The following is a 56,903-nucleotide window of genomic DNA, read 5'->3' on the forward strand; positions in this document are numbered from 1 at the left end:
AGCAGTCCTTAAAATACCACAGAAGAATTATCATATAAAAAAGATTGTAGAGAAACTGGGGTTTCTCTACAATCTGACGAGGGTATCATCCTCGTCTTTTTCAATGCGCATGAACATGTGCATGCGCATCCGTATCATGCTGGCACATGAGTGATTCTTCATGTGTATGGGAAGCTGTCTCCATCTGGATGGTCACATGACCGATTCCCAGATGCTCCAGATCATGCTCGATTTTGCGCAGCATGACCTGGCTTTGTTCGACCAGCAAGTCACCTTGCACTACTGCATGGCAGGAAAGGGCATTCTGTCCGCTGGTGATGCTCCACACATGCAAATCATGAATGGAGATGATACCTGGTGCCTTTTCGATACAATCGATGATTTTTTGCATTTCAACATTTCTTGGTGTTCCTTCCATCAGTACATGGATGGCATCATTCGTAACCCGCCAGCCGCTTGTGATCACCAAGGCAGCAACGATGATACTTGCAACTGGATCGGCCCAATTCCACCCGAACAGTAGTACGAGCAATGCTGCAGCAATCGCTCCGACAGATCCGAGCAAATCGCCAATTACATGCAAGAAGGCTGCGCGTACATTCAAATTCTCACTCGTATCACCGCGCATCAGAATCCAGGCAACTACGATGTTGACGAGGAAACCGATAATGGCAATGATCAGCATGCCTCCTGATGCTATTTCGGCAGGCTCACGGAAACGCTGGATGGCCTCATAAAAAATATAAAGGGAGACGAGGATCAAGGTGACGCCATTGAATAGCGCAGCCAGTATCTCAAATCGTTTATAACCGTATGTCTTGCTGTAATTGGCTACTCGCTCACCGAGTATGAAGGCAAACAGACCGACGCCAAGTGATACAGCATCACTTAACATATGCCCAGCATCCGATAGCAAGGCGAGGCTGTTCGTCATAAAGCCTCCGATTGCTTCCAGCAGCATGAATCCGGCTGTCAGGATGAAACTGATCAGTAAAGCTTTTTTATTCGCATTGTGTCCGTGGTGATGATGACCATGTCCATGATCGTGTGCATGTCCGTGTCCCATACATATTCCTCCGATAGATTAATTATGGCAGGCGTGGTTGATGGCTTCAGTCAGTAAATCGATGACGTGTTTGTCATCATGTGAATAATAGATCGTCGTGCCTTCCCGTCTCGATTTGACGAGCCGGATTTTTTTCATCGAGCTCAGCTGATGAGAGACGGTGGATTGATGCAGCTTTAGCTTCTCTGCAATCTCATTGACGCTGCATTCCCGATCAAGCAGCAAGTGCAGGATTCGTATGCGTGTCGGATCACCGAGAGCCTTGAAGATCTGCGAAACATGCGTCAATCGCTCTTCCGTCAGTTCCGAATGTGTATCATAACTCATATGCAGACGCTCCTCGTATTTGCTTATATGCATATATTAGCATATATAAATATTCTAAGCAAATTCTAATGTTTCTTTCATTTATAAGAATTCTATTACTCAAAAGAGGAGAATAGCATGAAGGCTCTGTGTTGACCATGCGATAAGTAACAGGCAGAAAGAGTCAGGAAGAAAGTATCTTCCAAACAATATGCTAACAAACATTTTACAAAGCGGTCTTTATCTACCGTTGTTTACTAGGATTTTACGTATCCAGCTCTATAGAGGCAGGAAGATAGTTAGTTTTAACAAACTAAACAAAGCAAGCGTTCTTTTATGAGAATGGCAAGATTTATAGCCAATGGGTACGATAGACATATTTCGGCTTTTGTCGAATACTTATAGCCAACGAATCTATGGGGGAGGTTGGAGCGGGAAGCTTCTTGCAGTGTATGCAATATAAAAATGCAAGGTGACAACAAAAGGGGGCATTGATGAAATGAAAAGACTTGGAAGATATAGCGGCTATGATATGCAGGCGCTGCGCAGGGATATCATTGCGGGGATCATTGTCGGTGTCGTTGCCATACCGCTTGGGATGTCCTTTGCTATCGCGTCGGGTGTCAATCCCGAATATGGACTGTATACAGTCATCATCGGCGGTTTGCTTATTTCATTGCTGGGCGGATCGAGATTTCAAATCGGCGGACCTACCGGTGCGTTTGTTCCGATTCTTTTAGGGGTTGTCATTCAGTTTGGCTATCAAGACCTCTTGCTGGCAGGTATGATGGCTGGGATATTGCTTGTCATATTCGGTCTGCTCAAGCTCGGCAGCTTGATAAAATTCATCCCGCGGCCAGTAGTAGTCGGGTTTACGGCCGGAATCGCTGTTATTATTTTTACTGGACAAATCGGGAATTTCACAGGCATACAAGCAGAGCAAGAAGAAGGCTTCCTTCAGAAGATGCAAGCACTGTTTGCGGCCGTGGATACAATCAATGTCTACAGTCTTATCATTGCGGCTGTATCTCTTGCTGCCATCCTCCTCACGCCAAAACTCCTGCCGAAAGTACCGGGGGCGCTTATAGGATTGATTTTATCGACAATTGTGGCAGTGCTCTTTTTCCAGGGGCAGGTAGCTACCATCGGCAGTGTGTATGGCGATATACCGAGTCAGCTGCCGCAGCTCCAGTTACCCGCTTTCACATTGGACAAGATCATTTACTTGCTGCCATCGGCAATTGCTATTGCCTTGTTGGGCGGGGTGGAGTCACTTTTGTCTGCAACAGTTGCTGATAATATGGCAAAAACAAAGCATCACAGCAACCGGGAGCTAATTGGGCAAGGGGTAGCGAATATTGCTGTTCCGCTTTTTGGGGGCATTCCAGCCACGGGCGCCATTGCCCGGACCGCAACGAATATACGGAGCAACGCTTACTCTCCTGTCTCCGGTGTGGTGCATTGTGCTTTTGTCTTGATCATCCTGCTTCTGTTTGCGCCATTTGCTTCTGCAATCCCACTCGCCAGCATGGCGCCGATTCTTATGGTTGTCGCCTGGAATATGAGCGAGCGGAAGGAAGTAGCTCATATAATCCGGATGCGAACGTTTGATTCATTCATCTTGATAGTCACCTTTGCGTTGACAGTACTTGCCGATTTGACAGTCGGTGTTGGCTGTGGTTTGCTGCTTGCCTTTGTCGTTTTTGTCAAACGTATGAGCACCGTACTCTTCGTTAAAGACGAACAAATCCAGGTCAAAGAAACCGACGGGGTGCGGATGTGGCAGTTCGAAGGTCCACTATTCTTCGGATCGACCGACATCTTGGAGGAAGTGGTGGAAAAGACGATGGAGGAGGAGCCAGACTCCCTCATCCTGGATATGCAGAAAGTTTCATATATGGATACATCCGCCGAAGCAGCTCTGCATAAGCTCGTTGACCATTATGAAGCCGCCGATAAACAATTGCTCTTTCTTGGTGTGCATGGTCAGCCGGAACGATTGCTTCATAAAACCGGCCTGCTTGCCAAGGTTGGGGAAGAGTACACTGTGAGCAAACGGGAGGAAGCTGTCCGAATTTGTACGTCATAAGGGTGATGGGGTTAGAAAGACTATAAAAAGCAAGCAGCCGCATGTAAAGGAATGATGCGGGCTGCTTGCATATTTCTTATATTTTCTGCAAAAGAGGCTATTCTTTTGGTATTTTTAATGCTGCTTCTTCCAGTGGGTGTCCATCTTCTTTATATACGCTCAAATCTAAGTCGAACTGCTCTATTGTCTGGTAATCTTTGTTCTCCATTAGAACGGTCAAATAATACTTACCTGAATCACCAGGAGAGATTTCAAGGTCGCCATTGCTTAGTAAAATCTCATCGAAATACATATTATCATCGGTATGCAGAGTGGCACCTATATAAGCAGGATCGAATGGATCGGCTGTATTATTTTTTATGTCGATATCCAGCGTTAAGGCAGTAAGGCTGGAAGCATTGTAAAAATCAATAAGATTGGCATCTGGTGCGGGCTGTATCCGAGTGAATTGAGCTCCTCTTACATTCAGTTGTATTTCGTCTCCTATTTTCTTTTCAATTGAAGATTGTGAAAGTAATTCCTTGTCTATTACGAATCCGTCCTGAATACTGCGATCAGGATACATTTCATTTTGGGCTTTCACGGCTTCTTCCGACTGTTCATTTAAACCAAGAGGAACATCCCGGATAAAAGATGTCTCTTCTTTATCGCCTATCGTTACAACTGGGGCGGAATAGCGAACATTAGCATCTTCCATGGATTTTAATTCTTCTTGAGTCAATACATATTCTAAAACTCCATCCTGCTTTTCACCGCCCTGGAGCGATAGATCCAATGTATCCGGGAAGAGAATGCTTTCATCGGCAAGATAAGAATTGTCAATATAATGAAAATCGTCATTTTCTCCATGTATTATATAAGGAGGCCTGATTACAGCGGTCTCCTCTGATTGATTTTCAACACTTGTCTGCAGGCTCACTATATAAATTTTCGCGCCCTCTTTGTCAGCAGGGAAGATAATGTCAGGAGCATACGACACTTGATATTTATCCACAGTAAAAGTGACGTCTCCTTGCTGGAAGGTTATATTCGGATCTTCATTATGATACATGATTTCCACATCACTTCCTGTTCTTCGCTCCAATTCTCCATTTATAAGTACTGGTTTTTTCTCCTCTTCAGCGGACTCTCTCGCGGTTCCGCCATGGCTGCAAGCCCCTGATACAAGCAAGATTGATAGCAGTAGAACGATTAGCCGTATCTTTTTCACTTTTTTACTCCTCTCTGCAGTAGCGTGAATGCTCATAAAGAAAGCTATTAAGCATTCGTATATTTTGTAAAATTATGTAATTGTTTGTTGAGCCTTACTCTATTTTACTGAAATAAACCACTCGGTTTGCCTAATTATTGAAAAATGAGTAAAAGTTACTAAAACCTCCCCGGTAATTCTGCTAGATTCGGTTGAATCCATTTTATGTTGCCTGATTTATTCCGATATAAATAGCAGGATCCTATTATGGAGAGGAATATCGTAAATGAATAAGCGTTTAGTAAAGCAAAGTATCCTTACTCTGGCGCTAGCTGGGTTGATTTCTCAGTTTTCGGCTGAGAATGTATATGCGGAAGAAGAAAAACAGATGGTCGTCGTTTATGAAAACGAACAAGGTGAAAGGGCAATTCAGGATAGCGGTGCGGCTGTAGAAGAGCAATATGACCACTTGTCAGCTGCTGCCATAAGTGCTGATGCGGAGACGATTGATGAATTGAAGGAAGACCCTGATATTAAATATGTCGAACCTGACAGCAAAATCCGCATTGCGGATAATGGCGAAAGCAAACAGTCTCAGACGGCAGCGATTGAGCAGTGGAATCTTGCATCAATCCATGCTCCTATGGCATGGGAGGATGGATTGACAGGCAATGGCGTCAAGATAGCCATCATGGACAGCGGTATATATCCGCATGAGGATTTGGAAATAGCCGGAGGTTTTTCAGCCGTCGATTATACCACCTCTTATGATGATGATGATGGGCACGGCACCCATGTAGCTGGTATCATCGGGGCGAAGCACGATGGAAAAGGTATAGATGGTATAGCGCCTGATGCTGAACTTTATGCCGTCAAGGTGCTGGATGAGACCGGTGAAGGATATCTTTCCGATTTGTTGGAAGGAATAGACTGGGCCATTACGCAAAACATGGACATTATTAATCTAAGCATGGGAACGGCTGATAAAAGCGATGCATTGGAGGATGCAGTAGGAAAGGCTTATCAAGCTGGTATTTTGTTAGTGGCAGCAAGTGGTAATGAAGGAGCAGGCTATCCAGTGGATTATCCTGCTGCCTATGAGCCTGTCATCGCTGTCTCCGCCACCGACTCGAACAATAATATCACCTCGTTTTCTTCGGTTGGGGATAAAGTGGAGATTGCAGCTCCGGGAGCAGATATCCAAAGTACATTACCTGGCGCTGATTATGGAGTGATGAGCGGGACATCCCAGGCAACATCCCATGTTTCTGCCATGCTTGCTATCTTGAAGCAGCAGTTTCCGGCTGATACAAATGGACAATTGAGGCAGCGTCTCCAGCAGTATAGTACAGATCTCGGCCAGGAGGGTCGTGATGGGCTGTATGGCTTTGGATTGATTCAATATCCTGCTCCGGGAAGTACTGATGAGCTTGTATCAGATCCGGCGGAAGGGAATAGCTCACAGGATGAGGTGGAAGAAAGTGTGCCGGCGGAGGAATTACAGGCACTAGCGGATGAACTTGATATGACATTGGAAGAGTTAGCTGATTTGTTTGCAGCAAGCGGCTTTGACTTATACAGCTATGCAAACATGGGCAAAATCGATGACATAATGTATCAAGACGTTAATGAAGTTTCTGTATATGTCCTGTTGGAGAACATGGGCTTAAGCCGTGATGAACTTGACCAGCTGCTGGCAGCTGATGATATGGCACTGGCCGACTTTGAAAACGTGGAAGAACTGACGGACTATGTCTACAGAAAGGGCAGCAATGATTTTGACACATATTGGCATCAAACATCCTCTGCTTTACAAGAAATAGGTATCAGCAAAGAGGAAGGCAGGAAGCTATACGATCATCTGGAGTCCGTGCTTGGCAGTATTTCAGATGACACTATTGATGAGATTGCGTCACTGAGTGAACGTGCAAAGGCTATAGGTGATTTTGAGAGTCTTAATGATCTGGATGAAGGACAGAGAGAAGAATTGGTGTCTTTGTGGTATGACTTCATTGAATTATTCCAGCTCAAAGCAAAGTTCTATCTAATGGATGGTGATGAAGAAAGGGAAGTGACAATCGAGGAGCTTTCCCAGATCACCGATATTGGCAAACAGACACTTCTAGTTGAATTGTATGACACAAAAGATGAATTTCTGTTAGACCTTTCTGTTAATGGCGAGCAATTTGATCAAAACCTACTCCATGCGCCGGAAGTCTCTCCTGAGGAAAAGAAGACTGATGGAGTACAGAATCCAAAGCTTGAAGAACCCGAAAAGGAGGCAGAAGAAATCACACTTACTTATAAGACTGCAGAAAGTGTAGGGCAAGAGTCAGATAAAGATAAAAATCAAGATCATCCAGATAAAGAAGGTCAGCGTCTGCCGGATACTGCTTCTCCAATAGGGAATATAGTGGCGGCGGGGCTAGCTTTGACCGCTGCTGGTGTCATTCTGTATGCAAGGAACCGACGCATGAAATATAGAACCAGGTAAGACAAGGCTGACAATTTTCCGGCTGCCGTCATCACAGCTGATCCCGAAAAATCTTTTTTGGGACTAAAGATAACGCGGATAAGCAGATTACCAGCCTCTACAGTAATGAATCAAATCTAAAGAAGAAAAAATGATGAAAGGCCTTCCTCTATGGAATGCCTTTTCTTTATAGTTCTACTGTCGCTTCGCCGATTCGCTTCACGCCGCGAATGCGGGAAATATCCTCTGCCAGCCGTAACGCGGCCTTATCCTTTTGTTTTGCTTCGATCATGAAATCCACGGATTGACCGATATCCTTCAAATGTTTGATTAACGGCATCAGAAATTCCACATCTACATAATCGGCGTGACTGCGAAACGCCTTTTCTGATTTTGGTGAAGAGGTGTGGATTTTCGGCACATGTTTGCGGTTCTGCCAAGTGGCCATGAAGCGTGGAAGAATTTTCTCCAGTGGCTCCTCTCCGGTGTGGTTCGTCATGTAATGGTGGATATCGAACATCATTGGTAGCTGATGTTTTTCACATACGTTCAGCGTTTCGGTTGTCGTATAGGTTTTATCGTCATTTTCCAATGTCATTTGTGCCTTGATCGGATCAGGAAGCTGCTTGATGTTTTCGTGGAAACGTTCCAGGGCCAGCTCTTTGTTTCCATATGCACCGCCGACATGGATGTTGATATATGCTTCCTCTTCTAATCCCATAGCAGTCAGCATATTGTAATGGTATTGCATATCTTTCACAGCATTTGAAGTGATATGCGGTTTATCGCTTGTGAAAAGGGTAAACTGATTCGGATGAAAGCTAACACGGATAGCAAATTCCCGAACCAGCCTTCCGATTTCTCCATACAAGTCGGTGAAGGGTGAAATATAATCCCAGCCGACTTCTTCGTGGGTAGCCAGCGGAGCTAGCGAGGAAGAGAAACGGTAAAGCTTGATTTGGTGAGCGATATTATAATGCAGGATTCGGATAGTGCGCTCCAGATTCTCTCTTGTCAGCGCATGCAGCTTTGCTTGTCTTTCAGCTTTCCCTAGCTTGGACCACCTGGTAAATGTCATAGTCTTCGCTGGTGAAGCTTCATATAAATTCAACGCGGTTGATACGTAGCCGAAACGGATGATCATACATTATCTCCTTTGTGACAATCTGTAGCTATTTTCCCCTTCTTTTGGCCTTGGTAATCTTATTTTATCGCAGCAAAGTTCATGCATGTCAGGTTGTACACCTGTATAATTAAAACCGAGCAGGAAAAAAGTTTTGAAACCTTTTGTATTCCTGCGCGTATAGAAGGTACAAGATAAGAGGATGGTGAAAGGTTTTGGGTATTCTTTCCCGTATATTCAAGAAAAAAGCCCCGGAGCGTCCTGCTGTGAAGGAACGTCATGCACTCTCCATCCAAGTGGGGGACATTGTCGAATATGACTTGGTCACCTATGAAGTAGTCGGCAAAATCACATCCCGTCAAGGGAATTACGAATGGTTCGATTACCAGCTGGTGGAAGGGGATACGACATTATGGCTCTCTGCGGAAATGGATGACGAATTGGAACTGGGTATATATAAAAAAATCCCGCTTTCGGTATCGAAACCATATCCGAAGCAGTTATCCCATGAAGGCCGGATTTACTACCTTGATGAGCAAGGTGAAGCCCGGGTCGTAGGTGAAGGAAGAAGCCGCAATGTGAATGGTTCGATCGTCCATTTTGCGGATTATTATGATGAAGATGAAGAGCATTTCCTTGGCCTTGAAGGATGGGGAAGCGAGATTGAAGTCAGCTATGGCTACGAAATCAAACCGCGTGAAATCAAAATTATTGCGGGTTCAAACTAAATCAACTAAGGGAGCGAATAGTTATGTTTAAATTTTTTAACCGAGTAAAAACAGTCGTAAGCTCAGAATTGAATGCAATGCTGGATAAAGCAGAAGATCCGGTGAAAATGCTGGATCAGTTCATGCGCGACATGGAAGCGGATATCCGTGAAGCGGAGACTGCTGTTGCCAAGCAGATTGCCAATGAAAAGATGCTTAAACGCAAGTATGATGATGCCAAAGCTATGGTGGATAAGCGCCAGCAGCAAGCGGAGACGGCTATTGAGGCGGGCAATGACGATTTGGCTCGTCGTGCCTTGGAGGATAAGCAGACACATCAGCAGACAGCTGATACACTTTACGCCTCTTGGGAGCGTGCATCAAGTGACGCAGCATCCATCCGTCAGAAACTGGATGAAATGAAAAAAGAATATGCAGAAATGAAACTGAAGAAGGATTCCTTGAAAGCGCGTGCCGAATCTGCCAAAACACGTACGAAGATGAATCGCACAATGTCAAATATCGGCAGTGACGAGTCACGCAGCGGCTTCGAGCGCATGGAAGAAAAGGTACTCCAGTACGAGGCGGAGGCAGAAACTAGCGAGGACCTTTCCAAATCGAATCGTTCCCTCGACGATGAATTTGCTGCTTTGGAGAAAAATGGTGTCGACGATGAGTTAGCTGCCCTTAAAAAGAAAATGGGTAAAGAGTAAGCAGCCAAAGCCATCGGCAGGCTGACCCTTGCGTGAAGCAAGGGTCTTCGTCTGTCTGCTGTACATAAGAAAAATGGAGAAGGGAGGAGCTTTCATGAAATACTGGCTGGCGGGTATCTGCCTGTGTTTTGTCCTCATTCTGGCTGGCTGCGGTAATTCCGATGACCAGTCTGCCTCTGTCAGCGATATACCTGATGAACCGGATAAGGAAACGGTCACCTCTGAATTCGAAAATAGTGTTGGGGAATCGATTGAAACGCTGATAGACAACAACTTTTATTTGCTCGATGTTGTTTCAGGAGATAGAAACAGCAATGCGAATGTCTATGCAACACGTCTTTATACAGTGGACGAATTAGAAGAGCTGTTCAAGCAAGCCGAAGGTCCTGATGAAATCAGCGACAAGAAAAACGGACAGCAGATCATGATTTATGACGATGTCTTTATCACGTTGAAACCAAGTGAAGAAGATGAGGATGTCACCTTGATTGAAGTGGCAGATCGCACCTTTGTAAGGGAAAACTACTCACCGAACTATTTAAATACATTCTTTACATTTGCACTTTTGAACTCCCTTTTCGGCAGCAACTGGAGCCAGTCCAGAATGGATACTTGTCAGAACGGCGGCTGTTATGGAGGCTATACGTCGACATATCGGTCGAATGATGACGGCGGCGGGTCAGGCGGCAGCACGACACGACGCGGAACGTCCAGCTACCGTGGCGGCGGACCAGATGCTGGTAAATAAATATAAACCAATAAATAAGGAGGTATAGAATCATGAATCCATTTCTATCGACGTTTTTGTATTTTGCCATCGCGGTTGTGGTCGTCATCATCGGTCTTATCATCTTTGAGCTGATCACACATAAGTACCGGGACTGGGAGGAAATCGAGAAAGGCAATACAGCAGTGGCGTTGTCGATTGGCGGTAAGGTCATCGGGATCTGTCTTGTATTGTCATTCTCCATTTATCACAGCAGCGAACTTTGGGAAACGCTTATCTGGGGTGCTTATGGTGTCGTTCTTCAGATGGTTGCCTACTTCGTATTCGAAGGGGTGACGAGACGTTTCTCGGTTCAATCCAAGCTGAAAGAAAACAATATTGCTGTCGGAATCATTTCCTTGGCGGTTTCAGTCGGACTTGGGTTTGTCATCGGTGCGTCCATTACGTAAGTCAATAGCAGTTCGGAGATGAAATAGATGCAACAGAAAGTATCGAATAAAACGTCATTCATATATTGGGCTTCAGGTATCGTTTCGATTTGCGGTATCATTTTCGAAGTCTTATTCGGGGCTCTTGGCTCCTATATTCTCGGAGATGGTGTGAAGCAATATACACTCACCATCTCTTTGTTTTTGACTGGAATGGGGATCGGTGCCAGTGTCAGTGAACGTGTTACGAAGCGCTTGATTCTGGCATTCATTTATATCGAATTCTTCGTGGCCTTGATCGGTGGGTTTTCAAGTTTCACCATGTTCGGAATCACGGCATACACGCCTGATGGTACAGATGCATTCTATCTTTATTTCGTGACACTTATTGTCGGGGCGCTGACTGGCGTGGAGCTGCCGATCCTGATCCGTAAAGCGAATGAGATCGGGGAGACGCTCGGCCGCAGTACAGCCCGTGTCCTATTCAGTGATTATGCTGGGGGATTGATCGGTGGCCTGCTATTTGCCTTCTTGCTTCGTCCGCAGTTCGGCATCGTCAAATCGGCATTTTTAGTCGGTCTTGTCAATTTAGCAGTGGCACTCATCGTTCTCTGGCTTTTCCGTGAGGAAGTGAAGCGGGTTGCCTTGCATGCCGCCGTCGGCATTGTCATTGGAATCCTGCTCATTCTTGGTGTCTTCTTTGGAGAAGAGACGGCGTTTTCCTTCGAGCAGAAACTGTACCAAGATCCGATCATCCATATGGAGCAAAGTCAGTATCAGAATATCATCCTTACCCAGGATGGAGATGATCTGCGGCTGTACTTGAATGGCGGTTTGCAGTTCAGCTCATTCGATCAGCATCGATACCACGATGCGCTTGTCCATCCGGTCATGTCTCAAGCCAGGCAGCATGATCACGTGCTGATTCTTGGAGGGGGAGATGGTTTGGCAGCAAATGAAATCCTGAAATATGAAGATGTGCAGGAAATCACGTTAGTCGATCTCGACCCTGCTGTGACTGAATTGGCGAAGACGGAGCCCAAACTGCTTGATTTGAACAACCGGTCTTTGTTAAACGATAAAGTCACCATCCATAATCAGGATGCTTTTAACTATTTGAAGGAAACGGATCAGGTATATGATGTCATCATCGTTGATTTGCCCGATCCGAATGATGAGAGCCTGAACAAGCTTTACACCGAGGAATTCTACTCATTGGTACGCAATCACATGAATCCCGAGGGAGCGATGATCGTTCAAGCGACCAGCCCGGTGTTTGCGACCGAGTCTTATTGGACGATAGACGAAACCATTCGTGCAACAGGATTGGAAACGGAAAATCTGCATTTGGATGTACCGAGTTTCGGCAACTGGGGCTTTGTCATGGCCAGCAGAAACCCAATCGATCCAGCTAAACTCGAGGTCACGGTGCCGACAGAGTACTTAAAATCATCCATGATTCCCGGAATGACTGAATTCGGGAAGGATGAAGACAGGGAGATTATCAATTCGGATGGAGAAACTGTGACTCTCCGGCCGAATACATTGGTGGATCCACACTTGATCGAGATTTATCAGCAGGAATGGAAGCACTATTGATTTTCTCTTGGAAGCAGTGCCCGATAGGCTACCGGGGAAGTCAGCACAGTAGATGTATTGAATGCCCCATATGGGATCAGCCGGTCGATCAATTCGCGCATGCCGTTCATATCAGGAACCGCTGCCTTCAGCAGGTAATTGATCGGTCCTGTCACCCGGTGGCATTCGAGTACTGCCTCTTCTTGTGCAATCAGATTCTCAAACTCCAAATGAGAAATCTTCAATTCACTGACTTGGATGAACAGCAGGATATCCAAGCCTACCTTCGCATGCGCAACCCGGGCAGTATAATGCTCGATGACACCGCGTTCCTCTAATCTTGCCATCCGCTCCGAAACACTTGGTCTGCTCAGGGCCAGCTTTTTGGATAACTCGCTGATCGTGATGCGCCCATCATGCTGCAGTAATTCCAGTAAAGTACGGTCGATGTGGTCCATGATTCGCCTTCCTTTCACATTGCAGGTAATCCCTGCATATAATTTTCATTATGAATCTCAATGTGAAGTATTGCCTGCAAAAATCTATTCATTTCCCATGTTATTTATTCTAACATAGAAAGTGAATTAACAGGTTGTCGTGATTTATATCGCCCATATAACCGATTGTGGGCTCGTTTCAACATGGATTCCAACTTGGAGAGGAGCAAATCATTTGCTGCAAAAGTATTTGAAAATCGTTCTTGGCTGTTTCCTGGCCAGCCTTGGCTTGTATATGCTCAAAAGTGCAGAGCTGGTGACAGGCGGAACAGCAGGACTTTCTTTAGGATTATCCTATCTAATGGCCTTGCCCTTTGGTGTCGTCTTCTTTATCGTCAACATTCCTTTTTACATCTTTTCATTCATCAATATGGGATGGCGTTTTACAGTGACTACAATCGCATCCGTAACAATCCTGACCTTGTTCTCGTTTCTTCATCCGTTATATCCTGCTATTGAACTTCCGGGCATTGTCGCAGCTGTTGCTGGCGGTCTGATAGTCGGTTTTGGTTTGATTCTTCTATTCATGAATCAGGCGTCGCTGGGGGGTGCGAATATTCTCGCCCTGTTCCTGCAAAAGCGCTTCGGAACAAATCCAGGAACAATCAACTTCATTTTTGATTTTTGTGTTGTGATGGTAAGCCTTTATTCGGTAGGTCTTATCAAAGGTATTTATTCCATCGTTTCCATTGCGGTGACATCGTTTGTTATCAGCTATTTCAAAGAAAAGTTTGCAAAACCTCTGCCAAAACCAAATACAGCACCAGTTGCCCAAGCGGCCGAGTGAACGAAGGCTAACGTTATATCTAGATTAGATTAAGTAAGTTGTTGATATAAGTAGGATAATACATCATAGATATGTCTTCATTGTGGAAGCCTTCAATTAATGCATCCGCTAATGAATAGGTAAACTTCAAAAGGAAACCACCGGACAAGATTTTTGTAAGCCGGTGGTTTTACACAATGCAACGTTGTAGAAGATTTATTAGATCATCGAGTGATTCTAGATTTAAATCAAATTTATCATTTGGTCCTGGACCTTGTGCATATTCACGTGGCAAGTATGCAGTACGGAATCCATGAGAAGCAGCAGCTCTTAAATCCCAAGGATGTGTAGAAATATATAGTGCTTTGGATGGGTGAATCTCAAGTCCATCGATAGCCAATTTATATGCCGCTGGGTGTGGCTTATAAGTACGAGCGAATTGACTAGAAAACAGAGCGTGCCAGCGTAATTTACCATGTGTACAAGCCTCGATGATTTGGATAAAACCAGAATTTGTGAGCCCGATCGTTGTTATTAAGGAACTAAGATCATTTAGCTGTCGGGATGCTTCCGGCCACGGTGCAAAACGTCTTCCTACATTGGCTAGATATTCAAAATCGTCGTGATCCAGTCTGATTTCTTCATTCTCTAGAATGGAAGATAGTTGATATCGACGAATATCATCTTCAATTACCCAAGGTTGCGTTCCTTCGATGATAGCTTGCTGAACGGAAGATTGCCCTTCAATCCACTTCTCTGCCATCTCTTTGGAAGTTCTTTCATCAATACCTTGTTTTCCTAGCATCTCTTGAGTTTCACGAATAACAGTACCTGTACTATCTAAAAGGGTTCCAACAATATCAAACACCACGGTTTTTATATCATTTATAAAACTTTTGCTGCTACGGTTACTACTCATCTAAATCCTCCTTCGTAAAAAATAAAGTATCCAAAAGCAATCCATCCGATGTACTTTTACATCATTTACTTATTTGTTATCCTAATAGCGTATATTTAAACCAATTAACACTCTGGGGGGATAATAATGTTCTTTGCACCTTTATTCGAGAATGACGTACCAATGAATTCCTTCCGTCCTTAAGTGAAGAAGGAATTTTGATTACTTTCCTTCTTATTTAAGGACATACGTAAGAATATGACCTTAAATAGCGGAGGGATAAAATTGAACAAAACATTATTAGGTTCTTTCTATTTAGCTTTGGCTTCCAGCATATGGGGAGGCATGTACGTTGTAGTAAAAGTAGTTGTTGCTGTAGTACCGCCATTGGAGCTTGTATGGATTAGATATCTGATTGCAATTGTTGCATTAGTTTCCATTGGGTTGATAACACGTCAAAAGTGGAGCATCGATAGAAAGCACATCTGGATCCTCATACTAATAGGTGTGATTGGATATGCAATTTCTATCGTTACGCAGGAAACAGGTACATTGCTTTCTACCGCGCAAATGGGTGCTATGATTACTTCTTCCACGCCAGCGTTCATGGTCATCTTCGCTCGTTTGATTCTTAAAGAACAACTGACTAAAAAGCAAGGAATTTCAGTAATATCAGCAACAATTGGTGTACTCCTGATTATAGGTGTAGGAAACTTGGATTTTAATAGTAAACTAGGCGGCATTTCACTTTTGATTGCTGCTTTAACGTGGGCACTTATGTCTGTGCTTATAAAACTATTGCCAGACAGCTATTCTCAAATAGCAGTGACAACGTACGCCAGTGTGGTAGCTGTTATTATTTTGACCCCGTTCGTTCTCCCTAGATTGAATGAGTTAAATATTGCTGGACTCTCTCATCCTACAATATGGGGCGGTTTATTATATTTAGGGATTATCTCAACTGCAGGGGCTTTTTACCTTTGGAGTAGAGGACTGCAGCTTCTCAATGCATCTGGGGGAGGGTTATTCTTTTTCTTCCAACCGATGGTTGGTGCTTTTCTGGGATGGCTGTTACTTGGGGAAAGTATAGGAATAACATTTTGGATTGGATCAGCACTTATTCTGGCTGGAGTTTTGTTAGTCATTACTGAAAAAAAGGTAATATTGTAATTTTACTGCTATCGATCTATAATCGATAGCAGTTTTTTTTAGCTCGATCGTTCTAAAATTTGGGAAGTATCACTGTTTCTAAAAAGTTAGTTATGGAGTGGGCTATGAACTTAAGAGATTCATCATTTAAAATGACTGCTTTAAAATATCGGAGGGGTTTTAACTATTCATAAATTCAACTACTAGTGTCATTTATAACAGTTAAGAAAGAATGTCTATTCCCTTACGGCTAGGATAGTTACTGCTATTTGGACTCACTAGCCTATAAAATCTAACCTAAATATAAAGAAATCCTTTGTTATTTTGGTGGTATAATTTGGATGGTGGGGGGATAGGCGAATGGATAGAGAAGTTTTGAAACAAAAGCTTTCACAACTTACAGAAAGTGAGAAGGGTGGCTCCGCAAGTGTTATTGAGGAGCTGTTATCCTATATGCTGCCGCATATCGGTGACCACGATCCAGTCTTACGGGACAAGTTGATTTATGGATTGGCTAATAATTGGATAACGGAAGGATTGGTTTCTCCTAAGATGATGAAAGACGTCTTGGAAGAGCTCCTAACGGATCAGTATCTTTTTAAAGATGAGAAATATACAAGAAGCTTTGCGACATTGTGGATTGCAGCCCTGCTATATCAGCACAGAAAAGAAGCTTTTTTGTCTACGGCTGAAATAGAACAGGCCTTTCAAGCGCTCCTCCTCTATATCCGGCAAGAGACTGTTGGAGAGGGCTATGGTGAAACTTATGGATGGGCACATACTTTGGCGCATGCAGCCGATGCGTTGAACGAGCTGATCCTCCTAACTGAACTGACTAATAATCAGCGCCTGCAGCTTGTAAATGAGATAATCAACAAAATGGCTTTTCCTTATTACGTTTTGTCACATGAAGAAGACGAACGAATGACGATAGCGGTTCATTCCGCTTTGAGAAAAGGACTGGCTCCAGATATGATCGGATCCATGGTGAAGGAAAAGGCATTGGATGTAATTGCACTTTGGCCTGATGTAAAGGAAGCGAATCTGCGTATGCGCTCGAATTTCAAGCAGTTCATCCGCAGCATGTATTTTTGCTTCGCTGACTATTCGGCCTTGCATGCAACCTTATATGAGTGCGAACAGTTATTTTCTGGAATTTATCATCAAAAGCCTTCTTGTTGATTGTTGTTGAGGTACTTTTGTTATATGATATTCCGGAAAGTCTGTTTTAAAGAATCTATGATAAAGAGTGATGAAAATGGAACAACATTTGACATATACAATGCCTCCGGAATGGGAGAAGCATGAGCGTACACTGATCAGCTGGCCGGTTAAGGATTCCATGGTTTATCCGGAGGACTGGGAAGCTGTTTGTAATGGCTATGCAGAACTGATCCTGGCTATAGCTGAATTCGAACCGGTTACTATATTGGTGAACAAAGAGGACCGTGATATAGCGGCAGCTTATGTGGGACAAGATGAGAATGTGGCATTGCTTGAAGTCTCCCATGACGATGCATGGCTGCGTGATAATGGACCGACATTCGTCCGCGATGAAGCGGGCCAACTTGCTGGTGTGAATTGGCGTTTTAATGCATGGGGAGAAAAATATTTTCCGTGGGATCTTGATGATGCTGTAGCCCCTGCAGTCTTGAGCCACCTGGGTATCAAGCAATTGGATGCCCCATTAGTGTTAGAAGGCGGATCCATTCATGTTGATGGGGAAGGGACGCTGATCACTACCGAGGAATGTCTGTTAAACCCGAACCGTAATCCGGATCTGTCTAAGGAAGACATCGAAGCTTATCTCCGTCAATATCTTGGCATTGAAAAAGTGATATGGCTAAAACGCGGAGTCGCTGGAGATGAAACGGACGGACACGTCGATAATATCGCTTGCTTCGCAGCACCTGGCAAGCTGTTGCTGCAGGTTACAGATGACCCTGAGGATGAAAATTTTGAGATCACACAGGAGAATCTGCGGATTCTTGATGAGTCGAAGGACGCCAAAGGCCGTCAAATCGAAGTGATTGCAGTCCAGCAGCCGCCGAAAATAACTTGGAATGACACGCGTTTGACGTTGAGCTACATCAATTTCTATTTCGTCAATGGCGGTCTTATCCTTCCTGTGTTCGGCAATACCGCAGCAGGAACAGATGAGCGGGCGATCAAGCTGCTGCAGGAGCAGTTCCCGGATCGTCGAATCCGTACGATTGATGGACTGGCTATCATCAAAGAGGGCGGAAATGTGCATTGTACGACACAGCAAATGCCCGCAATGAAGGAGTGAAGTAATTGAGGAAGGTAACAGTAGCAGCTACACAGATGGCTAGTTCTGGTGGGGTGGAAGAGAATATTGCTAATGCTGAAAAGCTCGTCCGCCAAGCAGCTGCCCAAGGAGCAAATATCATTTTACTCCAGGAATTATTTGAGACACCTTACTTTTGCCAAAAGGAAAAGCCTGCGTACTACGCGTATGCAACAGAGCTGGATCAGAACAAAGCAGTGCAGCATTTTAAACAAGTGGCAAAAGAGCTTGGCGTAGTGCTGCCGATCAGCTTTTATGAGAAAAAGAATAATGCGAACTATAATACAGTCGCTATGATAGATGCAGACGGATCCGTGCTTGGCATCTACCGGAAAACGCACATCCCTGATGGACCTGGCTATGAAGAGAAATACTATTTCTCTCCTGGCGACACAGGGTTCAAGGTGTGGAATACAAAATTCGGAAAGATCGGCGTAGGCATATGCTGGGATCAGTGGTTCCCGGAAGCAGCGCGCAGTATGGCGCTTCAAGGAGCTGAAATCCTGCTGTATCCAACAGCGATCGGTTCAGAGCCGGAGGATGCAAGCATTGATTCAAAGGATCATTGGCAAATGTGCATGCGAGGACATGCAGCATCCAATCTGATGCCTGTTTTGGCATCGAATCGGATTGGTGTGGAAACCGATGATGATTCCTCCATCACGTTCTACGGTTCTTCGTTCATTGCCGGACCGCAAGGCAATTTGCTGGCGGAAGCAGGACGTACAGAAGAAGAAATCCTGACAGCCACCTTCGATCTGGATGAACTCGCGATGCAGCGTGTGGAATGGGGGCTCTTCCGTGACCGCCGTCCGTCGATGTATCGGAATATCCTGAGCTCCGATGGTTCTACGACTGTGTGAAGCTTGAGACTTGTAAAATGCACCCTGCAGTGAACTCGTTAAGAGTTTGCCTGCAGGGTGCATTTGTATATGGATAGATCCTTTTTACAGCCCCATCACGTAAATCAAACAGTACCCAGTTCCTGCCAAGAAAATTGATCCCAGGAAGGCAGCATAGAAGACATGGAACCCCAATTTTTTGAAAACGGTCAGTTCCACATTCAATCCTAATCCCGCCATAGCCATTCCGAGAAGCAGATACGAGAATGTCACAAGATTCTCCACTATATTTACCGGTATGATTCCTGCTGTATTCACGGCACTCATGAAAAGAAAACCGAAGATGAACCAAGGTATAGGCAGCTTTTTAAAGGAGAAACTTTTCTTCTCTTCCTCCTTCCGGTCCAACCTTTGAGCAGTTATACCGATCAGAAGTGCAACTGGAACGAGAAGTGCTACCCTTGTCAGCTTAACGACAATAGCAATATCCTCGGATTCTGTACCTCCTGCGGAAGATGCAGCTATTGCATGAGCAATCTCATGCAGTGTACCGCCAGCAAAAATGCCATATTCATAAGGGCTTAGGGGTAAGAATGGAAATAAAAATGTATAAATCAGCGTGAACAGCGTACCAAGCACAGCGATAACAGCCACGCTTACTGCTGTAATACTTTCTTTTGCTTTGAGGAGCGGGGCTATTGCAACAATTGCTGCTGCTCCGCAAATTGCTGTTCCGCAAGCCGTCAATAAGCTTAGCGTTTTATCTACCTTACATAATCTTGACAATGCGTAAACAACGGCCAGTGCAATACTTAATAAGATCCCGGCAAACAAGAAAGTCCTCCATCCGGCATGATATATATCTGCCACATTCAGTCTTAACCCCAATAGGATGATCCCCACTCGTAAGAGTTTTTTACTGGAAAACTCGATTCCTATCCTATACTGTGGCTTAATCTTGCATGTATGACTCCATACGATGCCAATCAATATTGCAATAACCAGCTGCCCCACTATATCCAAATACGGCAATTTGGCCAGCAGTGCGGCTAGTATGGCAATAATGAGGGTGATGAATAGTCCTTTCGCGTAAGAATCTTGTCTTTGGCGCATGTGATCCCTCCTGTCATAAGTAAAGTATGGCACCTGGCTTTCTATTTGTGAAATTGATATATATAATCATACTTATTACAGTTATTAATAAGTGAGGTCTTGTCGATGCATATGGATGAGCTTGAAACGTTTCTAACTTTAGCACGGGAAAAGAATTTCACGAGGACAGCAGCGATAAGGGGGCTATCGCAGCCTACGGTGACAGTCCATATAAAGAATTTAGAAAATGAATTTTCTACCGCTCTCATCACACGGACGACCAAGCATGTACAGCTTACGACCGAGGGGGAACTTTTCTATGACCATGCATTACAGATGATGACTTTGTATAAGAACATCAAAGAGACATTATACGAACAGAAAAATCATGTTTCCGGTCTGCTCAGGATAGGCGCCAGCTATACAATAGGCGAGTACTTGCTGCCTAAGGTCCTTGCACATCTTCATGCAGTGTATGAACATTTGGAGTTCCAGCTGACCATCGGTAATTCAGATTCGGTAATAGAAGCAGTCCGGCGTTTTGAGGTGGATATTGGTTTGGTGGAGGGGGAGATTCATTCCAGGGAAGTGCTTCAGGAATCCTTCCAGGAGGATCAGCTTGTGATTGTATCTTCCTCTGCAAAGCCGATTCGGACAGTGGAGGAACTCAGCGAGCAGGTATGGATCATTCGCGAGGAAGGGTCAGGTACAAGACAAGCATTCGACCATTTTGTATCGGAAAAAGGCCTTCGGATCAAATCCAGATTTATTTTTTCTTCTACACAAGCAATCAAGAATGCAGTAAGCAGCGGAATGGGAATTGCTTTACTATCAGAAGCTGCAATTCAAGAAGAACTTCGTTATGGGACACTGCAGGTCGTTTCGATCAATGGATTTCAAGAAAAGAGATCTTTTTCATATGTCATTGCGAAAAAGAAACAGATTACAAAAAATATGGAATTATTTTTAGACGGTTTGCTATCATGATGATGGATTTGATTAGAGTATGCCTGCTGCATGGCTGCCGGGTAGTGTGTGCCAGTGGGGCCACGAGGTATGGTCCTTGTTTGTCCCATAGGTCATCTTTAACTGATTTTTTTTTTGTTTCATCTCAATCTGAAGTCCTTTTATGGCTGTGTCACCAAAAGCATTGCGGTGTACATAGTCCAACACCAATCCAATCATACATATCCGATGCTCCTTTAACGGTGAAATGGCCCAAAAAAGGGGAAGACAATGAACATACAGCCACATCCCAAGAAGTCGGCAATCTCCCTGCGGGGCATGAAACATAGATGAAAACCGGTGAATATATGAAAGCGTGATATACATACAAAAAACGGCCCTGTGAGGGCCATTTTTCAATCTTTGAGTAAATGATTTTCGTCCAGGAAGTCCTTGGCTACACGTTCCACACTCTTTTGCTCTATATCTACCTGGTAGTTCAATTCACGCAAGGAGTCTTCTGTCAGTGCATTTTGGAGAGGCTCCAATATTTCGGTTATTTCTGGATAATCGTCCAAAGTTTCTTGATTGATGGTGGCAGCATAATTGTAAGAAGGGAAAAACTGCTGATCATCTTCCAATATTTTCAAATCCATGGAATTAATCTGTGGATCAGTTACAAAGGCTTGGGTGACATCAATTTCATCATTTCCCAATGCTGTGTAATAAAGACCGATTTCCATTTCACGGATATTGGAATCAGGAACTTGGAATCCATAGTATTCCTCCAGGCCAGGCATGCCATCTCTGCGATTAGCGAATTCCGTTTCCATTCCGAAACGGAGATCATCTGGATTTTCTTTCACATAAGCTGCCAAATCACTTAACGACGCAATACCTAACTCATCTGCTTTATCACGTTCCATCACCAATGCGTAAGTATTGTTGGCGTCAGTCAAGTTAGTCCACGCAATGCCGTTCTTCTTATCCAATTCCTGAACCTTTTGCATTGCCTTATCTTTATCGGCGATCGGCTCTTGATCCAAATAGGTGACAAGTGCTGTACCAACATATTCCCATGACATATCAACTTGGCGGGTTTCGATTGCTTGACGCATGGCGGAGGAGCCTAAATTTTGTATTTCTTCAACATTATAACCGTTATCCTCCAATATGAAGGTCGTCATTTTGGCTATTACCAGCTGCTCAGTGAAAGTTTTTGCCCCGACAGTGATGCTCTTTCCGCCAGGGCCGCATGAGCTTAGTACGACCAGCAAAGCCGCTGATAAGGCGAATAGGGTTAATCGTTTTCTCATGGATCGACGTATCCTTTCTTTACGAATTTTTTGCTTTTCTGGCAAGTCGGAGTCCTTTTGGCACTAAGGCAAACTGCAGCCATTTGAAGAGATAGTCAATCACGATGGCAAGCAGCGTGACCGGAACGGCTCCAGACATCAAGAAAGCATTATCGAAGAGACGGATACCAGTGAAAATCCATACACCCAGACCGCCGGCACCGATTAGATAAGCAAGTGCAGCAGTTCCGATATTGATGACCAATGCTGTCCGCACTCCTGCGATAATCGAGGTGAGCGCATTCGGCAGCTCGATTTTCCAAAGGATTTGCGTATTTGTCAGTCCCATGCCTTTGGCTGCATCAATCATGTTGTCATCGACGGAATCAAGGCCAGCAATCGTATTTTGCAAGATAGGCAAAAGGGAATAGACGAATAAGGCAACGACTGCTGCGCTGATTCCAATACCCAAAAAACCCATGGCAAGTGCAAGCACAGCTAAGCTCGGAATCGTCTGCCCGAGATTCGCGATGCCTACGATCAGCCATTCCGATTTGCGGAACTTGGGCCGAGTAACGAAAATGCCTAGTGGTACTGCAAGCAGCACAGCAGCCGCTCCCGAAAGGAGTACTATCGTAATATGCTCACCGAGCAAGCGTAGGAAAGTATCCGGCTGTTCCCAGATTTTGCTGAACATATTATTGGCGATTGCCCAAACAAAGAAGGCTATGAGCAGCCCCCAGAAGATAAGCTTGATAATCAAGGCGATGGTTTTGTTTGTCCTATCCATGATTACCGCCTCCTCAGACGCTCTCCCTGATCTCACGGTGCAGGAACTGCTCGATCAAGTCCAAAGTAATACTTCCTTTGCGCAAACCATCGTCGTTCTCTACGATCAGCTGATCCGCTTCTTGGTTCAAGATCTTCGAGATAGCAACTCTTAAGGAAAGATTTTCGTTAATATTCTGAGAGTCCGTAGAGTCCAGGACAGGTTTCAATGTCAGCGCATCGGCAAGGTCTTTCACTGTATATAGACTCATGCTTTTCAGCACACGGTCCTGGCCGACGAACTCTGCAACAAAGCTGTTGGATGGTTTGTTCAGCATCGTGGCGGGTTCGGCATATTGCATCATCTTGCCGCCTTTGAGCAGGGCGATTTTATCTGCCATCTTGACTGCTTCGTCAATGTCATGGCTCACAAAGAGAATCGTTTTCTTAAGTTCTTTCTGAATTTGCAGGAATTCCTCCTGCAGGTGCGTACGGATGATCGGATCCAGTGCGCCGAATGGCTCATCCATCAGCATGACCGGCGGATCTGCTGCCAAGGCACGAGCTACGCCGACACGCTGCTGCTGGCCCCCGGAAAGCTCATGCGGATATCGTTTCCGGAATTCATCTGGATTCAGACCAACGAGTTCCATCAGCATATTGAAGCGATCACGCATTTTTTTTCTGTCCCAGCCGATCAGGTCAGGTACAATCATTGCATTGTCTTCGATATTCATATTGGGAAATAGTCCGTTGGATTGGATGACATACCCGATATTGCGTCGCATTTCTATTTTGTTGGAATGCCGCACGCTTTTGCCGTTGAGCATGATATCGCCATCTGTGATGCTCTCCAGCTGATTCACCATCCGGAGCAAGGTCGTTTTTCCGCAGCCGGAAGGACCGAGCATGATGACCAGTTCACCATCTTCGACTGTAAAATTCATATTTTCGATCGCTTTTACATTGCCGTTGTATACCTTTGTTACATCGTTGAAATGAATCATAATGTCACCCTTATTATTTTTTAACACCCTTGGGCGTAAATAGATTTTCGATTAAGCGCAGGAACAGATCAGCGATCAGTGCCAAAATTGCAACCGAGATAGCACCTGCCAATATCATAGTGTTATTGGTACGTAATATTCCTTGATAAATGATGCCTCCAAGACCGCCTGCACCAATTAGCGTGGCGATGGCGCCGACACCGATATTCAAAACAGTGGCAGTACGGATTCCGGCCATGATCAGCGGCATGGCATTTGGAAGTTCGACTTTGAAAAGACGCTGAAAAGTTGTCAGACCAATACCATTGGCAGCATCCCGTATATCGGGATCGACATTGCTGATCGCTGTGTACGTATTCCGGATGATTGGCAGCTGTGAATAAAGCACAAGTGCGATGACAGCCGGTAATGTACCGATTCCTTCGTTTATAAGTGAAAGAACTGGAATCATGATTCCAAATAAAGCGAGGCTTGGAATAGTCATCATGATAGAAGCAATTTGGAGGATGGTGGAGGCTGCGTATCTATTGACGGAGCAATAGATACCTAATGGGACGCCAATCACGATGGCAATGATGATTGCTGAACCGACAAGTTTGATATGATCCCATGTGTATCCAAGTATAAATGTAAAATTCGTGGTAAAATAATCAATCAAATCTGTAATGGGAGGGCACCTCCTGAATTTGTCACGCAAAAGTTCCTGTTAGACTTTTGCTACCTATTGTTATACCCAGATAAACCAACATCCTAACACGAAAAAGTAACCATTACAAAGATAGGATTAACTTATAACACTAAGTATGGTGGAGGAAACATGAGGAAAATTGTATTCACAGATGCAGAGCCCAAGAAATGAACGAATTTCCTTCTAGACAGAATCGGCTTAAAAGGTACTGATAAAAATTATGCCAAAAAGAAAATTTGGAATTTGGATGGAGACCTTGAATTATTTTATATGAATGAATATAATTCTCTTTCGAATTGAAAATGATCTGCATGTTTTAAGCAGGAAAGGAATTAACAGTTTATGAAAAATTTCACTTATCAAAATCCCACTAAATTGATCTTTGGAGAAGATCAGCTCAGTGCTCTGCCGGAAGAGCTGAAAGACTATGGAAAGAACGTCTTACTTGTCTATGGCGGCGGGAGTATTAAGAAAAGCGGGCTATACAATAAAGTATTGAGCATGTTGGGTGAGGCAGGAGCCAAGGTGTCTGAACTAGCGGGTGTAGAACCGAACCCTCGTTTGACAACAGTTAAAAAAGGAATTGAGATTTGCCGAAGGGATAGGATAGATTTCCTGCTTGCAGTTGGCGGAGGCAGCGTGATTGATTGTACGAAAGCAATTGCTGCCGGTGCCGAATATGCTGGTGACGTATGGGATATCATCAGTAAAAAAGTGATAGCAACTAAAGCACTTCCATTTGGTACTGTGTTGACACTTGCAGCTACTGGTTCTGAGATGAATCCGGATTCTGTAATTACAAATTGGGAAACAAACGAAAAGTATGTATGGGGAAGTACAGTTACACATCCGAAGTTTTCTATTTTAGATCCAGTAAATACATTTTCTGTCCCGCGCGACCAGACAGTATATGGAATGGTCGATATGATGAGTCATGTATTCGAACAATATTTCCATAATGTAAAAAATACAAAGCTTCAAGATCGCATGTGTCATTCTGTGCTGCAAACAGTTATCGAAACTGCGCCAAAACTGCTTGAAAACCTGGAAAGCTATGAGCATCGTGAAACAATCTTGTATTCTGGAACTATGGCATTAAATGGAACACTTCAAATGGGATACTTTGGAGATTGGGCTTCTCATACTATTGAGCACGCTGTTTCAGCTGTTTATGATATACCGCATGCAGGCGGTTTAGCAATTTTGTTTCCAAACTGGATGAGACATACAGCTGATCAGGACATAGAGCGTATGAAACGACTAATGACAAGTATGTTTAAAATAGATACGGAGGGAAAAAGTGATAAAGAAATCGTTTTTGAAGGAATCGATATGTTAAGTGCATTTTGGTCTAGTCTAGGCGCGCCTTCTCGATTGGCAGACTACAATATTGGATCAGAACGGTTGGAAGAGATTGCTGAAATTGCGGTTCGTGAAATGCAGCATGGCGGATTTGGGAACTATAAAAAACTTACAAAAGAAGACGTTCTTTCCATTTTACTGGCATCATTATAAAACGGTGGAAGAGAACGAGTGCTATTGCAGACATAGATACAAGTATAAGCACCTTCAAAGCTGTTTTCAGAAAGGGCATTTGGAGGTGTCTTTTTAAATGATGGGTTCTATAAATCATGGTTATAAGCAATGGATGCTCTTTCGTTAATATTTATTATTCAATTTCTGTTTCCCTGCTTAAATGGCTGAAAATTTAATAATATTACAAAAAATATATTTACTTCTCCCCAAAAATGGTGGTAGTATATCTAAATACTAATATGTACTCATTAAATAAGTACTAGTGTAGAAGGAGTCACGCCCTTATACAAACAAAGAGAGAATGCAAAACAAAATAGTCAGAATAAAACAACTATTTTGTGGAGAGGGAGCGAGAAGAATGAAAGAATATTTTATCGAGCGAATGTACAAAGCATCACAAGGAATGGCAAATGCAGTCCTCGTGACCCTCGGTATTGGTTTATTGATGGAGACCTTTGGTGAATTTTTGAACTGGCCTACAATGGTTGCTGTCGGTACAGTCGCAAAAGCATTATTAGCACCAGCTTTAGGAGCGGGCATCGCTGTTCAGTTGGGTGGAAATACATTGGTCGTTTTCAGTGCAATGATCAGTGCTACGGTAGGCGGCGCTGCAATGACTGTCGGCGATGACGGCTTATTGACATCGATGGTATCCGGGCAGCCGATCAGTGCTGTTCTTGCAGCGGTAGTCGCTACCTTTGTAGGAAAGCGGGTAGCAGGTAAAACACCACTCGATATGATGGCCATTCCGTTTGCGGCAGTATTTGTCGGGGGGATCGCTGGTGCGGGGCTTGCAGCAGTAACGACGCCGTTATTGACATGGATGAGCGGACAGATTGCCAACTCTGTAACTGGTTCTCCGCTGCTTGCATCAATCGTCATTTCGTTAGTATGGAGCATTCTGTTGATGACGCCAGCATCTTCTGCGGCATTAGCAATCGCACTGCAGCTGGATCCGGTATCCAGTGCTGCAGCATTGATCGGCTGTACTGCCCAATTTGTCGGATTCACGTTCATGAGTATCCGCCAAAACGATCTAGGTGGTTTCCTTGCACAGTTTGTCATTACACCGAAAGTACAATTTCCTAACTTGATCAAGAACCCTGCACTTGTCATCCCGCCATTTGTCGCTGCAGTCGTATGTGCGCCGATAGCGACAGTTTTACTCGGGTTTACGACCTCCTATGAATTGGCAGGATTGGGCTTGAATTCATTCATCGCACCACTTAATATTTTGGCAAGCCAAGGCATGGAGGCTTTCTTGATCTATTTGGCAACAGGCGTCATTCTGCCACTGATCATCTCCCTTGGACTTTATCATGTAATCAAATCAATTGGATGGGCAAAGGTCGGGGACCTGCGCATGGAAATCCAATAATCAGAGCCGCAGCTTCATAGCTGCGGTTTTTTCATGCAGATTTAAATACTATTGTTATACTGAAGGGAGATATAAGAAATAAGAAAGAAGGACAGTCTTCATGAATCATCTGAATCGTGTACTCGCGCGATATATGCCTTTTTTGACTCCGCTCAGCGTAGTGGCAGGTATTCTCTTCGCTGATTTTCTGCATCATGGAGAATCACTGGTTCCTTGGATATTTGCAATCATGACATTTGCCGGAAGCTTGTCTGCTAATTTCAGCAGCCTGCTGCATGCAGTAAAAAAACCTGGACCGATGCTGCTTGCCTTTGCTGTTCTCCATTTCATCATGCCTTTGTTTGCTTTTGGCCTCGGTCACCTTTTCTTTCCTGGAGATTTGTACACAATCACAGGCTTTGTGCTGTTGACAGCCATACCTACGGGCATCACCGCATTCGTTTGGGTTGCAATGGAGGATGGGGATATCGGTCTTACTTTATCGACCATCCTGGTTGGGACCTTGATTTCACCTATGTTAGTACCGCTGGTTTTGCATGTCCTTGTTGGCGGCGATGTGCAGCTTGAAGTACTACCGATGATGCAGGGCTTACTATGGATGATTGTCATTCCTTCCATCGCAGGCATGTTTGTCAATCAACTTGCTAGCAAGCGTTTCACAAGCACATTAAGTACAAATTTGGCCCCATTCTCAAAAATGGGCCTTATAGCTGTCGTGTCCATTAATGCCTCTGTAGTGGCCCCTCAACTAAAAGGCATGGATCTGACTGTCATGGGAATTGTGTTACTCGTTTTCTGTTTGTCTGCTGGCGGTTATTTGTTGAGCTGGATTCTCGGGAAGTTATTTCGTTATGGGAGGAAGGAAATTGTCAGCGTTACCTTCATAGGGGGGATGCGGAATATCAGTGCAGGCGTGGTGCTTGCCGTGAGCTTTTTTCCGCCCCCTGTTGCCATACCAGTCGTGATAGGAATGCTATTCCAGCAGTTGTTGGCCGCGGTTTTTTCCAAGCTTCTGAAGAAATATGAACATCAGCAAGCTGCTGCTTAAAAGAAAACCGTCTCTGCGGTTTTCTTTTTTTATATCTGGATGCTTTAGCCACGTTTACTATTTAAATTTTAAGGTAATGGCTCTACATATATAGAAAGGGAGATGCTTATGTGGGAAGCGATTCTTTGGGGAGCCGTTGCGGGTTCTGCTAGTTTGATTGGTGCTGCTTTACTTATGCTTGTCCCGGTGAAAAAACGAATCATCGGGTTTATCATGGCTCTGGGAACAGGAGCTCTGATTGGTTCCACCTCTTATGAACTATTGGAGGAAGCGTATGAAATAAGTGGTGGCTTGCAAGAAGAGGCGATCGGTTTTCTTGGAGGAGCTATTATTTTCACTATACTGGATATTGTCATTTCACGCAGCGGCGGGAAAAATCGTAAGCGGACTCGTTTGCATGAGACGCATAACAAAGAGGAGAAGGGTTCAGGATTGGCGATTTTTGCAGGAACCGTGATGGATGCCATTCCTGAATCGGCAATGATCGGTCTGAGCTTGGCAAGCGGGGGAGGTGCAAGTACAGCATTGATTGTTTCGATTTTCATCAGTAACTTTCCAGAAGGTCTCTCCAGCACTTCCGGTATGCAAAGCAGCGGTTATTCGCGAAAACGAATCTTTTTCATGTGGTTGGCCGTAATGCTAATATCAGCACTTAGCGCACTGGTTGGAGCCGTTTTGCTGCAGGATACTAGCGCCAGTACGAGAGCGATCCTTAATTCATTTGCAGGAGGAGCGATCATTGCAATGGTTGCATCCACGATGGCACCAGAGGCATACGAAGAGGGAGGACCAGTTGTAGGAATTGTGACAGCACTGGGGATGTTTGTAGCCTTTTCTCTGGCTCATGTTTAAGGAGTGTTTATGAGGGGGATATAAAAGCGAAAGAATGGAGGCGTTTCAATTTGAAAAATCTTGTTCGGAAAGCGATTAAGTATGGACCTATCGTCTATCCAATCGTTAAAAAGATAATCAATAAAAGGAAAGCCAAACGTTCCGGAAGGACTTCGTATTAAAAAACGTGAGAGCAAATGCTCTCACGTTTTTCCGTTATCTGCTTCGGCTGCCTTTTTCGAGTACGGTATCCACTTCAGCTGCAGCTTTATCCAGCGCAGCTTTCGGATCTTCGCCTTGGTATAGACTCTCCATGCCTGTTACGATCTGCTGACGTGCTTCAGGGAAGATGGAAATCAAAGCTCCTTGCGTGGCTGTGCTCGGAATCGTGTCATGAAGCTGGTCGACAGTCACTTTCAGTTGTGGATACTTCTCCCACTCTTTCTTGACGATATCTTCTTCATAAGCAGCTGGATTGATAGCGAAGTAACCAGATTCTACATGCCATTTAGCCTGCACTTCCGCTGTGGATAGATATTTCATGAAGTCCCAAGCAGCTTGCTGCTGATTTTCATCAATATCCTTTGCCATCCAGAGGGAAGCACCGCCAATTATGACACCTTGCGGATCGACATCGTCAGGGTGGGGCAGATATGCAACACCAACTTCGAAATCAGCATTATCAACAAGCCCTTTGACACCTGCAGAAGAATCAAGCATCATAGCCATCGTGCCGGTCTGGAAGGAGGCACGCATATCATCCCAGTTCTGACCACTATTATAGTATGTTCCGGCTTCATACATCTCGCTGATCAATTCAAAAACCTTCTGACCTTTTTCATCATTGAATGCAGCTTTCGTTGCGTTCCCTTCGCGTCCATTTTCATTATTGACGTACATACCGCCTTGCGTTGCAAGCAATTCCTCGAAGAACCACCCATAGTTTAAAATGGAAAGACCATATTGCGTTGTTTTATCGCCTTCTTTGACGGTCAATTTTTCAGCAGCTTCCTTCAATTCGCTGTATGTGCGAGGCGCTTTCTCCGGATCCAGGCCTGCTTCCTTGAACGCATCTTTATTGTAGACAAGGACAGGAGTGGAGGAGTTGAAAGGCATGGAATACTGCTCGCCATCGACTTGATAATAAGAAGAAATATTTTCTTCCCATTGGGAGGTATCATAGTTTTCTTCATCGATGAACTTCTGGACAGGCTGGATATTTCCGCTGTCGATCATTTGTTTCGTACCAGCTTCGAAAATCTGAGTGACCGCCGGAGCATCAGCTGTACCGGCAACAGTTTTCAACTTCGTCAGTGACTCCTCATAAGAGCCTTGGTAGACAGGTTTAACTGTATACTTCTCCTGTGAGCTATTGTATTCATCCACGATTTCATTGACACTTGCTTCCAATTCTCCGCCCATGGCATGCCAGAAGATGATTTCTGTCTTGCCATCCTCCGTCGTACCGCTTGCGGAATCAGTACCAGAACAAGCAGCGAGGAATAGTACAAATAAAACAGATAAACCAGCTAATAGTCTTTTCATCATACAACCTCTTTCGTTTTTATTTGATTGCACCTTGCGTCAGACCTTTTTGCAGTTTTTTCTGTCCGGCGAACAACAGCAGCAGAGTAGGAAGGATCACGATGACAACGCCAGCCATCACTATCCCCCAATCAGAGGCAATTTCCTGTGTCTGCAGCTGTTTAAGGCCGATTTGGACAGTTCTTGCTGATTCTGTATTTGTGACTAAGAGCGGCCAGAGATACATGTTCCAGTTTGTGAGAAAGCTGTAAATACCTAATGTGATCAAGCTGGACCTACTGACCGGCAGGATGACATTCCAGAAAAAACGGAACCTGGAGATTCCGGCAACTTGGGAAGCCTCATATAGTTCCTTTGGGATTGTCTTAAAATGCTGTCGCAATAGGAAGGTTCCGAATGCCAAAGCAAAGAAAGGAACCGTCAAACCGATATAGCTGTTGGTCCATCCAAGATTTTGTACGGTCATGAAATTCGGTACCATTGTCGCCTCCCATGGAATCATCATCGTAGAGATGAACAGGAAGAACAGAAAGTCCCGGCCTTTGAATTTCATGAAAACAAAAGCGAATGCTGCCAAGCTGCTTACGAGGAGCTGTCCAACCATGACAATGGCTGAAGTGACAAAACTGTTGATCAGGTAGGTGAGCAATGGTACCTTTTGGAACACTTCCGCGTAGTTATCCAGTGACAGGCTGCTAGGGAGCAGCTGACCGCCCAATACTTCCCCGCCTTCCATAAAGGAAATGCTGAAAGCGTAGAAAATCGGAAACATCATGACAGCTGCGCAGACGACAAGGACGGTATACAGACTGATGCGTTTTGCAAGGATCATTGATAGTGTACCTTCCTTTCGCCCAGTTTGAATTGCAGTATTGTCAGCAGCAGGACGCAGAAGAACAGGATGACTGCCTGCGCACTCGCTGCACCGACATCATTGTTGATGAATGCATCCTTATAGATTGAATAGACAACAACATTCGTTGATTCCACTGGTCCGCCCTTGGTTAGGATATCGATTTGCCCGAACGTCTGAAATGCATTGATGAGTGATACCGTCACAATGAAAAACAGCGTCGGTGATAGCATCGGCAGTGTAATCCGGCGGAGCTGATAAAAATAGCTTACACCAGCGACTTTTGCATTCTCATAGAGATGTGTGTCGATGTTCTGTAAACCGCCAAGTATGATCAGATAAGCGAATCCTGTATTCATCCAGATTGTCGATAAGGACACAGCCAGCAAAGCATAATCCGGGTCCTGGAGCCACTGGATCGCGGGAAATCCAAGCAACTCGGCAACCCTGCTGAATACACCGATGGACGGATTGTACATGAACATCCAAATGACGCTGGATGCTGCAACGCTCATTCCCATCGTCGAGGAAAAAAGTGTCCGGAAGATGCCGATGCCTCTCACCTTTTCATTGGTTAGCAATGCCAGGAACAGCGCCAGCAGAACTCCGGCAGGTACGGTGTACAGGACGAAAAGGATGGTTGCTTTGACGCTGCTTTTGAAACTGTCGGAGCCAAGGATATACTGATAATTCTCTAGACCGACAAATTCAAATGGGCCCATCTGGTCTGCCAGGAAGAAACTCAAATACATGCTTCGGAACATCGGGTAGAAAACGAATACACCGAAAAGGATGATGGATGGGAGCAGATAAAGCCAGCCTTCCAGGAAGGCGAAAGGGCTCCGTTTGGGACGACTTTCATGAGAAGGAACAGGCTGCAAGTCCCGTGCTTCGTTCATCTGAGCACCTCTCGTGCGGCTTGCTTCGGCTGACCATCATTAGCTGCCCAAAGAATCCGGCCATTGTCCTTGGAAAATAGATGGATAGCGTCCAAGTCAAAGCGGATAGGAATCCGGTCTCCGACTGAAAACTGCCATTGTCCATTCCATCTGGCGATCCATTGTTCCTTGGTGTTATCCAGCGTGAATGTTATGAGTGTTTCTGTGCCGAGTATCTCGGTATTGACGATCTCCGCTACAGCATCTGCTTGTTCCGGGGCAGAAAACAGAATGTTCTCCGGCCGTATTCCAATTTGGACAGGTTTGTTCGCGGTCTTTAGATTGCCTTTCATTGGATTCGACAAGATGCAGTGCGGAGATAGCTTGATCCCATTTGGTGACACATCTGCATTCATTACGTTCATGGCAGGCGAGCCGATGAATGTCGCAACGAATGTATTGGCAGGATGATTGTAGATATCGAGCGGTTTGCCGATTTGCATCGATTGCCCATCGTGGAGGATCATCATCCGGTCTGCCATCGTCATCGCTTCTGTCTGATCATGTGTGACATAAATCATCGTGATTCCCAATTTACGTTGTATCTGTCTGATTTCCGAGCGCATCCGGGTGCGTAATTTTGCATCGAGGTTGGATAAAGGCTCGTCCATCAGACAAAGAGGGGCTTGGGTCACAATGGCCCTTGCCAATGCGACCCGCTGTCGCTGTCCACCGGATAATTCCCGCGGTTTCCGTTTTAAATAATCCGACAAGCCGAGCATATCAGCCGCTTCCAGACAGCGACGTTTTTGTTCTTCACGTGAAATCTTCTTTGTATGTAAGCCGAAAGTGATATTTTGTTCCACATTCAAGTGGGGGTAGAGCGCATAATTCTGGAAAACCATCGATAAATCCCGTTTATTCGGGGGTGCATCATTCATCCGCTTGCCATTTACGAATAAGTCTCCGCCGGTAATCTGTTCCAAGCCGGCTATCATTCGTAAGATCGTGCTCTTCCCGCAGCCCGAAGGACCGACAAGGACGAAGAATTCTCCTTGCTGCAGCTGCAAATCGACTTGATTGATTACATTTTTTTTGCCATCGTATGACTTCTTCAATCCCGCCAGCTCTACATGTGTCATAATCTGCTCCTTTCTGGAAATTCCCCTATACTATAACGAGTGAAAATTGAGCTATTGTGAAGCAGGCATAAAAAAGCGTTTACACTAAGGCAGGAATCGAGCCTTGTTTTTACAAAGCTCATACAATCCCGTAATGAAAAAAGGACTTGCAGGTCATATGACCTGCAAGTCCTTTTATGCTCTGTTACTTTTTGCGCAGCCCGCGTAAGATGATGCTCAATACGAATACGACGATAATGGCACCGATCAAGGCAGGGATAATTGCCATACCAGCTATATCAGGACCAAGATCGTTGAAGATCAGTCCGCCCAGCCATGAGCCGACAATCCCGGCAATGATATTTCCGATGATGCCTCCCGGAACGTCACGTCCAAGGATCAAACCAGCGAGCCAGCCGATGATGCCGCCGACGATAAGATATAAGATGAAACTCATGATAACTACCTCCAAAAAAGTGATGTATTATTGTGTTTTGTAGTAGTAGCATTCCCGAACAATGCAGACTGCAAACATCGTCTGTATGTTTACACGTTCTTAAGATTAGTTGCATCATTCTACACAGCAGCTCAACATCCACTTAATAAAAAGTCTTTATATTGAAACTACAAGAAAATAAATGATGATCACTGTCCAAAGTTCGAAGATTACAATCGTACAAAGATTACAATCCAGATAACCCCAGGGAGATGATCCGAATGACGAATCAGTTTAGTCCATCGTACGAGTCCATAACTACTAAATCGCTTGATAGTCAGTCTGTCCACAGAAGTATCATGCCAGTTATCGCTCATCGCGGTGCTTCCGGATTCGCGCCGGAGAATACAATTGCTGCTTTCGATTTGGCTGTGGAGATGAACGCAGACTTTATCGAGTTGGATGTACAGATGACAAAGGATGGCCATCTTGTCGTGATACATGATACGTCCGTCAATCGTACGGCAGCCAATGCTCCAAAAGAGACCGTATATGTGAAGGACCTTGCCTTTGCTTCTTTGCAGGACTATGATGTTGGCGGTGGATATGATTCCGTATATGAGGGACAGCGTATCCCTCTCCTGGAGGATGTAATAAAACGGTATAAGGGAAAGACAAAGTTCCTCATCGAACTGAAATCGCCGGAACTTTATGACGGAGTGGAGGAAGCTTGCGCGGAATTACTGGAGCGGTATGAACTGGCTAATGTGCTGCATGAAGAAGTTATCCTGCAATCATTCAATTTCGGATCGGTCGCTTATCTTTCGCAGCTTCTGCCGCACGTGCCGCTTGGTGTGCTGACATCAAGAAGTGCAGATCTTACTAATCGTAAGCTTGATAAAATTGCTGCTTATGCAGATTATGTAAATACCCATTTCACTAATGTGACACTTGATGACACCTTGGTCGGCAGGATCCATTCACGCGCAATGCGTATCATGCCATGGACAGTCCGGGCGCCGGGAGAAGTTCAGCCGCTTATCCGTGCAGGTGTCGATGGTATCATCACGGATTATCCGAATTATGTGAGATGAGGAAAGGAGACCTTTATTTCAGGTCTCCTTTTGCGTGTCATCTATTCTGAACGAGTCGAAGTAGTTCGAATGCTCTATCTCCAGCAAGTGCTGCAAGATTCTCCCAGCACTCATCGCGCTTCAAGTCGAGTTCAACAATCTGTTGGGCTAAATCAAGGGCTTCCTGATCATATGCCACGTGCATGACGCTCCTTTCTGGTCTCTTATTTCACTGTTACGCTCAGTATACATATATCCAAATTACGATGCATCAAACGTGTAAGCGATGCTGACGAACTTTTTTATTGTTTGTTAGGTTTCCTAACATAACGCTGGGATGCTGGGATAATTTCGGTATAATATAAAGTAACAGCACATGGTGATGAGGTGAACAGATGAGTAATGAGCCTTCTTATAAGAACAGGAAAGTGATCACAATCGGCATTGTGAGCGAGCTGACTGGTCTGACCGAACGTAAAATTCGTTATTACGAGGAACGCAAGCTCATTTTTCCGGAACGTTCAGCGAAGGGGAATCGCAAGTACTCTTTTTCAGATGTAGAGCAATTGATCGAAATCGCCAACAAAAGGGAAGAGGGTGTGCAAACCTTCGAAATTCGCCAGCAGATGCTGAGGGACAAAAGGAAGGAAGCGGAACGAGAGAGCCGCCAGCAAATGCTGCGAGGTCAAATCAATGCCCGCTTTGGTATACAAAGAGAATAGATATGGTGTACTTATGTGTTGGGAGGCCTTGTACACAGTGGGCCGGATGTCTGTCATCCGGCTTTTTAACATTGCTTGGGAAGTTCAATACATGATTTCACTGCGTTTTGTGATTCCGCGACTGGTTCTCGATAATCTTTACCGAGGATGAATGGAAAGTGCTGCTGATCTTTGTTCATCTTTTCCGGGCTATTCGTTGTTAGGTGATGAAATGGACTGTCAATCCTTTTTGATCGCAAGTCTTTCACAAACAATCTCAATATATGATAATGGCCGTCCTATCCAGGGGGGGAGTTCGTCATTCAACTCAAGATTGACATGGAAAAGGAGCAGAATCCTGTCGTCTGCTGCAGCTTGATCAATCGTTTGTTTTAATCCAATGTAATCATGTTAACGTGAACCATACTGTCTGTGTAGCCAAACAAAATAGCTGCATTTATACGGTTCTCCCCCATCTTGCCTATAAGGCAACGAAACAATTTTTCTATAATTTTTGAAATTATATTGACAATGTTAAGATTGGAAGGTAAAGTAACAAACAGATCAACAACAAAAGTATAATGAAATTCTTATCAAGAGCGGCGGAGGAACAGGTCCTATGAAGCCCGGCAACCAGATCAGTGATCAGGTGCTAATTCCTGCAGACGGCGACTAGCCGTACTGAGAGATAAGAGAATTAGTGCATACATATACATGCGCCTCTCTTAATCCAGAGAGGCGCTTTTTTATTGTAGTTGATAACAGCGAAGAAAAAGGGGAGAGCAACATGAAAAAAATCTTAAGCTTTGGACTTATCGGATTATTAGCATTATTCTTAGCGGCATGCGGCAATGATAAATCTGCTGCCCTGGCAGATGACAAAATATTGGTCGGCGTCAGCGGCGGCCCGCATGAGCAAGTGATGGAAAAAGTACAAGAACTCGCTGCAGATGAAGGCATCGATGTCGAAATAAAGACTTTTAATGATTACAATACACCAAACAGTGCATTGGATGACGGAAGTCTGGATGCAAATAGCTATCAGACACTTCCTTTCCTGGAGGATCAAGTGAAGAATCAAGGTTATGAATTGGAAGAAGTATTCAAAACGCTTACGTTCCCGATGGGTATTTATACAGATAAGATATCTGATGTTTCCGAATTGAAAGAGGGCGACAAAATCGCTGTACCGAATGATCCTGCCAACGAATACCGTGCATTGAAACTCTTTGAGACAGCAGGAATATTGAAGGTGGATCCTGAGGCTGAGAACTCTGCAACGGCCAAAGATGTCGTAGAGAATCCGTTGAATCTGGAAATCGTTGAATTGGATGCATCCCAGCTTCCAGCCCAGCTTCCGGAAGTAGCAGCAGCGGCAATCAACACAAACTTTGCGATGGGTGCTGACTTGAATATCAATGATGATGCTATCTTTGCAGAGGAATCAGAAAACAACCCGTGGTCCAACTACTTCGTTGTCAGATCAGCGAACAAGGACGATGAAATCGTGAAAAAGCTTCAAGAAATCTACCAGTCTGATGAAGTAAAACAGTTTGTGGAAGATGAATTCAAAGGATCCGTCGTTCCAAGCTGGTAAGGGGGAATCACTATGATTGAACTAAAAAATGTATCGAAAACCTTTACCACCGGCAAGAAAAAGGTGGAGGCGTTGAAAGACGTCTCCTTGAAAATCAATAAAGGTGAAATCTATGGCGTGATCGGATTCAGCGGAGCAGGGAAAAGTACCCTGATCCGCTGTGCCAATTTACTGGAGCGTCCGACTGAAGGGGAAGTATTCATCGACGGTGTAGATCTAACCAAACTAAAGAAATCGCAGCTTCGTAAGGCTAGAGGGAAGATCGGCATGATATTTCAGCATTTTAATCTGCTGACGACAGCAACAGTATACGAGAATGTTGCCAGACCACTGAAGCTGAGTAAAGTGCCGAAGCACGAAATCAAGGAACGTGTTGATAAATATCTGAAAATCGTTGGCCTGGAAGAAAAGAAGCATGTCTATCCAGCCCAATTATCTGGTGGTCAGAAGCAGCGGGTTGCTATTGCCAGAGCACTGGCTCAAGAACCGGAAGTGCTGTTAAGTGACGAAGCTACAAGTGCACTGGATCCGAATACGACATCTTCCATTCTTGATTTGCTCCTCCGAGTGAACAAGGAGCTTGGCATAACCATCTTCCTGATCACACATGAACTGGACGTCATCCAGCGAATATGCGATCGTGTCGGTGTTATGCACCACGGAGAGCTGGTGGAAGAAGGATCTGTTATCGATGTCTTCACCAAACCGGAACATCCGCAGACACGTAAATTTGTCTTTGATGATGCGAACTTCCAAGTCCCGGATAGCGTGAAGAAAGGACTCTCGGCTACAGGACGTCTCGTTTCCCTGACGTTTATCGGAGAAGCTTCGAATGAGCCATTCCTTGCAGCGATCACAAAGAAATTCGATGTCGTTCCAAGTATACTGGCAGGCGGAATCGATCAGCTGAAAGCAAGCTCTGTCGGTAAGTTGCTTATCCACTTGCAAGGAGATGCAGCTGAAGTGGAGAAGGCGATCTCGTACTTGGAAGCTCAGCATGTAACGGTTGAGGAGGTGGCGTCATGATTGCTGAGTTCTGGACAGAATGGGGTACGGACATCACCGAGGCGTTTTGGCAGACACTGCTGATGACGGGTATTTCATTGGCTATTTCAATCTTGATCGGGTTACCATTGGGAATTTTGCTGGTCATGACGAGAAAAGGCGGTCAGGCAGAGAATCGCGTATTTTATTCGATTGTGAATACAATCATCAACATCATCCGATCGATCCCTTTCATCATCCTTTTATTCCTGCTTCTGCCTCTGACGCGGGCATTGATCGGAACTACAATAGGTGTGGAAGGTGTCATCCTTCCGCTCGTTGTCTATACAGCGCCATATATTGCACGATTGATGGAATCGGCATTGTTGGAAGTGAATAAAGGTGTCATTGAGGCATACGAGTCGATGGGGATATCGACAAGTAAAATAATCTGGAGTGTCATCCTCAGGGAAGCACGTTCCACGATGATCTTAGGCTTAACGATTGCAACAATTGGTTTGATCGGTGCCACGGCAATGGCAGGTCTGGTAGGTGCTGGTGGTCTAGGGGATTTGGCATATCAATATGGTCATTTGCGTTTCGAGCCTGTGGTCATGTATGTCGTCATCATCATCCTGATCATACTTGTACAAGCTATGCAGACGCTTGGGAATGTCTTGGCAAGACGTTTGCGAAAAGATTAAAAAAAACACGCTTGGTTATCCAAGCGTGTTTTTGTGTCTTATCAGAAGAAAATGTTCAAGATGAAATACATCAGACCACCTAAGCAAGCTGTGATTGGCAACGTGATGAACCATGTGATGACCATGCGTTTCGCTGTTCCCCAGTTGACACCTTTGCGGCGATGAGCTGCACCAACCCCCATGATGGAAGAGGAGATAACGTGTGTCGTACTTACCGGCAAGTGAATATATGTGGCGCCGAAAATGATGAACGCACCAGTCAAATCGGCAGCAACACCATTCACCGGACGGATTTTCATGATTTTTCCACCGACGGTTTTGATTATTTTCCATCCTCCGATGGAAGTACCAAGTCCCATTGCAGTCGCACAGGCAGCCTGTACCCAGAATGGAATATCAGATGTTGAATGCAAGCCTGCTGTAATCAATGCCATCGTGATGATCCCCATTGCTTTTTGGGCATCATTCGTACCATGGGTAAAGGATTGCAGTGCTGCAGTCAGGATCTGCACACGACGGAAATTCTTGTTCGTCTTCGGTAAGTTCTTTTCCCGGAAAATCAGCTTGATGATGTTATAAAGAATGAAACCTACAACAAAAGCCAAAATCGGGGAAATGATCAATGCTTCCAATATTTTTAGGAAACCGTCCACATTCAGGATGGCAAAGCCACTGGACGCAATGACTGCACCTGCAAGAGAACCGATGATTGCATGGGAGGAACTACTCGGAATGCCGTAGTACCACGTAATCAAATTCCATGCAATCCCTGCGATCAAAGCAGCCAAAATAACGACGGAACCGTTTACGATGTCGTTTGGATTGGCGATATCACTTGTGATTGTTTTCGCTACTCCAGTAAAAGTCATGGCACCAACAAAGTTCATGACTGCCGCCATAATGATGGCATGACGTGGTTTCAAGGCTTTGGTCGAAACAGAGGTAGCTATGGCATTGGCTGTATCATGGAATCCGTTTATGAAGTCGAATGCCAGGGCGAAGATGACGGTTAGAATGGTTAATACTAATAAAACGTCCATTGTTTATGCCTCACGCATTCTTCATGATGATTGTTTCAAGATTATTTGCTACAGATTGACAGCTGTCGGCGATTTCTTCCAGGATATAGTACAGTTCTTTGTACTGAATGACCTTGATAGGATCCTTTTCGTTCTGGAAGAGCTGTTTCAAGGATTTACGGAAAATCGTGTCACAGTTTTGCTCGTGCTCCTTGATTTTGATTGCATGTTCCTGGATTTCCTTAAGTTTATTGTGAGATAGCAGATCGATTGTACGCATGATTTCCTTTGCACAAGAGCGGATTTCTTCGGTAAATTGATCGATGAAGCTATCGGAAGAATAGATGCCGTATGTGTCCATCATTCCAGAGAATTCTTCTATTCCATCGAGTACATCATCCAGGCTGTTCGTCAGCTGAAGGATGTCTTCGCGTTCGATAGGTGTAATGAAGGCATGGTTCAATTCCTTGATGATCGTATGTACAAGCTGATCACCTTTTGTCTCGAATTCCTTCAATTTATTGGAGAACTCGGATAAAGTCGCTGCATCTTTAACTTTATACGTTACGAAAAACTCAGCAGTCTCATCAATATTCTTTGCTATATCGGCCAAAAGCAAAGAGAATTTGTCTTGTTTCTTCTTGAACATTACAAAACCTCCGAATGGTGTGTGAATAAGGTTGTTCCTGGGAACATATAATGATATTTTTTTGTAAACTACTCTAGAGATTGTAAACTTTTTATTAATAATTATCAACGTTTTCGCGTGAATTTTGTCGAATGAGGTGCACTTGGCTACTATTTGTTATAGTTGTATAGAAGGGGTGAAATTATGCAAATCTCCATTACAAAGCCTGCATCGAACTGGTTTGTTCAAGAAATGGATCTTGAGCCAGGCAGTGCGGTGCGTTTCTATGTCCGCTATGGCGGGTTTGGAGGCATTAAGGAAGGATTCTCACTCGGGATTTCCGCAGAACAGCCGAATGACCCAATTGCGAGTGAAGAAGTACAGGGAATCACGTACTTTGTCGAGCGCTCGGATGCGTGGTATTTCGAAGGGGTAGACTTAAGTGTCAAATACTCACGCAAATGGGATGATATCCAATATGAATATCCTCCGCATAATTAAAAAATGAGCAAGAGCCGCAAGCGGCTTTTGCTCATTTTTGTTCCCGGACAGGCAGCAATGGAGCAGCAGTATCTTTGATGCCAACCATTCCGAGCAAGGAAAGCAGGATTCGCTGCGGTCCGTAAAAAGCATCAGTCGGATCGAAGAATTCCTCTAGCGTATGGTGTCCGCCGCTATTGCCGCCGCCACCAAGTGTCAGGGCAGGGATGCCAAGGCTGATTGGCACATTTGCATCGGTACTAAGAGGTTCTTCCCGCTCGACCTCGATGCCAAGAACTTCAGCAGCCTGGAGGGCGATCTGACGAATCGGCGCATCTTTTGGCTGGCTGCCTGCAGGTCTGTCCCCGACGAGTTCACATGTTACAGATATGCTGCCTGGCTGCTTTCGTGCATCTCCCTCTGTCTGTGCCGCCTCTTTGATAAGTGCCAATGCATTTTCCTCCAATTCAGCCAGAGCTTCACCGGATACAGAGCGTAAATCAAGCTGGAAACCGGCATCCTGGGCAATGGTATTGATGGATGTGCCGCCATGGATCGTGCCAACGTTGTATGTCGTCTTCGGATCCTCAGGAACAGTCATATCCGCCAATGCAGCGATAGCCCTCCCAGCTGCATGGATGGCACTTGAGGTGCCGAAGTCGCCAAAGCTATGACCGCCTTTTCCTTTAAAGGTTACATTGTAGCGCTTGCTTCCGACGCCGCAATAAATCAAGTCACCTGGAGCACCCGGCTCCACAGAGATAAAGCCATCCACATATGTATTCTCATGGAAAAATGCCTTCATCCCGCGTAAATCTCCTAAACCTTCTTCGCCAACATCCGCGAGGAAGATGATGTCGCCTTCTGTTTCAATCTTGTTCTCTTCCAACGTTCGCAGCAATGTGAGCAGTACAGCTAAACCGCGGCCGTCATCTCCGATTCCAGGAGCATAGACAATACCATCTTCGATTTTTGCTTTCACATTCGTTCCTTCAGGAAAGACGGTATCCAAATGGGCTGCAATGACAACCGTAGGTCCGCTGCCGCTGCCTTTTCGTATACCATATACATTTCCTTCTGTATCCGTCTTCAAGTTTTCCAAGCCGAATGCGGCCATTTTTTCTTTGAAAAAGATAGCGCGGTTCGTTTCTTTGAATGGAGGAGCCTCCACTTCTGTCACTTCTATCTGGTCTTTTGTCGTCTGCTCATTATCCTGTTTGAGAAAATAAAGTGCATCCCGGACTTGCTGAAGCTCAACTAGCTGTCCGAATTCCTTTGCGAAAGTTTCGCTGGTTGCTGTCATATGTCTCCCCTCTTTCCTATGGTATACGTGTACTGTAACACAAAATCACAATTTACCGACTATTTGAAATGAAAGAATAGTCTTAAAGTAACGATTAGTTCTATTTTTGTATTTACAAGACATAGGATGTTATGTAAAATAAATGCACCGGAATGAATATTTATAGATTTTATTGCAAGTTTACAATATAGATAGAAAAGGGAGATCGATGATGAAATCAGTAAAGAAGCTCATGGCAGCAGCTGGACTTATCAGTGTTTTATTTTTAAGTGCATGTATATCGAACGAAGAATCAAGCGGTTCTGGCGAGGAGAAGCTTACTATCGGAACTGAAGCAACGTTCGCTCCTTTTGAATCGATGGAAGGAGATAAAATCGTCGGATTTGATGCAGATTTGCTGGATGCAATCATGAAAGAAGCAGGGCTGGATTATGAATATAAAAACACTGGCTGGGATCCAATGCTTGTTGGAGTAGAGGATGAAACGCTGCAAGCAGGTATGGCTGGTATAACAATAACGGATGAAAGAAAAAAAACGTATGATTTCTCTATGCCATATTTCGAAGCAACACAGGTTATCGCTGTACCGGAAGGCACTGACATTCAATCCGCTGAAGATATCAAAGGAATGAAGATCGGTGTACAGAATGGTACGACAGGTGATGAAGCTGCCCAGAAGCTTGTTGGGGAAAACAGCAGTGATCTTTCTAAATACGATTCATCCGCTGCGACAATGATGGCACTGCAGAATGGTGATGTAGAAGCTGTTGTGACAGATATCGCAGTAGCGCAGCATTATGTCAAGAACAATCCTGATGCCGATCTAACTTTGGTTGAAGATGAAGATAATTTTGAGCAGGAATATTACGGTATGCTGCTTCCGAAAGACAGCGAGCATAAAGAAAAGATAGATGAAGCTATCCAAACGATCATGGAGAACGGAACGTATGAAGAAATCTATCAAGAATGGTTTGAAGGCACTCCAGATATCGAAGCTCTTGAGAGCGCACAACCATAAGGAGAAACATATAGCGTAACGAAAATAACCGTTACGCTATATTTACGTTTGCTTTATAAGCTATACTGAGGTGAAAAAAATGGATTTTAGATGGGAAATTATTGGTGAATATTTGCCTTTCTTCATGAGAGGTCTTGGTTATACGATTCTGGCGTCCTTGATTGGATTCCTCATTGGTGCTTTGATCGGTTTGGTGATTGGGATGGGAAAAAGTCTGTCCAATCCGATACTCCGGCTGCCATTCATTTGGTATGTGAATATATTCAGGGGTACCCCGCTGCTCGTACAGATTTTCTTGATTCATTTTGCGGTGATGCCTATTTTCATTAAGCCGCCAGAGCCGCTAATATCCTTGATTGTTGCATTGGCATTGAATTCTGCTGCTTATATTGCAGAGATTTTCCGTGCCGGTATCAACTCGATCGATAAGGGACAGCGTGAGGCCGCTTATAGTCTCGGTATGAATCACGCGCAAGTGCTGCGGCATGTCGTCCTTCCGCAAGCATTCAAACGCATGATTCCGCCGCTTGGCAATGAATTCATTGTCTTGGTGAAAGATTCTTCGCTTGGAGCAGTCATTGCAGCGCCGGAACTGTTTTACTGGGGCAGAGTGGCAGTTGGGGCGTATTCCCGGGTTTGGGAGCCATATTTAGCTGTAGCCGTTTTGTATTTTGTCGTTTGTTTAGTATTATCATATGTACAGAGCTTTTTAGAAAGGAAGTATGCGACAGATGATCAGCGTAAAAAACCTAAAAAAAACCTTCGGCGATCTCGAGGTACTGCGGGACATTAACGTCGAAATCAAAGAAAAGGAAGTAGTCGTTGTCATCGGTCCTTCCGGTTCCGGCAAGTCCACTTTCATACGCTGCCTCAATCGGATCGAGGATATCACGGATGGTCATGTTTATATAGAAGGAACAGATATCTCAAATAAAAAAGTGAATATCAATAAAGTACGGACAGATGTCGGTATGGTATTCCAGCAGTTCAACCTGTTCCCTCATAAAACAGTATTGGAGAATATCATGCTTTCCCCGATGGTTGTCCGCAAGTGGAAAAAGAAGGATGCGGAAGAAAAGGCATTAGCGCTGCTGCGTAAGGTTGGCCTGGAAGACAAAGCGGGCGTTTATCCTGAGTCTCTTTCCGGCGGGCAAAAGCAGCGGGTTGCCATTGCCCGTGCCTTGTGCATGGAGCCGAAGGTGATGCTGTTCGATGAACCGACGTCTGCATTGGATCCAGAAATGGTCGGAGAAGTGCTGGAAGTCATGAAGCAGCTTGCCAGGGAAGGGATGACCATGATCGTTGTCACGCACGAAATGGGCTTCGCTCGCGAAGTGGGTGATAGGGTCTTGTTCATGGATGGCGGTTATATCGTGGAGGAAGCAAATCCGGAGGATATTTTCAGCAATCCGAAGGAAGAACGGACAAAAGCTTTCTTAAGTAAAGTATTATGACAGGTACAGCCAGTGCATTCATGCACTGGCTGTTTTCTTATAAAAAGGGCGTCATATAATCTTACAAGTTTGCTGTCATCCTATATTCCCTATGCTAAAGTAAAGATAAGATTTTCGGGTAACTAACGAACTGTAACCTATAGTTAACATTCGTCATGTTCTCGGTTAATCCCTCTCATTTGCAAGCAGAATGCATTGTTCGGCTTGTCTTACAGCTTGTACAGGTGATATGTTGCGTGGCATATCCGACTGTGCAGGCTATTTTTTTGTACTTTTTGCAGAAATAAGGAAAATTGTGCTGGACATGCCATGAATTTGTAATCATTTAGCACGCTCCTGCGTATGATGGGTCTATAGAAATGACAGGAGTGGCGCCATGTATAAATTAAAAGTCGTAGATGCTAGCAAGATATTCAGACGCGACGGACAGGAAGTCATTGCATTGCAAGAGACAACAATGCAAATACCTGCTGGACGCTTTGTCAGTATTATTGGCCCCAGTGGCTGCGGCAAGTCGACACTCTTCAATATGATTGCCGGGCTAATCAAACCTACCACTGGAAGGATTCTTTTGGATGGGCAGAATATTGTCGGCAAGAGTGGTTATGTCGGCTATATGCTTCAAAAGGATCTGCTGCTGCCGTGGCGGACGATCTTGGATAATGTGATTCTCGGTCTGGAGATCAAAGGTATATCGAAGAGGGAGGCGAGAAAAAGGGCGCAGCCATTACTGGAAAGGTATGGATTGCAAGGATTTGAAAATAATTATCCCCCGGAGTTATCAGGCGGTATGCGTCAGCGGGCAGCTTTGTTAAGGACACTGCTGTATGATCAGGACGTCATTTTACTGGATGAACCATTCGGGGCACTGGATGCACAAACCAGACTCCAGATGCAGGAATGGCTGCTTCGTATTTGGGAGGACTTTCAAAAAACAATTCTCTTCATCACCCATGACATAGATGAAGCCATCTTCTTGTCTGATGATATTTACGTCCTGTCTCAGCGACCGGGGAAATTGAAGGCAAAAATCCATGTGGAACTGGAACGGCCCCGTACAGAGGAAACGCTGCTGTCGGATGATTTTAGATCATTAAAGCAAACATTGCTGGATTTGCTTAGAGAGGAACCGAGAGAGAATGGCACAACCTGAAAAAAAACGTTACATCGAGGACGAGAAAAAACGCCAGCAGCGAATGAAACGGATAGTATTTGGAGGACAGATTGGTCTCGGAGTTCTGGTGATTGTGTTGTGGGAGGTCCTGACACGATACGAAGTGATGGATCCATATTATTGGAGCAGCCCAAGTACAATCTATGAGACTGCCAAGATTGCTTTTTTGGAAGGTACGCTTTGGAATGATTTAGTCTATACATCGCTTGCTACATTGGCCGGCTTTGCGTCAGGGACATTGATTGGTTCATTGATCGGTCTGTCTTTTTGGTGGTCGGCTTATTATTCGCGAATATCCGAGCCATACTTGATCGCTTTCAATGCGATTCCGAAGCTGGCGCTTGGACCGGTCATTGTCATTTTGTTCGGCATCGGGTTCTTTTCCAAGGTAATGCTGGCATTCCTGATGACCGTCATTGTCACCGCGCTTGCAGCACATAGCGGAATTAAAGCGATAGACAAAGATCTGGAAAAGCTGCTGTATTCCTTGGGAGCCAAACGCAGACATGTGTTCACGAAAGTGGTCGTTCCGACAACGATGCCATGGATCGTAAGCAGCCTGCGGATCAATATCGCATTGGCGCTTGCCGGGACGATCGTTGGGGAATTCATCAGTTCCCGTCAAGGAATCGGCAGAATGATCCTATATGCTGGACAGATTCTGGATATCGATCTTGTTTGGGTCGGTGTCGTCGTATTGTCGATATTGTCTTTGCTCATGTACGCAGCGACGGTCAGCCTGGAGAAATTATTGCTTCGCGGTCAAGAGCCAAAACAATAGGAGGTGTCCCATGAAAAAAGCGCGTTTTTTTGGTGTGTTCTTTTTGGCTGTCCTGCTTGGTATCCTGGCAGGATGCACGGGTGGTGGAGGTGAAGAGAAGGAACTGAAGAAAATAACCATTGCCGAACCGGTGCATTTGACCGGCTACCTGCCGCTATATGCAGCAATCCATGAAGGATATTTTGAAGAAGAAGGTTTGGACGTGGAAGTGGTTACCGCAACTGGCGGAGCGCATGTAACGACTGTCGTAAGCGGGGATGCCTGGGGGAATATCGCCGGTCCGGATTCGAATGCACTAGCCAATATCGACTCGAATGATCCAATCGTCTCTGTGGTCAACGTCGTCAATCGGGCCAATGTCTACTTGATGGCTGGCGGAGACACGCCACCAGCGGGAGCATCAGAGGAAGAATTGGCAGCATATTTGGAAGGAAAGACAATTGCAGCAGGGCGCTATGGCGGCAGTCCGAATTTACTGACACGTTACTTGATCATGGAACTAGGCATGGAGCCAGGCAAGGATGTCCTGCTTGAGGAGCCTGCCGATGCAAGTGCTGTTGTATCGTTGGTGGAGAATGGTCAGGCGGATATTGCCAATGGAGCCGAACCGCAAATATACGATGGAATTGAAAAAGGGGTCTGGAATGAACCGTTCTACGGCTTTCCTAGTCTGGGAGATTATCCATATAGCGTCATCAGTGTGAAGCAATCCACCATTGATGAAGATCCAGAAACGGTCCAGAAATTCGTAAATGCTATTACAAAAGCTTTGAAAGCAGTGGATGAGGATGAAGAATTGGCGATGGGGGTATTAAAGAAGGAATTCCCGACAACCGATGAAGCAAGTCTCCAGGCCTCTCTTGATCGGGCATATGCGGATGAGCTTTGGAGCAAGGATGGCTATATTACAGAGGAAGCAACGGATAAAACAATGGATGTGGTAACGAAAACCGGTGTGTATAAGGGAGATTATCAGTACGAAAAATTGGTCAATATGGAGTTCGTCGAAAGCTTGGAATAGTCAGGGCTGGCAATCCAATTGCCAGCTTTTTTTCTTGTAAACTTGGGCAAGTTACAACCATATAGTATGGAAGGGCAAGGAACACGCATACTTAAAAGTTTCTACTAGGAAACTTTATTGTTATAGTGCATAATGAAAGGATAACAGATTGTCAGCAAAACGAGGAGGGCAACGATGGACGAAAATGTATTACTAGCCTTGGGTTTGACCTTGATGGCGGGCCTTGCAACAGGTATAGGCAGTCTGATGGGATTTTTCACTTCCACAACGAATACAAAATTCCTATCACTCAGTCTTGGATTCTCTGCCGGAGTGATGATATATGTCTCGATGGTCGAAATCTTCGTCAAGGCGAAAGATGCCCTGACTGGCGCGATCGGTATCCAGGCGGGCAACTGGGCCACGGTAGGGGGATTCTTTGGCGGCATGATTCTCATCGCACTGATTGACAAAGTGATACCGAAGCAATCCAATCCGCACGAAGGCAAAAAAGTCGAGGAGATGGATAGTCCGGTTCAGAATCAGGCTTTGCTCAAAATGGGTACCTTCACTGCTTTGGCAATTGCGATTCATAATTTCCCCGAAGGGATCGCTACCTTCACTTCTGCCTTGCAGGATCCATCACTTGGGGTAGCCATTGCCATCGCCATCGCAATCCATAATATACCAGAGGGGATTGCTGTCGCCGTACCTGTCTACTTTGCGACAAACAATAAAAAGAAGGCTTTTGGTCTTTCTTTCTTATCTGGACTGTCGGAACCCGTAGGTGCCATTCTTGCTTACCTTGTTTTGATGCCGTTTCTGAATGATATAATGTTCGGGGTCATTTTTGCTGCCGTGGCAGGGATCATGGTCTTTATCTCACTGGATGGATTACTGCCAGCTGCCAAGAAATATGATGAAGGCCATACGTCGATTTATGGATTGATCAGCGGCATGATCGTGATGGCAGTCAGCTTGCTATTGTTTATCTGAATCAGGAACCGTTTGCTTAAGCAGGCGGTTTCTTTGTGTATAATAGGAGGAAACAGGAGGGATGCACAATGGGAAGTAAACTCGTGGAAAATAGCAAGAATGCCTTGATCAGCAGCCTGGCGCTGAGAAGAGAAGAAACACTGCTTATTGTTACGGATGACAGCAAAAAGGAGCTGGCAGAAGCTCTTTATGCAGCTGGCAGATCAATCGGGGCGGAAACATTGCTGCTTGTCATGCAGGACAGGGAGAAATCCGGTCAGGAACCGCCAAGCGGTATTGCTGAAGCGATGAAGCATTGTGATGTGGCTGTTTGTATCACGGAGCATTCCCTGACACATACACAGGCGAAAAAGGATGCCGTCGCAGCTGGGGTCCGTGTTGCAACGATGCCAGGGATTACATATGATATGTTTTTGGAAGGCGCAATCAGTGCGGACTACGATACAGTTGAAAGTATGACATATGAAGTTACCGAGAAATTAAGCCGGGCGCATCAAGTGCGTGTTGAAAAAGACAGTGAAGAATTGGTGTTTTCCATCAAAGGCCGCAGCGGTGTCCCTAGCACAGGGATTTACCGGAAAAAAGGGCAATCCGGTAATCTGCCTTCGGGCGAAGCGTTCATTGCACCATTGGAAGGTACAGCCTCTGGACGTATTTGGATCGATGGCTCGATTTCAGGTCTTGGCAAGCTGGAGGAACCGATTCTCCTCACAATCGAGGAAGGGCGTTTGACAGCAGCTACCGGCCGGCAAGGGGACATGCTGCTGCGGATGCTGGGAGACGGTCATGGCCGCAATGTTGCCGAATTCGGTGTTGGTACGAATGACAAAGCACGAATCACCGGTAATGTTTTGGAGGACGAAAAAGTATATGGGACGATCCACATCGCTTTTGGAAGCAACAACACATTCGGCGGTGTTGTCGCAGCCGGCGTCCATATAGATTGCGTGGTGAAAACCCCGACGGTCTTTTTGGATGATGTATTGCTCTTAAAAGATGGGGATATGAAGCGCGGCTAAATCGCGCTTCTTTGGCATATCGCACAATAAAAGCGCTTACATTTTGTGCAAGTGACAAATGGAATCAAAAGTCGAAAAGAGGTAAAGTAAAGATATACAAAAAGGAGGCGCTTACATGGCAAAGATAGAGTTGAAAAATATCCAAAAGGTCTACGATAAGAACGTTACGGCAGTTGAAGACTTCAACTTAGAAATAGATGACAAAGAATTCATCGTTTTCGTTGGTCCCTCCGGCTGCGGAAAATCGACTACTTTACGTATGATTGCTGGTTTGGAAGAAATCTCAGGCGGTGACTTCTATATGGACGGAGAACGAATGAATGACGTCCCGCCAAAGGATCGGGATATCGCCATGGTATTCCAGAACTATGCGCTTTACCCACATATGAACGTATACAATAATATGGCATTTGGTTTGAAGCTCCGTAAATTCAAGAAAGATGAAATTGACAAACGTGTTCAGGAAGCCAGCCGGATCCTTGGACTGACAGATTATCTAAATCGGAAGCCAAAAGCACTATCCGGCGGTCAGCGCCAGCGTGTAGCACTGGGGCGGGCGATTGTCCGGGATGCGAAAGTATTCTTGATGGATGAGCCGCTTTCCAACTTGGATGCAAAGCTGCGGGTGCAAATGCGGGCAGAAATCCAGAAGCTCCACCAGCGCTTGCAGACGACTACTATTTACGTAACGCATGACCAGACCGAAGCAATGACGATGGCGAGCCGGCTTGTTGTCATGAAAGACGGTATCATCCAGCAGGTGGGTGCGCCGAAGGATGTTTACGATAATCCGAATAATATGTTCGTTGGCGGCTTCATCGGCTCACCATCCATGAACTTCCTCAACGTGACCATCCAAGATGGCAAAGCGAAACTGGGAGATGTCACATTCCAGCTTCCGCCAGCGAAAAAGAAGATGCTGCAAGATGCGGGGTATGGCAGTGGGGAAGTCGTGATGGGAATCAGACCGGAACATATCCATGATGCCGATTACGAAGAAAGCCTGGCGTATGCTCATGAAGTAGAAGCAACAATCGATGTTGTCGAATTGATGGGTGCCGAAAGCTTTCTCTACGCAGATATGGCCGGACAGGAGTTCGTAGCCCGAGTGGATGCCCGTTCCGATATCAAAGGCAAGGATAAGCGCAAGCTGTTATTCGATATGGATACAGTGCATTTCTTCGATAAAGAAACAGAAGGTCGAATCACCGAAGCAAACGCCGCCTCACAAGTTTCCTGATTTAAAGACTGTACCCAGTGGGTGCAGTCTTTTTATGATAAAATGAGAGATGATGGAAGGAGAGGTTTGATGGACAGAAGATATCCTATCGGTCAGTTTCATGTGGAAGTACCTATATCGGAAGTACATACAAAACAATGGATAGAAGAGATCAGCCAGCTGCCTGAGCAGTTGACCCTGCTCGTAAAAGGGCTGTCGGAATCTGAGCTCCTGTATACATATCGGGAAGGTGGTTGGACTATCAAGCAGCTAATACATCACATAGCCGATAGTCACCTTAATTCTTACATCCGCTTCAAATTGGCGCTGACGGAAGAAAATCCAACCATTAAACCTTATGAAGAATCAAAATGGGCCGAGCTTTGGGATTATGAAATGCCTCCTCAATCAGCTTTGGATTTACTTGCAGCCATCCATCGGAAATGGGTCGTTTTGCTTCGTTCACTTAGCGCTGAACAGCTTGAACGAACATTCCGGCACCCGGACTCTGGGGAAGTGAATTTGAAGGAGAACATCGGCATCTACGCTTGGCACGGCAAGCATCATTTAGCTCATATTCGTTTGGCTTTGGAAAACGACAATAAACAGTAAAAGAGTATCCTGCGAGGATACTCTTTTTTATTGTAACGTGGTTTTACTTAGATAACAGTAAGGAAATAACTATGTAGATAGATAAAGGAGTGGATGACGGGATGGATGCATCATTGGACGGAAAAGTTGCGGTCGTAACAGGGGCGGGATCTGGTATCGGAAAGGCTGCTGCAAGAATGCTCGCTGACAACGGTGTCAGGTTAGGATTATTCGATATGGATACTAGCGCTGTTGAGCAAACCGCTGTTGAAATTAAGGAAGCGGGTGGAACCGCAATAACCGCTGCAGTCGATGTTTCTGATGGCAGCCAGCTCAAACAGGGATACAGACAAATGCTTGATGCGTTTGGACGGTTGGATGTCGTCTTTGCTAATGCAGGCATCAATGGCACTCTTTCTCCCATTGAACACTTGCCCGAAGAAGATTGGGATAAGACACTTGGGACGAATGCGAAAGGCACTTTCCTGACGGTCAAGCTCGCCATACCGCATATGAAAGAGCGGGGAGGCAGTATCATCATCACCAGCTCGATAAATGGAAACCGGACATTCTCTGGTTTCGGTATGAGTGCCTACAGTGCATCTAAAGCGGCACAGACGGCTTTTGGTAAGATGGCCGCCTTGGAGCTATCCAACTATCGCATCCGGGTGAATGTCATCTGTCCAGGAGGAATAGAGACCAATATCGACAAACGAACGAAGAAGGATGAAGAACATTTGGCGGAAATCACCATCCCGAAAATATTCCCTAAGGGACAGCATCCATTGAAAGGGAGACCAGGAAAGCCGGAAGATGTGGCATCCATTGTCTGCTTCCTGGCATCTGACGCTTCCGGACATATGTCAGGAAGTGTCCTCTATGCGGATGGTGCGGAGACGTTATTATGATTATTGAAAGCGTTAGGAGGACGTGTAGATGTTTGATGTTATCATTATCGGCGGCGGGATTGCCGGGGTCCAGGCTGCTATCCAGTTTGGCCGTTACCAGCGAGAAGTCCTCGTACTGGATAAACGAAACGATGGCAGATCCCATTGGTGTAAAAGTTACCATAATTTAATAGGCTGGCCCGATGGGGTTTCAGGCAATCATCTGCTGGAGTTGGGACGTAAGCAAATTGAATCGTACGGCTGCATCAAGGTCGAACAGCAGGAAGCGGTGGAAGTGGAGAAGTGGAAGGAAGGTTTTACAGTCAAAACAGCAGATGGCCATACCCATGATGCGAAACTACTGCTATTTGCCACCGGGATAACGGACCGGATACCAATCAAAGAGCTGTACCCGCTGCTTGGCACAGACGTTTATGTTTGTCCGGATTGTGATGGATACGAAATCAGCGGGAAGCGGACTGTAGTAGCTGGATCAGGGGAAGCTGGGGCGAATTTGGCTGTCATGCTTTCTTACTGGTCCAACGATATCGTCTATATCAATCATGAACAGGAGCCAGTTTCTGAGGAAATATTCGAGAAATTGAAAAAGCACTCGATTGAGTATTATGAACAGCCGATTCAAGAAGTCGTGCTCAATGAAGAGCAGCAATTGGAAGGCTTCATGATAAATGATGGAGAAAAACTGTGGGCGGAGAAAGCCTTTGTCGCTTTCGGTAAGAATCGAGTGAACAGCCAGCTGGCAGAATCATTGGGTGTGGAGCTTCACAAAAACAAGCATATCGAAAATAATCCCCGAACGAAGGAAACGAATATAGAAGGTGTCTGGGCTGCTGGAGATATTACGGTGCATTCCGAGCAGGTCAGCATTGCAATGGGGGACGGTATGCAGGCAGCGATCTGGATGCAAAAGCGTCTGCTGAAAACAAGATGAAAAGACAGTGCAGCTAATGACGGAGAATTTTACGCATCAACTGTCTGCGGGAATGTGGCGTGTCTCCAGACATGAATGATGAATTTACCCAATTCTTACCCCGCCATTTAGATCCAGAGTAAAAACAATAACGAATAAAAAAGCAGACAAGCACGGGACTGATCCCATAAGCTGAGACAAATAAAAACACCTTCAAGGTTGAAAACGGATCGTTGTTATCCGAAATAAGACTTGGAGGTGTTTTTTCTATGGGGACAAGAGTGGGTTATCCGGCAGAGATTAAACAAAAGGCAGTAAATATGCTGCAAAAGCAGCAGCTGGGCACCTTCCTCACAGTTGTTAGTATGCAAAGAATCATTAAACGCCTAGCGTAACTCGTAGTTAAAGTGAAAGTAGTTTTCCATATCGAAGGCCTGAGGTCCGTAAATTATCCATTATCTGCCCCTTTGCATTTGGCAGGAAGTGTGGGGAAGGATGGCTATTGCATGCTGGCATAAGATGAATGAATCAACATGAAAAAAAGTGGCTCTGCTGCGGCAGAACCACTTCCTTACATAAGGTTTCACTGTACCTTTCGTCGTTCATACTTTTCAATTGCTTTCGTCACAAGCTCGCTATCTTTGGACTGCCCGCTGATATGGGATAAAGCAGAAGCTGCTCCTTCAGCTTTGATGCGTTCTTGCAATTCTTTTGCTTCATCATCGCCTTCTGGATTGAACTCCAATGCATAAGCGATTGTCGTAAGTAGCGCATCAGCCGATTTGCCTTGTTCCAGCAATGCTTGAGCTGGATAAACCAATCTGTCTTTCGGTCCAAGCTTGCGGATCGGTCCGCGGCCTACGCGTGTCACCATATCGGAAATGTATGGATTTTGATAACGCTGCAGGATTTTCGCAATGTAGTGGGCCAAATCATCTTCCTCAAAGCCCCATTTTTCCTGCAGCAGGGAACTGGTCTCTTCCAGAGCCTGCTTCGCAAGCTTTAGGATTTCTTCGTCCTTTATTGCTTCGATGATGGTTGCGTAGCCTTTGGCATAGCCTGCATAGGCAATGGCTGCGTGACCTGTGTTGACTGTAAGGAGCTTTCTTTCGATATATGGTTCCAAGTCATCGACAAAGGTGATAGCTTCTATAGCAGGAAGGTCACCTTGCCAGTTCCTTTTCTCCACAACCCATTCAAAGTATGGCTCCACTTGAACAGTCAGCAAATCCTGCTGCTCCTGGATCGGCACGATTCTGTCAACGGCTGCATCGCAGAATGCTGTATAGCTTTCTACTAGCTCGATATCCTGCCCATCAATATGTGCCATGACAAACTCACGCAATTGACTCGAGCCGCGGATCATGTTTTCGCATGCGATCACGTGGATCGGCTTGGGCTGTTTGGCACGCTTGACGAGTCCTTTGGCGATGACTGGTGCTACATGCGGCAGAACGGATGGACCAACTGCGGTGGTTACCAAATCCGCCTGTGCGATCGCCTTGATGACAGCTTCTTCTTCTGTTGCACTGTTGAGGCCGGTGACACCTGTAATGGTCTCGGAATGTGTTTCTTCTTGTGCATAAACCACCTCATACTGCTGCTTTTCTTTTAGTGCAGAGATGATATCGCTATTCACATCCGCGAAAGTCACTTGGACCTCAGCATGAGAGAGAAGTGCTCCTATAAATCCTCTGCCGATATTGCCGGCACCAATGTGTACGCTTTTCATTACGCATCCACCTCAGAGAACATGTCCATGATCTCTTGTTTGCTTGTTGCATTGACAAGCTTATCGATGTTTTCCTCCTCTGAGCAAACGATGGCAATTTGTGAAAGGATGTCCAAGTGTTCATTGTTTTTGCCGGCAATGCCGAAAACAAGCTTCACTTCATTGCCATCGAATGTAACGCCTTGGGGCGCCTGGATGATGGAGATACCGGAAGCAAGAACCTCGCCTTTGGCATCTTCAGTACCATGTGGAATTGCTACAAAGTTACCCATATAAGTTGAAGTCAATGCTTCACGTTCAATCATTTTGTCCACATATGTTGTGTTGACGTAGCCATTATCCACAAGGATCTGCCCGGCTTTCCGGATGGCATCCTCCTGATTTTCCAAGGTTGTGTTCAATAGAATATTTGCTTCTTGTAATACTTCCATGATTACCCTCCTAAATGATCTGTGAATTGCTGGATGTGGGCAGTAAGCAGCTGCGCCAATTCCTTGCTGAGTGCCTCCTGATCCGCAGCACGGATCAGAGGCTGGATATGTTCTTCCAAAATGAAAATACTGATTTTGCTGAATAGCTCGTAACAGCTTAAAGGCAAATTGTCCGGTGCAGCAAGGATGAAAAGGCGGTCAGCCTCCATCGCTTTATTATCCATCCCCTTTATTATGACAGGAGAGGAGAGCGCCATCATCCAAAATGCCGGCTGTTCGATGTTGCTGCTGCGACTGTGGTACAGGGCCATCCTCGTTTCAGGAATTCCCATTCCGCCGAGTTCATCCCTTTGTTCAAGCAGGGAAGCGAGTATTCCTTGATTTCCGATGATGCCAAGATCGGCAGCTTGTTGATCGATATGTGAGAATAGATCCATCTTTTGCTGATAGTTTTCATCAACCTTAAAATTATCCCAGACTATTCGTATCACAGCTGTCAATGTCTTCAGTTCCTCTAATTTTGAATCAAAAGCCGAAACGGTCGGAAGTGCTGATGGAACCGTTTCAGACGGTGCTGCTTGTTTTCTTTTTTTATAAATGACCGGCAGCTCTTGCTGGATAAATGCATCCACTCGTTTGACATCGGGACCGGGCAAAAGCGGATTGACAAGTAAGTATTCCCGATGGAATTGGTCGAGGCTGATCGTCGAGATCAGCAAATCAAACCTTTCCAATTCCAAATCCCTTAATTCAAGGAAAGATGACAGTGTCACTTGTGTGATTTCGGGAAATTCATTTTGCAGTCTGCTGGCCAGCATTTTGGAAGTGCCGATTCCACTTGCGCATACGACTAAGGCGTGCAATCGCTGTCTGCTTTTTTGCCTTTCCCTTGCTGAAGCGA

Annotated in this window: 60 protein-coding genes and 1 riboswitch (1 of these 61 running past the window's edge); of the genes, 37 read left to right on the top strand and 23 right to left on the bottom strand. The window is 45.1% G+C overall.

Annotated elements, in window-relative coordinates:
* Positions 1–100: 100 nt before the first annotated feature.
* Positions 101–1,066 (bottom strand): cation diffusion facilitator family transporter, encoded by a 966-nt coding sequence (locus AB1K91_RS11930; RefSeq protein ID WP_413090064.1) that lies wholly within the window; start codon positions 1,064–1,066, stop codon positions 101–103.
* 18 nt (positions 1,067–1,084) lie between these two features.
* On the bottom strand, positions 1,085–1,393 hold the full coding sequence (locus AB1K91_RS11935) for an ArsR/SmtB family transcription factor (protein WP_413090065.1): 309 nt from the start codon (positions 1,391–1,393) through the stop codon (positions 1,085–1,087).
* A 478-nt stretch (positions 1,394–1,871) separates the two neighbouring features.
* Here AB1K91_RS11935 and AB1K91_RS11940 point away from each other — a divergent pair, with 478 nt between their 5' ends.
* On the top strand, positions 1,872–3,461 hold the full coding sequence (locus AB1K91_RS11940; RefSeq protein ID WP_413090066.1) for a SulP family inorganic anion transporter: 1,590 nt from the start codon (positions 1,872–1,874) through the stop codon (positions 3,459–3,461).
* 97 nt (positions 3,462–3,558) lie between these two features.
* Here AB1K91_RS11940 and AB1K91_RS11945 read toward each other — a convergent pair whose 3' ends face one another.
* Entirely contained in the window at positions 3,559–4,671 is a 1,113-nt protein-coding gene (locus tag AB1K91_RS11945; RefSeq protein WP_413090067.1) for a DUF5068 domain-containing protein, read from the bottom strand.
* Between the two features lie 265 nt (positions 4,672–4,936).
* On the opposite strand from AB1K91_RS11945, the gene AB1K91_RS11950 reads away from it, so the two are divergent.
* Positions 4,937–7,144 carry a processed acidic surface protein gene (locus tag AB1K91_RS11950; RefSeq protein ID WP_413090068.1) on the top strand — a complete coding sequence of 736 codons (2,208 nt, stop codon included), beginning with the start codon at positions 4,937–4,939 and terminating at the stop codon, positions 7,142–7,144.
* Positions 7,145–7,310: 166 nt separating this feature from the next.
* Here the strand turns inward: AB1K91_RS11950 and uvsE are convergent, their stop codons facing one another.
* On the bottom strand, positions 7,311–8,267 hold the full coding sequence (gene uvsE, locus AB1K91_RS11955; protein WP_413090069.1) for a UV DNA damage repair endonuclease UvsE: 957 nt from the start codon (positions 8,265–8,267) through the stop codon (positions 7,311–7,313).
* 194 nt (positions 8,268–8,461) lie between these two features.
* On the opposite strand from uvsE, the gene AB1K91_RS11960 reads away from it, so the two are divergent.
* From AB1K91_RS11960 to AB1K91_RS11980, 5 genes are all read left to right on the top strand, one after another.
* Positions 8,462–8,974: a DUF4178 domain-containing protein gene (locus tag AB1K91_RS11960; RefSeq protein WP_413090070.1), complete on the top strand. Its 513-nt coding sequence runs from the start codon at positions 8,462–8,464 to the stop codon at positions 8,972–8,974.
* Between the two features lie 23 nt (positions 8,975–8,997).
* On the top strand, positions 8,998–9,666 hold the full coding sequence (locus AB1K91_RS11965) for a PspA/IM30 family protein (RefSeq protein ID WP_413090071.1): 669 nt from the start codon (positions 8,998–9,000) through the stop codon (positions 9,664–9,666).
* A 94-nt stretch (positions 9,667–9,760) separates the two neighbouring features.
* Positions 9,761–10,414 carry a DUF4247 domain-containing protein gene (locus tag AB1K91_RS11970; protein WP_413090072.1) on the top strand — a complete coding sequence of 218 codons (654 nt, stop codon included), beginning with the start codon at positions 9,761–9,763 and terminating at the stop codon, positions 10,412–10,414.
* 32 nt (positions 10,415–10,446) lie between these two features.
* Positions 10,447–10,842, top strand: coding sequence for a DUF350 domain-containing protein (locus AB1K91_RS11975; protein ID WP_413090073.1), 396 nt, complete (start codon positions 10,447–10,449; stop codon positions 10,840–10,842).
* A gap of 27 nt (positions 10,843–10,869) precedes the next feature.
* Complete coding sequence (locus tag AB1K91_RS11980; protein ID WP_413090074.1) at positions 10,870–12,420, top strand: polyamine aminopropyltransferase; 1,551 nt, start codon at positions 10,870–10,872, stop codon at positions 12,418–12,420.
* On the opposite strand, the gene AB1K91_RS11985 is transcribed toward AB1K91_RS11980, so the two are convergent.
* Positions 12,414–12,857 carry an Lrp/AsnC family transcriptional regulator gene (locus AB1K91_RS11985; RefSeq protein WP_093724749.1) on the bottom strand — a complete coding sequence of 148 codons (444 nt, stop codon included), beginning with the start codon at positions 12,855–12,857 and terminating at the stop codon, positions 12,414–12,416. The two genes, AB1K91_RS11980 and AB1K91_RS11985, sit on opposite strands and share 7 nt — an antisense overlap.
* Positions 12,858–13,071: 214 nt before the next feature.
* Between AB1K91_RS11985 and AB1K91_RS11990 the strand changes: the two genes are divergently transcribed.
* Positions 13,072–13,683 (top strand): YitT family protein, encoded by a 612-nt coding sequence (locus tag AB1K91_RS11990; protein WP_413090075.1) that lies wholly within the window; start codon positions 13,072–13,074, stop codon positions 13,681–13,683.
* Between the two features lie 169 nt (positions 13,684–13,852).
* Here AB1K91_RS11990 and AB1K91_RS11995 read toward each other — a convergent pair whose 3' ends face one another.
* Positions 13,853–14,581, bottom strand: coding sequence for an HAD-IA family hydrolase (locus tag AB1K91_RS11995; RefSeq protein WP_413090076.1), 729 nt, complete (start codon positions 14,579–14,581; stop codon positions 13,853–13,855).
* A 264-nt stretch (positions 14,582–14,845) separates the two neighbouring features.
* Here AB1K91_RS11995 and AB1K91_RS12000 point away from each other — a divergent pair, with 264 nt between their 5' ends.
* From AB1K91_RS12000 to aguB, 4 genes are all read left to right on the top strand, one after another.
* A complete protein-coding gene (locus tag AB1K91_RS12000) occupies positions 14,846–15,730 on the top strand; it encodes a DMT family transporter (RefSeq protein WP_413090077.1) in 885 nt (294 codons plus the stop codon).
* Between the two features lie 339 nt (positions 15,731–16,069).
* Positions 16,070–16,891 (top strand): DUF2785 domain-containing protein, encoded by an 822-nt coding sequence (locus AB1K91_RS12005; RefSeq protein ID WP_413090078.1) that lies wholly within the window; start codon positions 16,070–16,072, stop codon positions 16,889–16,891.
* Between the two features lie 76 nt (positions 16,892–16,967).
* Positions 16,968–17,999 (top strand): agmatine deiminase family protein, encoded by a 1,032-nt coding sequence (locus AB1K91_RS12010; protein WP_413090079.1) that lies wholly within the window; start codon positions 16,968–16,970, stop codon positions 17,997–17,999.
* Positions 18,000–18,004: 5 nt separating this feature from the next.
* Positions 18,005–18,880, top strand: coding sequence for an N-carbamoylputrescine amidase (aguB, locus tag AB1K91_RS12015; protein WP_413090080.1), 876 nt, complete (start codon positions 18,005–18,007; stop codon positions 18,878–18,880).
* A gap of 84 nt (positions 18,881–18,964) precedes the next feature.
* Here aguB and AB1K91_RS12020 read toward each other — a convergent pair whose 3' ends face one another.
* Positions 18,965–19,972, bottom strand: a complete 1,008-nt coding sequence (locus AB1K91_RS12020; protein WP_413090081.1) for a YeiH family protein — start codon at positions 19,970–19,972, stop codon at positions 18,965–18,967.
* A gap of 105 nt (positions 19,973–20,077) precedes the next feature.
* Between AB1K91_RS12020 and AB1K91_RS12025 the strand changes: the two genes are divergently transcribed.
* Positions 20,078–20,938, top strand: coding sequence for a LysR substrate-binding domain-containing protein (locus AB1K91_RS12025; RefSeq protein ID WP_413090082.1), 861 nt, complete (start codon positions 20,078–20,080; stop codon positions 20,936–20,938).
* Between the two features lie 374 nt (positions 20,939–21,312).
* Here AB1K91_RS12025 and AB1K91_RS12030 read toward each other — a convergent pair whose 3' ends face one another.
* The 4 genes from AB1K91_RS12030 to AB1K91_RS12045 are packed head-to-tail and all read right to left on the bottom strand — an operon-like array spanning position 21,313 to position 24,663.
* A complete protein-coding gene (locus AB1K91_RS12030; RefSeq protein ID WP_413090083.1) occupies positions 21,313–22,212 on the bottom strand; it encodes an ABC transporter substrate-binding protein in 900 nt (299 codons plus the stop codon).
* A gap of 19 nt (positions 22,213–22,231) precedes the next feature.
* Complete coding sequence (locus tag AB1K91_RS12035; protein ID WP_413090084.1) at positions 22,232–22,981, bottom strand: ABC transporter permease; 750 nt, start codon at positions 22,979–22,981, stop codon at positions 22,232–22,234.
* 13 nt (positions 22,982–22,994) lie between these two features.
* Entirely contained in the window at positions 22,995–23,966 is a 972-nt protein-coding gene (locus tag AB1K91_RS12040; protein ID WP_413090085.1) for an ABC transporter ATP-binding protein, read from the bottom strand.
* Positions 23,967–23,979: 13 nt separating this feature from the next.
* Complete coding sequence (locus AB1K91_RS12045) at positions 23,980–24,663, bottom strand: ABC transporter permease (protein WP_489686334.1); 684 nt, start codon at positions 24,661–24,663, stop codon at positions 23,980–23,982.
* Between the two features lie 333 nt (positions 24,664–24,996).
* On the opposite strand from AB1K91_RS12045, the gene AB1K91_RS12050 reads away from it, so the two are divergent.
* The 5 genes from AB1K91_RS12050 to AB1K91_RS20015 all read left to right on the top strand — a co-directional run bounded on the left by AB1K91_RS12050 (position 24,997) and on the right by AB1K91_RS20015 (position 29,629).
* On the top strand, positions 24,997–26,169 hold the full coding sequence (locus tag AB1K91_RS12050) for an iron-containing alcohol dehydrogenase (RefSeq protein WP_413090086.1): 1,173 nt from the start codon (positions 24,997–24,999) through the stop codon (positions 26,167–26,169).
* A gap of 379 nt (positions 26,170–26,548) precedes the next feature.
* Complete coding sequence (locus AB1K91_RS12055; protein WP_413090087.1) at positions 26,549–27,568, top strand: PTS sugar transporter subunit IIC; 1,020 nt, start codon at positions 26,549–26,551, stop codon at positions 27,566–27,568.
* Positions 27,569–27,668: 100 nt separating this feature from the next.
* The gene (locus tag AB1K91_RS12060) at positions 27,669–28,616 is read left to right on the top strand and encodes a bile acid:sodium symporter family protein (protein WP_413090088.1); all 948 of its coding nucleotides are present in this window, start codon (positions 27,669–27,671) and stop codon (positions 28,614–28,616) included.
* A gap of 108 nt (positions 28,617–28,724) precedes the next feature.
* The gene (locus AB1K91_RS12065; RefSeq protein WP_413090089.1) at positions 28,725–29,468 is read left to right on the top strand and encodes a ZIP family metal transporter; all 744 of its coding nucleotides are present in this window, start codon (positions 28,725–28,727) and stop codon (positions 29,466–29,468) included.
* 20 nt (positions 29,469–29,488) lie between these two features.
* Positions 29,489–29,629: a hypothetical protein gene (locus AB1K91_RS20015; protein ID WP_489686335.1), complete on the top strand. Its 141-nt coding sequence runs from the start codon at positions 29,489–29,491 to the stop codon at positions 29,627–29,629.
* A 34-nt stretch (positions 29,630–29,663) separates the two neighbouring features.
* Here AB1K91_RS20015 and AB1K91_RS12070 read toward each other — a convergent pair whose 3' ends face one another.
* From AB1K91_RS12070 to AB1K91_RS12090, 5 genes are all read right to left on the bottom strand, one after another.
* On the bottom strand, positions 29,664–30,992 hold the full coding sequence (locus AB1K91_RS12070) for an ABC transporter substrate-binding protein (RefSeq protein ID WP_413090223.1): 1,329 nt from the start codon (positions 30,990–30,992) through the stop codon (positions 29,664–29,666).
* 19 nt (positions 30,993–31,011) lie between these two features.
* Positions 31,012–31,824 carry a carbohydrate ABC transporter permease gene (locus tag AB1K91_RS12075; RefSeq protein WP_413090090.1) on the bottom strand — a complete coding sequence of 271 codons (813 nt, stop codon included), beginning with the start codon at positions 31,822–31,824 and terminating at the stop codon, positions 31,012–31,014.
* The gene (locus AB1K91_RS12080; protein WP_413090091.1) at positions 31,821–32,744 is read right to left on the bottom strand and encodes a carbohydrate ABC transporter permease; all 924 of its coding nucleotides are present in this window, start codon (positions 32,742–32,744) and stop codon (positions 31,821–31,823) included. The genes AB1K91_RS12075 and AB1K91_RS12080 overlap by 4 nt, the downstream gene beginning before the upstream one ends.
* Positions 32,741–33,865 carry an ABC transporter ATP-binding protein gene (locus tag AB1K91_RS12085; protein ID WP_413090092.1) on the bottom strand — a complete coding sequence of 375 codons (1,125 nt, stop codon included), beginning with the start codon at positions 33,863–33,865 and terminating at the stop codon, positions 32,741–32,743. The genes AB1K91_RS12080 and AB1K91_RS12085 overlap by 4 nt, the downstream gene beginning before the upstream one ends.
* A 184-nt stretch (positions 33,866–34,049) precedes the next feature.
* Entirely contained in the window at positions 34,050–34,301 is a 252-nt protein-coding gene (locus tag AB1K91_RS12090) for a GlsB/YeaQ/YmgE family stress response membrane protein (protein WP_093724785.1), read from the bottom strand.
* 260 nt (positions 34,302–34,561) lie between these two features.
* Here AB1K91_RS12090 and AB1K91_RS12095 point away from each other — a divergent pair, with 260 nt between their 5' ends.
* Positions 34,562–35,374, top strand: coding sequence for a glycerophosphodiester phosphodiesterase (locus AB1K91_RS12095; RefSeq protein WP_413090093.1), 813 nt, complete (start codon positions 34,562–34,564; stop codon positions 35,372–35,374).
* Between the two features lie 37 nt (positions 35,375–35,411).
* On the opposite strand, the gene AB1K91_RS12100 is transcribed toward AB1K91_RS12095, so the two are convergent.
* Entirely contained in the window at positions 35,412–35,552 is a 141-nt protein-coding gene (locus tag AB1K91_RS12100; RefSeq protein WP_413090094.1) for a hypothetical protein, read from the bottom strand.
* Positions 35,553–35,748: 196 nt separating this feature from the next.
* Here AB1K91_RS12100 and AB1K91_RS12105 point away from each other — a divergent pair, with 196 nt between their 5' ends.
* From AB1K91_RS12105 to AB1K91_RS12120, 4 genes are all read left to right on the top strand, one after another.
* Positions 35,749–36,075, top strand: coding sequence for a MerR family transcriptional regulator (locus AB1K91_RS12105; RefSeq protein WP_038563668.1), 327 nt, complete (start codon positions 35,749–35,751; stop codon positions 36,073–36,075).
* Positions 36,076–36,641: 566 nt separating this feature from the next.
* Positions 36,642–36,749: riboswitch (SAM riboswitch) on the top strand.
* A gap of 92 nt (positions 36,750–36,841) precedes the next feature.
* A complete protein-coding gene (locus tag AB1K91_RS12110) occupies positions 36,842–37,651 on the top strand; it encodes a MetQ/NlpA family ABC transporter substrate-binding protein (protein WP_413090095.1) in 810 nt (269 codons plus the stop codon).
* A gap of 12 nt (positions 37,652–37,663) precedes the next feature.
* Complete coding sequence (locus AB1K91_RS12115; RefSeq protein ID WP_413090096.1) at positions 37,664–38,677, top strand: methionine ABC transporter ATP-binding protein; 1,014 nt, start codon at positions 37,664–37,666, stop codon at positions 38,675–38,677.
* The gene (locus AB1K91_RS12120; RefSeq protein WP_093724793.1) at positions 38,674–39,339 is read left to right on the top strand and encodes a methionine ABC transporter permease; all 666 of its coding nucleotides are present in this window, start codon (positions 38,674–38,676) and stop codon (positions 39,337–39,339) included. The genes AB1K91_RS12115 and AB1K91_RS12120 overlap by 4 nt, the downstream gene beginning before the upstream one ends.
* A 41-nt stretch (positions 39,340–39,380) precedes the next feature.
* On the opposite strand, the gene AB1K91_RS12125 is transcribed toward AB1K91_RS12120, so the two are convergent.
* Positions 39,381–40,379, bottom strand: a complete 999-nt coding sequence (locus AB1K91_RS12125) for an inorganic phosphate transporter (RefSeq protein ID WP_413090097.1) — start codon at positions 40,377–40,379, stop codon at positions 39,381–39,383.
* A 10-nt stretch (positions 40,380–40,389) separates the two neighbouring features.
* Positions 40,390–41,007, bottom strand: coding sequence for a DUF47 domain-containing protein (locus AB1K91_RS12130; RefSeq protein ID WP_413090098.1), 618 nt, complete (start codon positions 41,005–41,007; stop codon positions 40,390–40,392).
* Positions 41,008–41,190: 183 nt separating this feature from the next.
* Between AB1K91_RS12130 and AB1K91_RS12135 the strand changes: the two genes are divergently transcribed.
* Entirely contained in the window at positions 41,191–41,487 is a 297-nt protein-coding gene (locus tag AB1K91_RS12135; protein WP_413090099.1) for a HesB/YadR/YfhF family protein, read from the top strand.
* A 31-nt stretch (positions 41,488–41,518) separates the two neighbouring features.
* Here AB1K91_RS12135 and AB1K91_RS12140 read toward each other — a convergent pair whose 3' ends face one another.
* A complete protein-coding gene (locus tag AB1K91_RS12140) occupies positions 41,519–42,769 on the bottom strand; it encodes a M20/M25/M40 family metallo-hydrolase (protein ID WP_413090100.1) in 1,251 nt (416 codons plus the stop codon).
* A 208-nt stretch (positions 42,770–42,977) separates the two neighbouring features.
* On the opposite strand from AB1K91_RS12140, the gene AB1K91_RS12145 reads away from it, so the two are divergent.
* The 13 genes from AB1K91_RS12145 (at position 42,978) to AB1K91_RS12205 (ending at position 54,234) form a co-directional block, all read left to right on the top strand.
* Complete coding sequence (locus AB1K91_RS12145; protein ID WP_413090101.1) at positions 42,978–43,787, top strand: basic amino acid ABC transporter substrate-binding protein; 810 nt, start codon at positions 42,978–42,980, stop codon at positions 43,785–43,787.
* A 79-nt stretch (positions 43,788–43,866) separates the two neighbouring features.
* Positions 43,867–44,580, top strand: a complete 714-nt coding sequence (locus AB1K91_RS12150) for an amino acid ABC transporter permease (protein ID WP_413090102.1) — start codon at positions 43,867–43,869, stop codon at positions 44,578–44,580.
* Positions 44,519–45,241, top strand: a complete 723-nt coding sequence (locus AB1K91_RS12155) for an amino acid ABC transporter ATP-binding protein (RefSeq protein ID WP_413090103.1) — start codon at positions 44,519–44,521, stop codon at positions 45,239–45,241. The genes AB1K91_RS12150 and AB1K91_RS12155 overlap by 62 nt, the downstream gene beginning before the upstream one ends.
* Positions 45,242–45,617: 376 nt before the next feature.
* Positions 45,618–46,394, top strand: a complete 777-nt coding sequence (locus AB1K91_RS12160) for an ABC transporter ATP-binding protein (protein ID WP_413090104.1) — start codon at positions 45,618–45,620, stop codon at positions 46,392–46,394.
* A complete protein-coding gene (locus tag AB1K91_RS12165) occupies positions 46,381–47,196 on the top strand; it encodes an ABC transporter permease (protein WP_413090105.1) in 816 nt (271 codons plus the stop codon). The genes AB1K91_RS12160 and AB1K91_RS12165 overlap by 14 nt, the downstream gene beginning before the upstream one ends.
* 10 nt (positions 47,197–47,206) lie before the next feature.
* Complete coding sequence (locus tag AB1K91_RS12170; protein ID WP_413090106.1) at positions 47,207–48,217, top strand: ABC transporter substrate-binding protein; 1,011 nt, start codon at positions 47,207–47,209, stop codon at positions 48,215–48,217.
* A 174-nt stretch (positions 48,218–48,391) separates the two neighbouring features.
* Positions 48,392–49,192: a zinc transporter ZupT gene (gene zupT, locus AB1K91_RS12175; RefSeq protein ID WP_093724815.1), complete on the top strand. Its 801-nt coding sequence runs from the start codon at positions 48,392–48,394 to the stop codon at positions 49,190–49,192.
* Positions 49,193–49,260: 68 nt separating this feature from the next.
* The gene (locus AB1K91_RS12180) at positions 49,261–50,211 is read left to right on the top strand and encodes an aminopeptidase (protein ID WP_413090107.1); all 951 of its coding nucleotides are present in this window, start codon (positions 49,261–49,263) and stop codon (positions 50,209–50,211) included.
* Between the two features lie 115 nt (positions 50,212–50,326).
* Entirely contained in the window at positions 50,327–51,451 is a 1,125-nt protein-coding gene (locus AB1K91_RS12185) for an ABC transporter ATP-binding protein (protein ID WP_413090108.1), read from the top strand.
* Positions 51,452–51,517: 66 nt separating this feature from the next.
* Positions 51,518–52,042: a YfiT family bacillithiol transferase gene (locus tag AB1K91_RS12190; RefSeq protein ID WP_413090109.1), complete on the top strand. Its 525-nt coding sequence runs from the start codon at positions 51,518–51,520 to the stop codon at positions 52,040–52,042.
* Positions 52,043–52,143: 101 nt separating this feature from the next.
* Entirely contained in the window at positions 52,144–52,929 is a 786-nt protein-coding gene (locus AB1K91_RS12195) for an SDR family oxidoreductase (RefSeq protein WP_413090110.1), read from the top strand.
* A 28-nt stretch (positions 52,930–52,957) separates the two neighbouring features.
* Positions 52,958–53,860: an NAD(P)/FAD-dependent oxidoreductase gene (locus AB1K91_RS12200; protein ID WP_413090111.1), complete on the top strand. Its 903-nt coding sequence runs from the start codon at positions 52,958–52,960 to the stop codon at positions 53,858–53,860.
* 248 nt (positions 53,861–54,108) lie between these two features.
* Entirely contained in the window at positions 54,109–54,234 is a 126-nt protein-coding gene (locus AB1K91_RS12205; RefSeq protein WP_413090112.1) for a hypothetical protein, read from the top strand.
* 188 nt (positions 54,235–54,422) lie between these two features.
* On the opposite strand, the gene AB1K91_RS12210 is transcribed toward AB1K91_RS12205, so the two are convergent.
* The 3 genes in view from AB1K91_RS12210 to AB1K91_RS12220 are tightly spaced (at most 2 nt apart) and all read right to left on the bottom strand, a layout consistent with a single transcriptional unit that may run on beyond the window.
* Entirely contained in the window at positions 54,423–55,571 is a 1,149-nt protein-coding gene (locus tag AB1K91_RS12210) for a mannitol-1-phosphate 5-dehydrogenase (protein WP_413090113.1), read from the bottom strand.
* Complete coding sequence (locus AB1K91_RS12215) at positions 55,571–56,002, bottom strand: PTS mannitol transporter subunit IIA (protein WP_413090114.1); 432 nt, start codon at positions 56,000–56,002, stop codon at positions 55,571–55,573. The genes AB1K91_RS12210 and AB1K91_RS12215 overlap by 1 nt, the downstream gene beginning before the upstream one ends.
* 2 nt (positions 56,003–56,004) lie before the next feature.
* Positions 56,005–56,903, bottom strand: partial view of a BglG family transcription antiterminator gene (locus tag AB1K91_RS12220; RefSeq protein ID WP_413090225.1) — the final stretch only. 1,186 nt of this gene lie beyond the right edge of the window; 899 of the gene's 2,085 nt are visible here — the last part of the coding sequence; the start codon falls outside the window, past its right edge; it ends in the stop codon at positions 56,005–56,007.

The sequence above is a fragment of the Terribacillus jepli genome (genome assembly GCF_047228925.1).
Lineage (GTDB): Bacteria > Bacillota > Bacilli > Bacillales > Amphibacillaceae > Terribacillus.

Excerpts from the sequence above, each read along its gene's own strand:
- AB1K91_RS11930 (WP_413090064.1), bottom strand. The coding sequence starts at position 1,066 with ATGGGACACGGACATGCACACGATCATGGACATGGTCATCATCACCAC.
- AB1K91_RS11935 (WP_413090065.1), bottom strand. The coding sequence starts at position 1,393 with ATGAGTTATGATACACATTCGGAACTGACGGAAGAGCGATTGACGCAT.
- AB1K91_RS11940 (WP_413090066.1), top strand. The coding sequence starts at position 1,872 with ATGAAAAGACTTGGAAGATATAGCGGCTATGATATGCAGGCGCTGCGC.
- AB1K91_RS11950 (WP_413090068.1), top strand. The coding sequence starts at position 4,937 with ATGAATAAGCGTTTAGTAAAGCAAAGTATCCTTACTCTGGCGCTAGCT.
- uvsE (WP_413090069.1), bottom strand. The coding sequence starts at position 8,267 with ATGATCATCCGTTTCGGCTACGTATCAACCGCGTTGAATTTATATGAA.
- AB1K91_RS11965 (WP_413090071.1), top strand. The coding sequence starts at position 8,998 with ATGTTTAAATTTTTTAACCGAGTAAAAACAGTCGTAAGCTCAGAATTG.
- AB1K91_RS11970 (WP_413090072.1), top strand. The coding sequence starts at position 9,761 with ATGAAATACTGGCTGGCGGGTATCTGCCTGTGTTTTGTCCTCATTCTG.
- AB1K91_RS11975 (WP_413090073.1), top strand. The coding sequence starts at position 10,447 with ATGAATCCATTTCTATCGACGTTTTTGTATTTTGCCATCGCGGTTGTG.
- AB1K91_RS11980 (WP_413090074.1), top strand. The coding sequence starts at position 10,870 with ATGCAACAGAAAGTATCGAATAAAACGTCATTCATATATTGGGCTTCA.
- AB1K91_RS11985 (WP_093724749.1), bottom strand. The coding sequence starts at position 12,857 with ATGGACCACATCGACCGTACTTTACTGGAATTACTGCAGCATGATGGG.
- AB1K91_RS11995 (WP_413090076.1), bottom strand. The coding sequence starts at position 14,581 with ATGAGTAGTAACCGTAGCAGCAAAAGTTTTATAAATGATATAAAAACC.
- AB1K91_RS12005 (WP_413090078.1), top strand. The coding sequence starts at position 16,070 with ATGGATAGAGAAGTTTTGAAACAAAAGCTTTCACAACTTACAGAAAGT.
- AB1K91_RS12010 (WP_413090079.1), top strand. The coding sequence starts at position 16,968 with ATGGAACAACATTTGACATATACAATGCCTCCGGAATGGGAGAAGCAT.
- AB1K91_RS12020 (WP_413090081.1), bottom strand. The coding sequence starts at position 19,972 with ATGCGCCAAAGACAAGATTCTTACGCGAAAGGACTATTCATCACCCTC.
- AB1K91_RS12025 (WP_413090082.1), top strand. The coding sequence starts at position 20,078 with ATGCATATGGATGAGCTTGAAACGTTTCTAACTTTAGCACGGGAAAAG.
- AB1K91_RS12030 (WP_413090083.1), bottom strand. The coding sequence starts at position 22,212 with ATGAGAAAACGATTAACCCTATTCGCCTTATCAGCGGCTTTGCTGGTC.
- AB1K91_RS12035 (WP_413090084.1), bottom strand. The coding sequence starts at position 22,981 with ATGGATAGGACAAACAAAACCATCGCCTTGATTATCAAGCTTATCTTC.
- AB1K91_RS12040 (WP_413090085.1), bottom strand. The coding sequence starts at position 23,966 with ATGATTCATTTCAACGATGTAACAAAGGTATACAACGGCAATGTAAAA.
- AB1K91_RS12050 (WP_413090086.1), top strand. The coding sequence starts at position 24,997 with ATGAAAAATTTCACTTATCAAAATCCCACTAAATTGATCTTTGGAGAA.
- AB1K91_RS12055 (WP_413090087.1), top strand. The coding sequence starts at position 26,549 with ATGAAAGAATATTTTATCGAGCGAATGTACAAAGCATCACAAGGAATG.
- AB1K91_RS12060 (WP_413090088.1), top strand. The coding sequence starts at position 27,669 with ATGAATCATCTGAATCGTGTACTCGCGCGATATATGCCTTTTTTGACT.
- AB1K91_RS12065 (WP_413090089.1), top strand. The coding sequence starts at position 28,725 with ATGTGGGAAGCGATTCTTTGGGGAGCCGTTGCGGGTTCTGCTAGTTTG.
- AB1K91_RS12070 (WP_413090223.1), bottom strand. The coding sequence starts at position 30,992 with ATGAAAAGACTATTAGCTGGTTTATCTGTTTTATTTGTACTATTCCTC.
- AB1K91_RS12075 (WP_413090090.1), bottom strand. The coding sequence starts at position 31,824 with ATGATCCTTGCAAAACGCATCAGTCTGTATACCGTCCTTGTCGTCTGC.
- AB1K91_RS12080 (WP_413090091.1), bottom strand. The coding sequence starts at position 32,744 with ATGAACGAAGCACGGGACTTGCAGCCTGTTCCTTCTCATGAAAGTCGT.
- AB1K91_RS12085 (WP_413090092.1), bottom strand. The coding sequence starts at position 33,865 with ATGACACATGTAGAGCTGGCGGGATTGAAGAAGTCATACGATGGCAAA.
- AB1K91_RS12090 (WP_093724785.1), bottom strand. The coding sequence starts at position 34,301 with ATGAGTTTCATCTTATATCTTATCGTCGGCGGCATCATCGGCTGGCTC.
- AB1K91_RS12095 (WP_413090093.1), top strand. The coding sequence starts at position 34,562 with ATGACGAATCAGTTTAGTCCATCGTACGAGTCCATAACTACTAAATCG.
- AB1K91_RS12105 (WP_038563668.1), top strand. The coding sequence starts at position 35,749 with ATGAGTAATGAGCCTTCTTATAAGAACAGGAAAGTGATCACAATCGGC.
- AB1K91_RS12110 (WP_413090095.1), top strand. The coding sequence starts at position 36,842 with ATGAAAAAAATCTTAAGCTTTGGACTTATCGGATTATTAGCATTATTC.
- AB1K91_RS12115 (WP_413090096.1), top strand. The coding sequence starts at position 37,664 with ATGATTGAACTAAAAAATGTATCGAAAACCTTTACCACCGGCAAGAAA.
- AB1K91_RS12120 (WP_093724793.1), top strand. The coding sequence starts at position 38,674 with ATGATTGCTGAGTTCTGGACAGAATGGGGTACGGACATCACCGAGGCG.
- AB1K91_RS12125 (WP_413090097.1), bottom strand. The coding sequence starts at position 40,379 with ATGGACGTTTTATTAGTATTAACCATTCTAACCGTCATCTTCGCCCTG.
- AB1K91_RS12130 (WP_413090098.1), bottom strand. The coding sequence starts at position 41,007 with ATGTTCAAGAAGAAACAAGACAAATTCTCTTTGCTTTTGGCCGATATA.
- AB1K91_RS12135 (WP_413090099.1), top strand. The coding sequence starts at position 41,191 with ATGCAAATCTCCATTACAAAGCCTGCATCGAACTGGTTTGTTCAAGAA.
- AB1K91_RS12140 (WP_413090100.1), bottom strand. The coding sequence starts at position 42,769 with ATGACAGCAACCAGCGAAACTTTCGCAAAGGAATTCGGACAGCTAGTT.
- AB1K91_RS12145 (WP_413090101.1), top strand. The coding sequence starts at position 42,978 with ATGATGAAATCAGTAAAGAAGCTCATGGCAGCAGCTGGACTTATCAGT.
- AB1K91_RS12150 (WP_413090102.1), top strand. The coding sequence starts at position 43,867 with ATGGATTTTAGATGGGAAATTATTGGTGAATATTTGCCTTTCTTCATG.
- AB1K91_RS12155 (WP_413090103.1), top strand. The coding sequence starts at position 44,519 with ATGATCAGCGTAAAAAACCTAAAAAAAACCTTCGGCGATCTCGAGGTA.
- AB1K91_RS12160 (WP_413090104.1), top strand. The coding sequence starts at position 45,618 with ATGTATAAATTAAAAGTCGTAGATGCTAGCAAGATATTCAGACGCGAC.
- AB1K91_RS12165 (WP_413090105.1), top strand. The coding sequence starts at position 46,381 with ATGGCACAACCTGAAAAAAAACGTTACATCGAGGACGAGAAAAAACGC.
- AB1K91_RS12170 (WP_413090106.1), top strand. The coding sequence starts at position 47,207 with ATGAAAAAAGCGCGTTTTTTTGGTGTGTTCTTTTTGGCTGTCCTGCTT.
- zupT (WP_093724815.1), top strand. The coding sequence starts at position 48,392 with ATGGACGAAAATGTATTACTAGCCTTGGGTTTGACCTTGATGGCGGGC.
- AB1K91_RS12180 (WP_413090107.1), top strand. The coding sequence starts at position 49,261 with ATGGGAAGTAAACTCGTGGAAAATAGCAAGAATGCCTTGATCAGCAGC.
- AB1K91_RS12185 (WP_413090108.1), top strand. The coding sequence starts at position 50,327 with ATGGCAAAGATAGAGTTGAAAAATATCCAAAAGGTCTACGATAAGAAC.
- AB1K91_RS12195 (WP_413090110.1), top strand. The coding sequence starts at position 52,144 with ATGGATGCATCATTGGACGGAAAAGTTGCGGTCGTAACAGGGGCGGGA.
- AB1K91_RS12200 (WP_413090111.1), top strand. The coding sequence starts at position 52,958 with ATGTTTGATGTTATCATTATCGGCGGCGGGATTGCCGGGGTCCAGGCT.
- AB1K91_RS12205 (WP_413090112.1), top strand. The coding sequence starts at position 54,109 with ATGGGGACAAGAGTGGGTTATCCGGCAGAGATTAAACAAAAGGCAGTA.
- AB1K91_RS12210 (WP_413090113.1), bottom strand. The coding sequence starts at position 55,571 with ATGAAAAGCGTACACATTGGTGCCGGCAATATCGGCAGAGGATTTATA.
- AB1K91_RS12215 (WP_413090114.1), bottom strand. The coding sequence starts at position 56,002 with ATGGAAGTATTACAAGAAGCAAATATTCTATTGAACACAACCTTGGAA.